The organism is Protaetiibacter sp. SSC-01 (assembly GCF_014483895.1).
Classification (GTDB): Bacteria; Actinomycetota; Actinomycetes; order Actinomycetales; family Microbacteriaceae; genus Homoserinibacter.
On sequence record NZ_CP059987.1, the window covers coordinates 2,893,718 to 2,949,650 of the forward strand.

57 protein-coding genes and 1 tRNA gene (2 of these 58 cut by a window edge) are annotated in these 55,933 nt (G+C 71.5%); 20 read left to right on the plus strand and 38 right to left on the minus strand.

All coding sequences use genetic code 11. From position 1 onward, the window contains the following. Both H4J02_RS13525 and dnaK read right to left on the minus strand, forming a co-directional pair. Positions 1-84 carry the 5' portion of a nucleotide exchange factor GrpE gene (locus H4J02_RS13525; RefSeq protein WP_262406136.1) on the minus strand. The gene continues 549 nt to the left of window position 1, outside the view, so 84 of the gene's 633 nt are visible here — the first part of the coding sequence; it begins with the start codon at positions 82-84; its stop codon lies off the left edge, out of view. 5 nt (positions 85-89) lie between these two features. Further along, positions 90-1,940 carry a molecular chaperone DnaK gene (gene dnaK / locus H4J02_RS13530; protein WP_187675057.1) on the minus strand — a complete coding sequence of 617 codons (1,851 nt, stop codon included), beginning with the start codon at positions 1,938-1,940 and terminating at the stop codon, positions 90-92. A gap of 188 nt (positions 1,941-2,128) precedes the next feature. On the opposite strand from dnaK, the gene H4J02_RS13535 reads away from it, so the two are divergent. The 3 genes from H4J02_RS13535 to idi are packed head-to-tail and all read left to right on the plus strand — an operon-like array spanning position 2,129 to position 4,601. Beyond that, entirely contained in the window at positions 2,129-3,559 is a 1,431-nt protein-coding gene (locus tag H4J02_RS13535) for an MFS transporter (protein WP_187675058.1), read from the plus strand. Positions 3,560-3,606: 47 nt separating this feature from the next. Then, positions 3,607-4,020: a MarR family winged helix-turn-helix transcriptional regulator gene (locus H4J02_RS13540; protein ID WP_187675059.1), complete on the plus strand. Its 414-nt coding sequence runs from the start codon at positions 3,607-3,609 to the stop codon at positions 4,018-4,020. 47 nt (positions 4,021-4,067) lie between these two features. After that, entirely contained in the window at positions 4,068-4,601 is a 534-nt protein-coding gene (gene idi, locus H4J02_RS13545; RefSeq protein ID WP_187675060.1) for an isopentenyl-diphosphate Delta-isomerase, read from the plus strand. A 3-nt stretch (positions 4,602-4,604) separates the two neighbouring features. Here the strand turns inward: idi and dcd are convergent, their stop codons facing one another. Both dcd and H4J02_RS13555 read right to left on the minus strand, forming a co-directional pair. Beyond that, on the minus strand, positions 4,605-5,210 hold the full coding sequence (dcd, locus tag H4J02_RS13550; protein WP_187675061.1) for a dCTP deaminase: 606 nt from the start codon (positions 5,208-5,210) through the stop codon (positions 4,605-4,607). Positions 5,211-5,295: 85 nt separating this feature from the next. Beyond that, positions 5,296-6,159: a hypothetical protein gene (locus H4J02_RS13555; RefSeq protein ID WP_187675062.1), complete on the minus strand. Its 864-nt coding sequence runs from the start codon at positions 6,157-6,159 to the stop codon at positions 5,296-5,298. Between the two features lie 237 nt (positions 6,160-6,396). On the opposite strand from H4J02_RS13555, the gene H4J02_RS13560 reads away from it, so the two are divergent. From H4J02_RS13560 to H4J02_RS13575, 4 genes are all read left to right on the plus strand, one after another. Beyond that, a tRNA-Gly gene (locus tag H4J02_RS13560) sits at positions 6,397-6,470 on the plus strand. 218 nt (positions 6,471-6,688) lie between these two features. Next, positions 6,689-7,129 carry an FCD domain-containing protein gene (locus H4J02_RS13565; RefSeq protein ID WP_187675063.1) on the plus strand — a complete coding sequence of 147 codons (441 nt, stop codon included), beginning with the start codon at positions 6,689-6,691 and terminating at the stop codon, positions 7,127-7,129. 38 nt (positions 7,130-7,167) lie between these two features. After that, the gene (locus tag H4J02_RS13570) at positions 7,168-7,515 is read left to right on the plus strand and encodes a hypothetical protein (RefSeq protein ID WP_262406285.1); all 348 of its coding nucleotides are present in this window, start codon (positions 7,168-7,170) and stop codon (positions 7,513-7,515) included. Positions 7,516-7,541: 26 nt separating this feature from the next. Next, positions 7,542-8,339, plus strand: a complete 798-nt coding sequence (locus H4J02_RS13575) for an alpha/beta fold hydrolase (RefSeq protein WP_187675064.1) — start codon at positions 7,542-7,544, stop codon at positions 8,337-8,339. A gap of 3 nt (positions 8,340-8,342) precedes the next feature. On the opposite strand, the gene H4J02_RS13580 is transcribed toward H4J02_RS13575, so the two are convergent. The 4 genes from H4J02_RS13580 to H4J02_RS13595 are packed head-to-tail and all read right to left on the minus strand — an operon-like array spanning position 8,343 to position 13,265. Further along, positions 8,343-9,215: a metal-dependent hydrolase gene (locus H4J02_RS13580; protein ID WP_187675065.1), complete on the minus strand. Its 873-nt coding sequence runs from the start codon at positions 9,213-9,215 to the stop codon at positions 8,343-8,345. A gap of 22 nt (positions 9,216-9,237) precedes the next feature. Further along, positions 9,238-10,272, minus strand: a complete 1,035-nt coding sequence (locus tag H4J02_RS13585; protein ID WP_187675066.1) for an Ig-like domain-containing protein — start codon at positions 10,270-10,272, stop codon at positions 9,238-9,240. A 33-nt stretch (positions 10,273-10,305) separates the two neighbouring features. Next, positions 10,306-11,511 carry a cysteine desulfurase-like protein gene (locus H4J02_RS13590; RefSeq protein WP_187675067.1) on the minus strand — a complete coding sequence of 402 codons (1,206 nt, stop codon included), beginning with the start codon at positions 11,509-11,511 and terminating at the stop codon, positions 10,306-10,308. A gap of 14 nt (positions 11,512-11,525) precedes the next feature. Next, positions 11,526-13,265, minus strand: a complete 1,740-nt coding sequence (locus tag H4J02_RS13595) for an alkaline phosphatase family protein (RefSeq protein WP_187675068.1) — start codon at positions 13,263-13,265, stop codon at positions 11,526-11,528. A 51-nt stretch (positions 13,266-13,316) separates the two neighbouring features. Between H4J02_RS13595 and H4J02_RS13600 the strand changes: the two genes are divergently transcribed. Genes H4J02_RS13600 through H4J02_RS13610 form a run of 3 tightly spaced genes read left to right on the plus strand, consistent with a single transcriptional unit; the run spans position 13,317 to position 14,754 of the window. Beyond that, positions 13,317-13,616 (plus strand): DUF2470 domain-containing protein, encoded by a 300-nt coding sequence (locus tag H4J02_RS13600; protein WP_262406137.1) that lies wholly within the window; start codon positions 13,317-13,319, stop codon positions 13,614-13,616. A gap of 7 nt (positions 13,617-13,623) precedes the next feature. Further along, entirely contained in the window at positions 13,624-14,052 is a 429-nt protein-coding gene (locus tag H4J02_RS13605) for a DUF4383 domain-containing protein (RefSeq protein WP_187675069.1), read from the plus strand. A 54-nt stretch (positions 14,053-14,106) separates the two neighbouring features. Then, a complete protein-coding gene (locus H4J02_RS13610; RefSeq protein ID WP_187675070.1) occupies positions 14,107-14,754 on the plus strand; it encodes a heme oxygenase (biliverdin-producing) in 648 nt (215 codons plus the stop codon). Between the two features lie 68 nt (positions 14,755-14,822). On the opposite strand, the gene H4J02_RS13615 is transcribed toward H4J02_RS13610, so the two are convergent. Further along, the gene (locus H4J02_RS13615; RefSeq protein WP_187675071.1) at positions 14,823-16,115 is read right to left on the minus strand and encodes an ATP-dependent RecD-like DNA helicase; all 1,293 of its coding nucleotides are present in this window, start codon (positions 16,113-16,115) and stop codon (positions 14,823-14,825) included. A 59-nt stretch (positions 16,116-16,174) separates the two neighbouring features. Here H4J02_RS13615 and H4J02_RS13620 point away from each other — a divergent pair, with 59 nt between their 5' ends. Beyond that, a complete protein-coding gene (locus H4J02_RS13620; RefSeq protein ID WP_187675072.1) occupies positions 16,175-17,125 on the plus strand; it encodes a hypothetical protein in 951 nt (316 codons plus the stop codon). Positions 17,126-17,591: 466 nt separating this feature from the next. On the opposite strand, the gene H4J02_RS13625 is transcribed toward H4J02_RS13620, so the two are convergent. From H4J02_RS13625 to hisC, 12 genes are all read right to left on the minus strand, one after another. Continuing rightward, on the minus strand, positions 17,592-19,559 hold the full coding sequence (locus H4J02_RS13625) for a cytochrome c oxidase assembly protein (protein WP_222942192.1): 1,968 nt from the start codon (positions 19,557-19,559) through the stop codon (positions 17,592-17,594). A gap of 101 nt (positions 19,560-19,660) precedes the next feature. Beyond that, positions 19,661-19,945, minus strand: a complete 285-nt coding sequence (locus tag H4J02_RS13630; protein WP_187675073.1) for an HU family DNA-binding protein — start codon at positions 19,943-19,945, stop codon at positions 19,661-19,663. A gap of 256 nt (positions 19,946-20,201) precedes the next feature. Further along, complete coding sequence (gene rpsN, locus H4J02_RS13635; protein WP_187675074.1) at positions 20,202-20,507, minus strand: 30S ribosomal protein S14; 306 nt, start codon at positions 20,505-20,507, stop codon at positions 20,202-20,204. Positions 20,508-20,510: 3 nt separating this feature from the next. Next, entirely contained in the window at positions 20,511-20,681 is a 171-nt protein-coding gene (rpmG, locus tag H4J02_RS13640) for a 50S ribosomal protein L33 (RefSeq protein ID WP_120762131.1), read from the minus strand. Beyond that, positions 20,681-20,917: a 50S ribosomal protein L28 gene (gene rpmB / locus H4J02_RS13645; protein ID WP_187675075.1), complete on the minus strand. Its 237-nt coding sequence runs from the start codon at positions 20,915-20,917 to the stop codon at positions 20,681-20,683. The genes rpmG and rpmB overlap by 1 nt, the downstream gene beginning before the upstream one ends. A 120-nt stretch (positions 20,918-21,037) precedes the next feature. Beyond that, positions 21,038-21,454: a Fur family transcriptional regulator gene (locus tag H4J02_RS13650; RefSeq protein WP_187675076.1), complete on the minus strand. Its 417-nt coding sequence runs from the start codon at positions 21,452-21,454 to the stop codon at positions 21,038-21,040. Then, a complete protein-coding gene (locus H4J02_RS13655) occupies positions 21,451-22,320 on the minus strand; it encodes a metal ABC transporter permease (protein WP_187675077.1) in 870 nt (289 codons plus the stop codon). The genes H4J02_RS13650 and H4J02_RS13655 overlap by 4 nt, the downstream gene beginning before the upstream one ends. Then, entirely contained in the window at positions 22,317-23,141 is an 825-nt protein-coding gene (locus H4J02_RS13660) for a metal ABC transporter ATP-binding protein (RefSeq protein WP_262406138.1), read from the minus strand. The genes H4J02_RS13655 and H4J02_RS13660 overlap by 4 nt, the downstream gene beginning before the upstream one ends. A gap of 672 nt (positions 23,142-23,813) precedes the next feature. After that, positions 23,814-25,136: a dihydrolipoamide acetyltransferase family protein gene (locus H4J02_RS13665; RefSeq protein ID WP_187675078.1), complete on the minus strand. Its 1,323-nt coding sequence runs from the start codon at positions 25,134-25,136 to the stop codon at positions 23,814-23,816. A 25-nt stretch (positions 25,137-25,161) separates the two neighbouring features. Beyond that, positions 25,162-26,130 (minus strand): alpha-ketoacid dehydrogenase subunit beta, encoded by a 969-nt coding sequence (locus H4J02_RS13670; protein WP_397420165.1) that lies wholly within the window; start codon positions 26,128-26,130, stop codon positions 25,162-25,164. Between the two features lie 8 nt (positions 26,131-26,138). Continuing rightward, the gene (locus H4J02_RS13675) at positions 26,139-27,257 is read right to left on the minus strand and encodes a thiamine pyrophosphate-dependent enzyme (RefSeq protein WP_187675079.1); all 1,119 of its coding nucleotides are present in this window, start codon (positions 27,255-27,257) and stop codon (positions 26,139-26,141) included. A 35-nt stretch (positions 27,258-27,292) separates the two neighbouring features. Next, a complete protein-coding gene (gene hisC, locus H4J02_RS13680; protein ID WP_187675080.1) occupies positions 27,293-28,348 on the minus strand; it encodes a histidinol-phosphate transaminase in 1,056 nt (351 codons plus the stop codon). Positions 28,349-28,374: 26 nt separating this feature from the next. Between hisC and H4J02_RS13685 the strand changes: the two genes are divergently transcribed. Next, entirely contained in the window at positions 28,375-28,791 is a 417-nt protein-coding gene (locus H4J02_RS13685; RefSeq protein WP_187675081.1) for a phage holin family protein, read from the plus strand. A 13-nt stretch (positions 28,792-28,804) separates the two neighbouring features. Here H4J02_RS13685 and H4J02_RS13690 read toward each other — a convergent pair whose 3' ends face one another. Then, on the minus strand, positions 28,805-30,259 hold the full coding sequence (locus tag H4J02_RS13690) for a hypothetical protein (RefSeq protein ID WP_187675082.1): 1,455 nt from the start codon (positions 30,257-30,259) through the stop codon (positions 28,805-28,807). Continuing rightward, the gene (locus tag H4J02_RS13695; protein WP_187675083.1) at positions 30,246-30,488 is read right to left on the minus strand and encodes a hypothetical protein; all 243 of its coding nucleotides are present in this window, start codon (positions 30,486-30,488) and stop codon (positions 30,246-30,248) included. The genes H4J02_RS13690 and H4J02_RS13695 overlap by 14 nt, the downstream gene beginning before the upstream one ends. A gap of 135 nt (positions 30,489-30,623) precedes the next feature. On the opposite strand from H4J02_RS13695, the gene H4J02_RS13700 reads away from it, so the two are divergent. After that, positions 30,624-31,151, plus strand: coding sequence for a low molecular weight protein-tyrosine-phosphatase (locus tag H4J02_RS13700; protein WP_397420139.1), 528 nt, complete (start codon positions 30,624-30,626; stop codon positions 31,149-31,151). Beyond that, on the plus strand, positions 31,148-32,533 hold the full coding sequence (gene purB, locus H4J02_RS13705) for an adenylosuccinate lyase (RefSeq protein WP_187675085.1): 1,386 nt from the start codon (positions 31,148-31,150) through the stop codon (positions 32,531-32,533). Before H4J02_RS13700 ends, purB begins: the two co-directional genes overlap by 4 nt. 58 nt (positions 32,534-32,591) lie before the next feature. Here the strand turns inward: purB and H4J02_RS13710 are convergent, their stop codons facing one another. The 6 genes from H4J02_RS13710 to H4J02_RS13735 form a co-directional block, all read right to left on the minus strand. Then, on the minus strand, positions 32,592-32,897 hold the full coding sequence (locus tag H4J02_RS13710; RefSeq protein WP_187675086.1) for a hypothetical protein: 306 nt from the start codon (positions 32,895-32,897) through the stop codon (positions 32,592-32,594). Further along, entirely contained in the window at positions 32,894-33,526 is a 633-nt protein-coding gene (locus tag H4J02_RS13715) for a DUF308 domain-containing protein (RefSeq protein WP_187675087.1), read from the minus strand. The genes H4J02_RS13710 and H4J02_RS13715 overlap by 4 nt, the downstream gene beginning before the upstream one ends. Positions 33,527-33,649: 123 nt before the next feature. Further along, the gene (locus H4J02_RS13720) at positions 33,650-34,537 is read right to left on the minus strand and encodes a sugar ABC transporter permease (RefSeq protein WP_187675088.1); all 888 of its coding nucleotides are present in this window, start codon (positions 34,535-34,537) and stop codon (positions 33,650-33,652) included. After that, complete coding sequence (locus H4J02_RS13725) at positions 34,537-36,138, minus strand: ABC transporter permease subunit (RefSeq protein ID WP_187675089.1); 1,602 nt, start codon at positions 36,136-36,138, stop codon at positions 34,537-34,539. The genes H4J02_RS13720 and H4J02_RS13725 overlap by 1 nt, the downstream gene beginning before the upstream one ends. Positions 36,139-36,232: 94 nt before the next feature. Beyond that, on the minus strand, positions 36,233-37,453 hold the full coding sequence (locus H4J02_RS13730) for a maltose ABC transporter substrate-binding protein (RefSeq protein WP_187675090.1): 1,221 nt from the start codon (positions 37,451-37,453) through the stop codon (positions 36,233-36,235). 17 nt (positions 37,454-37,470) lie between these two features. Next, a complete protein-coding gene (locus tag H4J02_RS13735; protein WP_187675091.1) occupies positions 37,471-39,528 on the minus strand; it encodes a beta-galactosidase in 2,058 nt (685 codons plus the stop codon). A 122-nt stretch (positions 39,529-39,650) separates the two neighbouring features. Here H4J02_RS13735 and H4J02_RS13740 point away from each other — a divergent pair, with 122 nt between their 5' ends. Continuing rightward, the gene (locus H4J02_RS13740) at positions 39,651-40,667 is read left to right on the plus strand and encodes a LacI family DNA-binding transcriptional regulator (RefSeq protein ID WP_187675092.1); all 1,017 of its coding nucleotides are present in this window, start codon (positions 39,651-39,653) and stop codon (positions 40,665-40,667) included. A gap of 21 nt (positions 40,668-40,688) precedes the next feature. Here the strand turns inward: H4J02_RS13740 and H4J02_RS13745 are convergent, their stop codons facing one another. From H4J02_RS13745 to H4J02_RS13785, 9 genes are all read right to left on the minus strand, one after another. Then, complete coding sequence (locus tag H4J02_RS13745) at positions 40,689-41,585, minus strand: TIGR01777 family oxidoreductase (protein WP_187675093.1); 897 nt, start codon at positions 41,583-41,585, stop codon at positions 40,689-40,691. 50 nt (positions 41,586-41,635) lie between these two features. After that, a complete protein-coding gene (locus tag H4J02_RS13750) occupies positions 41,636-43,264 on the minus strand; it encodes a cyclic nucleotide-binding domain-containing thioredoxin-disulfide reductase (protein WP_187675094.1) in 1,629 nt (542 codons plus the stop codon). Between the two features lies 1 nt (position 43,265). Next, positions 43,266-45,143 (minus strand): Na+/H+ antiporter NhaA, encoded by a 1,878-nt coding sequence (gene nhaA, locus H4J02_RS13755; RefSeq protein WP_187675095.1) that lies wholly within the window; start codon positions 45,141-45,143, stop codon positions 43,266-43,268. Positions 45,144-45,216: 73 nt separating this feature from the next. Further along, positions 45,217-46,596 carry a replicative DNA helicase gene (dnaB, locus tag H4J02_RS13760; RefSeq protein WP_187675096.1) on the minus strand — a complete coding sequence of 460 codons (1,380 nt, stop codon included), beginning with the start codon at positions 46,594-46,596 and terminating at the stop codon, positions 45,217-45,219. 425 nt (positions 46,597-47,021) lie between these two features. Next, positions 47,022-47,474 (minus strand): 50S ribosomal protein L9, encoded by a 453-nt coding sequence (gene rplI, locus H4J02_RS13765; RefSeq protein WP_187675097.1) that lies wholly within the window; start codon positions 47,472-47,474, stop codon positions 47,022-47,024. Positions 47,475-47,485: 11 nt separating this feature from the next. After that, positions 47,486-47,749: a 30S ribosomal protein S18 gene (gene rpsR / locus H4J02_RS13770; protein ID WP_187675098.1), complete on the minus strand. Its 264-nt coding sequence runs from the start codon at positions 47,747-47,749 to the stop codon at positions 47,486-47,488. A gap of 38 nt (positions 47,750-47,787) precedes the next feature. Next, complete coding sequence (locus H4J02_RS13775; protein ID WP_187675099.1) at positions 47,788-48,282, minus strand: single-stranded DNA-binding protein; 495 nt, start codon at positions 48,280-48,282, stop codon at positions 47,788-47,790. A gap of 3 nt (positions 48,283-48,285) precedes the next feature. Continuing rightward, on the minus strand, positions 48,286-48,672 hold the full coding sequence (gene rpsF, locus H4J02_RS13780) for a 30S ribosomal protein S6 (protein ID WP_187675100.1): 387 nt from the start codon (positions 48,670-48,672) through the stop codon (positions 48,286-48,288). A gap of 146 nt (positions 48,673-48,818) precedes the next feature. Next, complete coding sequence (locus H4J02_RS13785; RefSeq protein WP_187675101.1) at positions 48,819-50,255, minus strand: CCA tRNA nucleotidyltransferase; 1,437 nt, start codon at positions 50,253-50,255, stop codon at positions 48,819-48,821. Positions 50,256-50,318: 63 nt separating this feature from the next. Here H4J02_RS13785 and H4J02_RS13790 point away from each other — a divergent pair, with 63 nt between their 5' ends. The 5 genes from H4J02_RS13790 to H4J02_RS13810 all read left to right on the plus strand — a co-directional run. Beyond that, positions 50,319-52,022, plus strand: a complete 1,704-nt coding sequence (locus tag H4J02_RS13790) for a DUF6049 family protein (RefSeq protein ID WP_187675102.1) — start codon at positions 50,319-50,321, stop codon at positions 52,020-52,022. Further along, on the plus strand, positions 52,015-53,667 hold the full coding sequence (murJ, locus tag H4J02_RS13795; RefSeq protein ID WP_187675103.1) for a murein biosynthesis integral membrane protein MurJ: 1,653 nt from the start codon (positions 52,015-52,017) through the stop codon (positions 53,665-53,667). Before H4J02_RS13790 ends, murJ begins: the two co-directional genes overlap by 8 nt. A gap of 217 nt (positions 53,668-53,884) precedes the next feature. After that, on the plus strand, positions 53,885-54,844 hold the full coding sequence (trxB, locus tag H4J02_RS13800; RefSeq protein ID WP_187675104.1) for a thioredoxin-disulfide reductase: 960 nt from the start codon (positions 53,885-53,887) through the stop codon (positions 54,842-54,844). A gap of 36 nt (positions 54,845-54,880) precedes the next feature. Continuing rightward, on the plus strand, positions 54,881-55,204 hold the full coding sequence (trxA, locus tag H4J02_RS13805) for a thioredoxin (protein ID WP_187675105.1): 324 nt from the start codon (positions 54,881-54,883) through the stop codon (positions 55,202-55,204). A 97-nt stretch (positions 55,205-55,301) separates the two neighbouring features. Continuing rightward, a protein-coding gene (locus H4J02_RS13810; protein WP_187675106.1) for a PLP-dependent aminotransferase family protein crosses the window boundary here: on the plus strand, positions 55,302-55,933 show its beginning. It continues 670 nt past the right edge of the window; 632 of the gene's 1,302 nt are visible here — the first part of the coding sequence; the start codon lies at positions 55,302-55,304; its stop codon lies beyond the right edge, outside the window.

Genomic DNA, 55,933 nt, shown 5'->3' on the forward strand with positions numbered 1-55,933 from the left:
CTGGACCTTCGGCTCCTCTTCGCGGCCGGTGTCGTCGCGGCCCGCCTTGTCGCGGCCGGTGTCGTCGCGGTCCTTGTCAGCCATGCGTCTTACTTCTTCTCGTCCTCGTCGTCGACGATCTCGGCGTCGACCACATCCTCGTCGGAGGAGGTCGAGCCGCTCGTCGGGCTCGGGCCCTCCGCCGCCTCGGAGCTGGCCTGGTAGATCGCCTCGCCGAGCTTCGTCTGCGACTCGTTGAGCTTGTCGAAGGCCGACTTGATGGCGGCCTCGTCCTCGCCCTGGAGCGCGGTCTTGAGGGCCTCGATGTCGCCCTTCACCTCGTCCTTGACGGGCTCGGCGATCTTGTCCTCGTTCTCGGAGATGAGCTTCTCGAGCGAGTAGACGAGCTGCTCGGCGTTGTTGCGCACCTCGGCCGCCTCGCGACGCGCCTTGTCTTCCGCGGCGTGCTCCTCGGCCTCGCGCACCATGCGCTCGATGTCGTCCTTGGGCAGCGACGAGCCGCCCGTGATCGTCATCGACTGCTCCTTGCCGGTGCCCTTGTCCTTCGCCGAGACGTGCACGATGCCGTTCGCGTCGATGTCGAAGGTGACCTCGATCTGCGGCACGCCGCGCGGGGCGGGGGCGATGCCCGTGAGCTCGAAGGTGCCGAGCGCCTTGTTGTCGCGCGTGAACTCGCGCTCGCCCTGGAATACCTGGATGGCGACCGACGGCTGGTTGTCGTCGGCGGTCGTGAAGGTCTCGCTGCGCTTCGTCGGGATCGCGGTGTTGCGCTCGATGAGCTTCGTCATGATGCCGCCCTTGGTCTCGATGCCGAGGCTCAGGGGGGTCACGTCGATGAGCAGAACGTCCTTGCGCTCGCCCTTCAGCACGCCGGCCTGGAGGGCGGCGCCGACGGCGACCACCTCATCCGGGTTGACGCCCTTGTTGGGCTCCTGGCCGCCCGTGAGCTTCTTGACGAGCTCGGTGACGGCGGGCATGCGGGTCGAGCCGCCGACGAGCACGACGTGCGCGATGTCGGAGACCTTGATGCCGGCCTCCTTGATCACGTCGTCGAAGGGCTTCTTCGTGCGGTCGAGCAGGTCGGAGGTCATCTGCTCGAACTGGGCGCGGCTGAGCGTCTCGTCGAGGTTCGCGGGGCCGTTCTCGGTGAGCGAGAGGTAGGGCAGCTGGATGCTCGCCGACAGGCTCGAGGAGAGCTCCTTCTTGGCCTGCTCGGCGGCCTCCTTGAGGCGCTGGAGCGCGATCTTGTCGTTCGAGACGTCGACGCCCGTCGTCTCCTTGAACTTCTTGATGAGCCACTCGACGATGCGCTGGTCCCAGTCGTCGCCGCCGAGGCGGTTGTCGCCGGAGGTCGCGCGCACCTGGATGGTGGAGAAGTCGTCGTCCTTACCCACCTCGAGGAGGGAGACGTCGAAGGTGCCGCCGCCGAGGTCGAAGACGAGGATGAGCTCGTCTTCCTTGCCCTTGTCGAGGCCGTACGCGAGCGCCGCCGCGGTGGGCTCGTTGATGATGCGCAGCACGTTGAGGCCCGCGATCTCGCCGGCCTCCTTCGTGGCCTGGCGCTCGGCGTCGTTGAAGTACGCGGGGACGGTGATGACCGCGTCGGTCACGTCCTCGCCGAGGTACTGCTCGGCATCGCGCTTGAGCTTCTGGAGGATGCGGGCGGAGAGCTCCTGCGGCGTGTACTTCTTGCCGTCGATCTCCTTCTTCCAGTCGGTGCCCATGTGGCGCTTGACGGATGCGATGGTGCGGTCGACGTTCGTGACGGCCTGGCGCTTCGCGGTCTCGCCGACGAGCACCTCCCCGTCCTTCGTGAAGGCGACGATCGAGGGCGTCGTGCGGAATCCCTCGGCGTTGGCGATGACCGTGGGCTCGCCGCCCTCGAGGACCGCGACCACGGAGTTGGTGGTTCCGAGGTCGATTCCGACTGCTCGTGCCATGTTCTTGTTGCTCCTTGAAGACTGGTGGGATGCGCGGACTTGAGCCGCGCCGTATCAAGTTTGCACCCCGTCCGGGGGGATGTCAAGAAGCTTGAGTCGACGCGGCTCAAGGCCGGCGCGGCCGCGGTACACGCGTTGCTCCGCGTCGCGTCATCCGCTCGTCACGCGCGCGCAGTAGCGTTTCCTCCATGACCCACCCGAGCGGCGGCGACGCCGCGGCCACGCCCTCCGTTCCCACGCCTCCCGTCGCCGCCGACACGGGCGCGGTCGCCGTCGTCGGTCTCGAGCTGCAGGAGGGGCGCACGATCCCCCGCAAGCAGGTCGTCTCGTGGGCGCTGTGGGACTGGGCGACGCAGCCGTTCAACTCGGTCATCCTGACCTTCGTCTTCACGGCGCTCTACCTCACGACCGACGTCTTCCTCTCCCCCGAGCTCGCGGCGCTGCCCGACGACTCCGCGGCGAAGGAGGCCGGGCTCGCCGAGCTCGCATCCGGCCTCGGCCTCGCGACCACGATCTCGGGCCTCATCATCGCCCTCATCGCGCCCGTGCTCGCGCAGCGGGCGGATGCGAGCGGCCGCCGCAAGTTCTGGCTGCTCGTCTACACGGGCGTGCTCATCGTCACGACCGGCTCCCTCTTCTTCGTGCAGGGCGCGCCCCAGTTCTTCGTGCTCGGCGTCTCGCTCATCGCCATCGGCACCGTCTTCAGCGAGCTCGCGGGCGTCAACTACAACGCGATGCTCGTGCAGGTCGCGACGCCCAAGACCGTCGGCCGCGTGAGCGGACTCGGATGGGGCCTCGGCTACATCGGCGGCATCCTCGCGCTCGTCATCGTCGTCGTCGCCTACTCGATGGACTGGTTCGGGCTGCCGCAGGAGAACGGCCTGCCGTTCCGGATCGTCGCGCTCGGCTGCGCGATCTGGACGACCGTCTTCGTCATCCCCTTCGTGCTCAACGTGCCCGAGCTCGAGCACACCGAGCCCCAGAAGCGCGTCAACTTCTTCGCGAGCTACGTCGTGCTGTTCCGCGACATCGCGCGCCTGTTCCGCGAGTCGCGCCCGACCTTCTGGTTCCTGCTCGCGAGCGCCGTCTACCGCGACGGCCTCGGTGCCGTCTTCACCTTCGGGGCCGTCATCGCATCCGTGTCGTTCGGCTTCGGGTTCCTCGAGGTCGTCGCGTTCGGCATCGCCGCGAACCTCGTCGCGGGCGTCTCGACGATCATCGCGGGCCGCTTCGACGACCGGTTCGGCGCGCGCGCCGTCATCGTCACCGCGCTCATCGGGCTCGTCATCTCGGGCAGCATGGTGTTCCTGCTGCACGACATGGGCAAGATCGCGTTCTGGATCTTCGGCCTCGCGCTGTGCATCTTCGTCGGCCCCGCGCAGGCGTCGAGCCGCTCGCTGCTCGCGCGTGTCACGCCCGCCGGCCAGGAGGGCCAGGTGTTCGGCCTCTATGCGACGACGGGCCGCATCGCGAGCCCCATCTCCTCGTCGCTGTGGACCCTGTTCATCGTCGTCTTCAGCTCGACCGTCTTCGGCATCCTCGGCATCGTTCTCACGATCGCGGCGGGCCTCGTGCTCATGCTGCTCGTGCGCCTGCCGAAGCACGTGCGCCTGAGCTGAGCTGCGTTTTTCACGACGCGGGAGCCGGATGACGCTACCGTGGGGGCATGTCGACGCGGACACTCGCCTACTGGCTTGCGCTCGTCGACCGCCTCGTGGAACGCGGTTTCGCCGGGGCGCTCGACGAGCACGGCATCACCCGGATGCAGTGGCGCATCCTCACCGTGCTGGGAGACGGGCCGGCGACGGCCGACCAGCTCGACACCGCCCTCGCGGACATGCCCGCCTACGACGACGACGCGACCGCCGCCGAGCAGCTCGGCGAGCTCGTCGAGTCGGGGTGGGTCGAGGCCGCGGACGCCTACCGGGTCACCGAGCGGGGTCGCGCCGCGCACGGCCACATCCTCGACGCGGTCGCCGAGCTGCGCACGCGCGTGCTCGAGGGGGTCTCGCCCGAGGAGGAGCAGACGATGATCGCCCTCCTCGAGCGGATGGCGCGCAACCTCGGCTGGGAGCCCTGAGCCCCGCGCTCGGCCGTCGCCCGGGTAGCGCCCGCTAGTCTGTGCCCATGTCGCCCGCTGACGCCACCGAGCTCGTCCTCCTCCTCGACGACGACGGGAAGCCGGTCGGCACGGCGCCGAAGGCGACCGTGCACACGACCGACACCCCGCTGCACTTCGCGTTCTCGTGCCACGTGTTCAACTCCGCCGGACGGATGCTCGTGACGCGTCGCGCGCTCACGAAAGACACCTTCGCGGGCGTCTGGACGAACGCGTTCTGCGGCCACCCGGCCCCCGGCGAGAAGGCCCTCGACGCCGTCGTGCGCCGCGCCGACGCGGAGCTCGGCGTGACGGTGCGCGACATCGAGCTCGTGCTGCCGCACTTCCGCTACCGCGCCGCCGACGCGAACGGCATCGTCGAGAACGAGATCTGCCCCGTGTTCCGCGCCGTCGTCGACGTCGACCCGAAGCCCTCGAAGGACGAGGTCGCCGAGTGGGTGTGGGCCGACCCGAACTCGCTGCGGATGGCGGTGTCGGCTGCGCCGTTCGCCTTCAGCCCGTGGTTCTCGCTGCAGCTCGCGGCCTGGCCCGCCGGGAAGTAGCCGCTACTCCCCCCGCGCCCCCGCATCCGTCGCCGTGACGTCGGTGCGGTGGAAGCTCTGCCACGATCGCGAGGCCGTCGGGCCGCGCTGACCCTGGTAGCGGTTGGCGTACGCGCCCGAGCCGTAGGCGTTGAGCACGGGCGAGCTCGTGCGGAAGAAGCACAGCTGGCCGATCTTCATGCCCGGCCAGAGCTTGATCGGCAGCGTCGCGACGTTGCTCAGCTCGAGCGTGACGTGGCCCGAGAAGCCCGGGTCGACGAAGCCGGCCGTCGAGTGGGTGAGGAGGCCCAGGCGGCCGAGCGAGCTCTTGCCCTCGAGGCGCGCGGCGACGTCGTCGGGCAGCGTCACGAGCTCGTACGTCGAGCCGAGCACGAACTCGCCCGGGTGCAGGATGAACGGCTCGCCCGGCTTCGTCTCGATGAGGCGGGTCAGCTCGGGCTGCTCCTCGGCCGGGTCGATGAAGGGGTACTTGTGGTTGTCGAACAGCCGGAAGTAGCGGTCGAGGCGCACGTCGATGCTCGACGGCTGGATCATCTCCCGGTCGAGCGGGGCGAGGCCGATGCGTCCGGCGTCGAGTTCGGCGGTGATGTCGCGGTCGCTCAGCAGCATGCGGCTCAGTCTATTGAGACGCCGCTCGCGCGCGGGCAGCGAAAAGGGGCACGGCCCATCGGCCGTGCCCCCATCCGGATGATGCTTACGCGGCGACCTCGACACGACGGCGCGTGACGAGCAGGACACCGCCGAGCACGAACGCGAGCGCCGCGAGAGCGATCGGTCCGGCGGCGGGGCTCACGCCCGTCGCGGCGAGCGTGGCCGCGAGGCGGAACGAGACGCTGCTGACGGCGCCGCTCGTCTGACCCGTCACGACGAGCGTGTGGTTGCCCGCGCCGAGGCCGCTCAGGAGGCTCGAGCTCAGCGGGATCTGCACCTCGCCGCCGACGACCGGGAAGGTGCCGACGAGCACGGGCTTCGAGTAGGCGTAGACGTCGACGAACGAGTCGGCCGAGAACCACGGCACGGTCGCGGTGCGGGCCTGGCTCGGGTCGATGTCGCCCGTGGGAAGGCCCGCCTCCTGCGCGGCGTAGCTCTGCGCCTCGGCGCCCGCGAGGTAGTCGGCCAGCTGGCTCGAGTCGGCCACGGGCGCCGGGCCGGTCGGCTGCTGGTCGACGAACACGGCGGTCGTGAGGCCCGCGTTCTCCCACGTCTCGGCGAAGCCGTCGAGGTTGCCGATGACGACCACGCCGACCCACTTGCCGATGAGGTCAGAGGTCACGACGTAGCTCGTGCCGGTCTCGCCGTCGATCGGGCCGCCGAAGTTGCCCCCGTTGAACGACCACTGGTACGCGAGCTCGGTGTCGTCGGGCCAGCCCGTGGTGGTCACGGTGAGGGTGTTGCCGACCTTCGGCGTGCCGGTGATCGTCACGACGACGTTGCTCGTGTCGATGTCGTCGAGCGGCTCGGCCAGGGCGGGGGCGGCGCCGGCGATGCCGGCGCCCGCGAGGAGTGCCGAGGCGAGTGCCGCCGTCAGCACGCGATTGCGCAGGGTGGTTCGAGACAAAGGAGAAGCTCCAGAAAGATAGAGGTGGTGCCTGGGAAGAGAGGTGCGAGCACCCCCACGGGAACACGGCGATGTCCCCCGCCTCCGACTCTATGGGGGACACTCATTTTCGTCGGGCCCCGCGGACACCCCCACTTCGCGGTTGGAACGACCTGTCGCGGCGTGTCGCGGGTGCCCCGCGGGATGAGGACGGATGACGGCGAGCCGCTAGTCTGTACGAGTGCGCTCCGGCGCCGCGGGGCTGTAGTTCAATGGCAGAACTTCTGCTTCCCAAGCAGACAGCGCGGGTTCGATTCCCGTCAGCCCCTCCATCGCCCCTCGGCATCGCCCCCCGCCGCCGCCCTGCCGGCGGCGATCGGCCCCGGCGGGCGTGCGCACGCAAAGGTTCACGAGCCTGAACCGGGAACGCAGGGGCGCTTTCTCCGTCGTCGTCATACACACCTCTTCGTGTCGGCCCCCGGCGGGTTACAGGGCCGGGGTACAGCGGCGACTCTAAGAAGCAGGCGATGCATTTGTCGAAGACCTCACGATGGTCCGCATCCACAACGACACGCTCGCCCTGCGGCTCGCGATCGAGCGCGGCACCCTCGAGTGGGAGTCGGACGTCATGGCGAAGCACCACGTGCTCGCGCGCACCGAGCGCCGCTCGCCCGACGACCCCCTGCACATCCGCGACGAGTGGTCGGCCGCGCACCGCGACTTCCACGCGGCGCTCGTGGCCGGATGCCGCGTGCCGCTCCTCCTCGACCTCTCGCGCACGCTCTTCGACTCGACCGAGCTCTACCGGCGTTGGGCCGCCCCCACACCCGCGGCCCTCAAGCGCGACGTGCCGCACGAGCACGCGCTCATCCTCGAGGCCGCGCTCGACCGCGACGCCGACAAGGCCACCGAGCTTCTGACCGAGCACTACAACCAGTCGCTGCGCGTCATGCTCGCCGCGGGCTTCGCCGACCTGCCGACGGACGACTGAGCGCCGTGGAGATCGCGATCGGCTAGCTGCGCGCCACGCTGCTCGAGGCCTTCCGCGCGCTCGGCGCCCCCGAGGAGGAGGCGCAGGCAGCCGCCGAGATGTGCCTCGACTCCGAGCTGCGCGAGCACCGCTCGCACGGCGCGCGCCTCGTGCGGAACATCGCGCGCGAGTACGCCCAGGGGGCCGAGCGGCGGCGCGAGCTCGTCGTCGAGCACGCGACTCCCGCATCCGCGACCGTCGCCGTCGAGACGCTCCTCGGCGAGATCGCGGATGCCGGCGGACGCGTGCCCGGCGAGCAGAGCCGCGTCATCCGCGAGGCCCACCTGGCATCCGGCACCGTCACGCTCGACGACAACGCGATCGAGGTGCTCGGCCTCTCGCGCTGAGCCCGGGCGCGCGCCATGATGTGCGCATGCCCGAGATGATCCCGACCCCGCTCGGCCGCCTGCGCGTGCAGGTGCAGGGCGAGGGGCCTGCGACGGCCGTGCTGTGGCACAGCCTCTACGTCGACGACCGGTCGTGGGATCGCGTCGCGCCCGAGCTCGCGCGCGACCGGCGCCTCGTGCGCATCACGGGGCCCGGTCACGGCGAGAGCGACCCGCCGAGCCGCGACTACACGCTCGACGACTGCGCGGATGCGGCGCTCGCCGTGCTCGACGCGCTCGGCATCGCCTCCCCCGTCGACTGGCTCGGGTGCGCGTGGGGCGGGCACGTCGGCATCGTGCTCGCCGCGGCGCACCCCGACCGCGTGCGCACGCTGACCTCCTTCAACGCCCCCGTGCAGGCACTCGGCGACGACGAGCTGCCGCGCGTGCGACTCCTCGTGCGGGCCTACCGCCTCATCGGGGCACGGGGGCCCGTGCTGAGCGGGGTGACATCCGCGCTGCTCTCGGATGAGACCCGGTCGACCGATCCCGACGCGGTCGTCTACGTGCACGAGTGCCTGCGCGGCGCGCGGCGGGGCAGCCTGCTCGCCGCGATCCGCGGCATCTCGCTCGGCCGCGCCGACCTGCGCCCGCTGCTCGCCCGCATCCCCGTGCCCGTGCTCCATGTGACGACGGCCGACGACCCGCTGTGGACGCCCGAGCAGGCGCGCGCCGCGGCGGCGCTCGGCCCTCGAGCGGATGCCGTGGTGGCATCCGGCGGTCACCTCACGCCGCTCGAGGCGCCCGCCGAGACCCTCGCGATCGTGCGCCACGCCTGGGCGTGAGCCTCAGCCGCGCAGGGAGATCGTCGTGCGCATCCGCAGCTCGCGACCGCCTTCGACGTCGGTCGCCTCGAGCGCGACCGTGATGGCCTCGACCGCGTCGAGGCCCGCGAGGTGCGTGCCGCCGCACGGGATGCGCGCCTCCTGGTCCGGCAGAGCGCACACCCACGTGCGGCGGGCGGAGATCGCGTCGCCGTCGCGCTCGATGCGGACGGACGCGCCCGAGGCGACCCACGCGGCGAGCGCCGCGTTTGCGCGCGCGGCGACGGCGTCGAGGTCGTCGAGCGCCGTGACGTCGAAGCCCTTCTTCCGCAGCGACTTGCCGATGCGGTAGACGTCGGTCGAGCCGAACTCCTCGATGCGCGAGGTCTGGATGGCGGCCGCGTCGAAGCCGGGAGCGCCGAGCGCATCCGTCGACACGGCCTTCGTCCAGGCCTCGGCGAGCGCCGCGTCGAGCGCGAGCGAGGCGAGGTGGCACCCGGTGTGGCCCGCCGAGAGCGCGTGGCGGTAGCCCTCGTCGACGCTCACCTCGACCTCGGCGCCGACCTCGGGCGCCTCCCCCTCGATGACGTGCCCGACGACGAAGGTCCACTCGGGTGTACCCATCCGCACGGGCAGCTCGCGGCCGAGCAGCAGCTCGCCGTCGTGGATGCCGCCCGTGACGCCGCCGACGATCTGCGCCTCGGCGGCGCCCCACCGCATCCGTCCGCGGTCGGCGGGCTGGTCGGGCCACGCCGTGTCGACGGGATGGAAGGCGGTGCGGTCGAGCACGACGGCCGAGCGCCCGTCGGCGAGCGGCTCGACGTGCAGCACCGTGCCCGTCGAGACGGTGTCGCCGTCGGGATAGCTGACGCGGGTGTCGGTGGAGGGCAGGGTCACCCTCTCACCGTAGCCGCGGGCGTCAGCGGGCCGACGCTGTGCGCTTGCGACGCCGCCCCTCGACGAGGAGCGCGCCGACGCCCGCGGCAGCGCAGGCGAGCGCGACCGCGAGAAGTGGAGCGGCGCCCGTCGGCGGCAGCTCGTTCGCCGCGGCAGCGACGGACGGCGCGGGACTCGGCGCGGGTGCCGCGTTGACGGTGACGGTGACGACCGCGGATCCGTTCTGCCACCCATCGGACGCGGAGAACGCGATGAGCGCGGTGCCCGACGACCCCGCCGGCGGGGTGTAGACGCAGTCGGAGCCGCCCGTGGGCGTGCAGACGACGGTTCCCCCGATGCCGCCGACCGAGTCGATCGCGAAGGTGAGCGCGTCGCCGTCGGCGTCGGTGGCGGACAGCGTGATTGGCACGGCGACCTCGGCCGTGGTGGTCGCCGTGGAGTCGGATGCGTCGGGCGCCACATTGGCGTCGACGAGCAGCCGAGCGCCGAAGTAGCACAGCGGGTCGCCGCCGGTGCTGTCGGCCGCGGTGAGAATCCAGTTGCCCGCCGCCGTCTCGCCGTCGAAGACCGAGAGGGGCTGGGTGGGACGGAACGTGCCCGTGGCAGGAAGGCCGGAGAGGGTGCCCGGCGCCTCGTCGTCGAGGTGGACCTGCACGCGCCCCCCGTATCCGATGTCGAAATAGGTACCGGCGGCGATGAGACTGACGACCGTTCCGGTGGGCGAGGTGAGCGCGAAGGAGAGCTCCTCGTTCCACACTGCGCCGCCACCCGATGCGAGAGGCTCGCACGAGCCGAGCCCGCCGTCGTCGATCTTGGCGAAGTCCACCACGATGTCGACGTCCGTGACGATCCCGTCACTGGAGATCGCGATCGTGCGGGGCGTCAGGCCCATGTCCACCACTGCGGGGGTGGTGTCCGTGCCCTCGACGATCTGGGCGGTCGCCGGTGTGGCGACGAGCAGGAAGGCTGCGGTCGCGGCGGCGACGAGCCCGCCGTTGAGCGCACGGCGGCGCGTGGCAGGCGTCGGGAACCCTTCGATGTGGCCTCGGGTCGCCACGAGGCAAAGCTAGCAGTGCTCAGCGGGCCCGCTTCACGCGAGGAAGTCGGCGAGCCCCTCGAGCAGGCGGTCGACCTCCTCGGCGGTCGTGTAGGGCGCGAGGCCCGCGCGCAGACCGCCCGTGTCGCCGAGCCCGAGGGCACGCGACGCCTCGAGCGCGTAGAAGTTGCCGGCTGGCGCGTGCACCTCGCGCGCGGCGAGGAACTCGGATGCCTCGGCCGCCGAGCGCCCCTCGAACGTCATGAGGGTGGTCGGCGTGCGCTCGGCCGCGCGCGACCACACCGTGACGCGGTCGCCGAGCTCGGCGAGCCCCGCCTCGAGCCGCGCGCGGAGCGCCGACTCGTGCGCGTGCAGGGCACGGAACGACGCCGCGAGCGCCCCGCGACGGGTGGTCGCATCCGACGGGGCGAGCGAGGCGAGCACCTCGACGGCGGCCGTGACGCCCGCCATGAGCTCGTACGGGAGCGTGCCGAACTCGAAGCGCTCGGGCACGACGTCGGTCGAGGGCGCGAGCTTGTCGGGGCGGATCGTCTCGAGCAGCGCGGGGTCCGCGCCGAGCACGGCGCAGTGCGGGCCGAGGAACTTGTACGGCGAGCACACGACGAAGTCGGCGCCGAGCGCTTCGCGGTCGACGAGGTGGTGGGCGGCGTAGTGCACCGCGTCGACGTAGACGAGCGCGCCCTGCGCGTGGGCGGCATCTGCGATCGCCCGCACGGGCGGCATCGTGCCGATCAGGTTCGACGCGGCGGTGACGGCGACGACCTTCGTGCGCTCGGAGAGCACCTCGGCGAGGTCGTCGAGCAGCAGCTCGCCCGTGGCCGGGTCGAGGTGGATCCAGCGCACCGTGGCGCCCGTGCGCTCGGCCGCCTGCACCCACGGGCGCACGTTCGAGTCGTGGTCGAGGCGCGTGACGACGACCTCGTCGCCGGGGCCCCAGCTCCGCGAGAGGTGCCGCGAGAAGTCGTAGGCGAGTTGCGTGGCGCTGCGGCCGTAGACGACGCCGGATGCCGACACGCCGAGCAGGTCGCCGACCGCCTCGCGCATCGCGACCACGGCATCCGTCGCGTTGCGCTCGGACACGATCGCCGAGCCGCGGTTCGAGAGCGGACCCGTGAGCGTGCGCGCAATCGCCTCGCCGACCTCGAGGGGCGTCTGCGTGCCGCCGGGCCCGTCGAAGTGGGCGACGCCCGTGGCGAGGGCGGGGAAACGGCCGCGGAGGGCGGCGACATCGAACGACATGGTGCTCCGGGTTGTCAGGGTGTGGGTGTCGGGGTGGGGGCGGGGGTCGGCGTGGGCGTGCCGGTGGGTGCGCGTTCGGCGCCGAACAGCCCCGTGCCGTACTTCGCGAGCGCCTCGTAGGCGTCGCCGTAGGTCTGCGGATCGAGGTGCTCGGGGTTGCCGTACTTCGCGAGCAGCAACCCGATGAGCCCCTGCGCGGGCGGGCTGAGCGGCTTGTCCTTGTGGGCGTTGCCCGGATGCGGCGACTCGGCCTGCGGGTTCGGCGGCAGGTACTGCGGGGTCGTCGTGGGCCACGTCGACGGGTCGCGCGGGGCGGTGAGGTTGACGGCGTTGAAGAGCGGCGTCGCGGTCTCGTCGCGGCGGCTGAGCGGCTCGAGTCCGTGCAGCCTGTCGAGAGTCGCCGCGACCGAGCCGTGGTGCATGAGGTCGTGCACGATCGTGCCTCGTGCGGTCCAGGCAGACACCGCGATCGCCGGCACACGGCATCCGAGCCGGTCGAACGCGAAGCCCATCTCGCCCGCGCCGCTGTCGTCGGGCGGCGCCTCGCGCGGAGGCGGCACGTGGTCGTAGGTGCCGCCGTGCTCGTCGAAGGTGATGAGCAGCATCGTGTTGAGGGCGTTCGAGCCCGATGCCGCCGCGCTCGCGCGGATCGCCGAGTACACCTCGTGCACGAGCAGCTCGCCCGCCCGCACGTCCGAGATCGCCGAGTCGACGACCTCCGTGCCATCGACGTCGCTCTCGCGCATCGTGCCGAACGCGGGGTGGAAGTCGTTGTGGTTGTAGGTCATGCGCGGCTCGATGAACGCGTACGCGGGCAGCTGCCCCTGGGCGACGTCGTCATAGAACTGCTGCATCGTGGCGAAGTGGCCGGTCTTCCAGTACCGCTCGAGGGCCGGCGCGTGCAGCACGCCCGTGAGCGACACGAGCTGCAGCTCGTCGTAGTAGATGCGCCAGTCGACGCCCGCATCCTCGAGGCGGTTGAAGATCGTCGGCGCCGCGGGGGCGTCGAGCCACTTGCGGTAGCCGCCGCCCTCCTTGTTGGTCACGAAGCCGTGCGAGGTGCCGGCGTGGAAGAACGACCGGTTGCAGAAGGTCTGGCTCGGCACGGCCGCGAACCAGTGGTCGTAGACGGCGAACTCGCGCGCGAGCGTCGACAGCACGGGCAGCATCGCGGGCGTGAAGGCGCCCATGACGCGGCCGAGCTCGTCGTTCGTCGGCTTCTTCTTGGCGCCCTTCACCTCGGTCCAGTTGATGGCGTAGTCGGTGACGAAGCCGTCCATCGTCGGATGCGCGTCGTCGGCGGGCGCGTTGACGGGCGGGTCGACGACGTTGAAGAGCTGCGTGTTGACGTGCGGATAGGGCTCCCCCGGGTCGGGGTTCGGCGACGCCATGATCTCGTCGGTCGTGCCCGTGTACGGATGCGCGGGGATGCGCGTGCCGTCGGGCGCCGCGTTCGCGTAGTCGCCGAAGGCGAGGCCCTCGAACTCCGCCCCCTCGGGCACGGTCTCGGCGTCGTAGAGGTAGCCGAGCAGGTTGTCGAAGGAGCGGTTCTCACCCATGAGCACGACGAGGTGGGCGAAGCCGGGCGCCGTCTCCTGGTCGGGCACGGGGAGCGCCTCGCGGGCCCCGAACTCGTGCCCGATGGCCGCCCCCGCGCCCGCGCCGACGACGACCCCGGCCGCCGCGGCACCGCCGACGCGCAGGAAGTCCCGGCGGCTCGCGCCGCGCTCCGGTTCCCGCTCCTCGCCGCCCACGCGACCATCCCATCAGACGGCGATCAGGTGGGGGTGGATTACCGTGGGCACGTGACCGTTTTCTCCCCCGAGGTCGTCGCCGCCGTTCTGCACCACATGAACGACGACCACACCGACGACAACATCCTGATCGTGCGCGCCTTCGCGGGTCGGGATCCCGAGTCGGCCCGCATGATCGACCTCGACCACCGCGGTGGAACGTGGCGTTACACGATCGACGGCGAGGACTCCGAGCTGCACCTCCCCTGGTCGCGCGAGCTCACCGAGCGCCCCGAGATCCGCCGCGAGATCGTCGGGCTCTACGATGCCGCCTGCAGCAAGCTCGGCGTCGAGCCCCGTCCGCACGAGTAGGCACGCGGTGACCCCGAACCGGATCGCGTCGGCGGCAGGAGCCGTCGTGTTCGCGGTCGTCGGGGTCTGGGGTCTCGTGCTCGTGCTCGACCCGACGCTCGACCCCGAGGTCGGCGCGCTCGTGTTCGGCCTCGTCGGCACGAACCTCGCCCTCGCCGTCGTGCACCTCGTGCTCGCCGCGGCTCTCGCCGTGGGTGCCGTGCGGGGCGAGCGCCTCTCCCGCCCCGTCAACGTCGGCGTCGGCACGGTGCTGTTCGTGCTCGGGCTGTTCGGGCTCTTCGCGGTCGGCACCCCCGTCAATGTGCTCGCCCTCAACGGCGCGGCGAACCTCCTGCACTTCGCCACGTCATCCGCTCTGCTCGCCACAGGGCTCGGGGCGGCGCGGGCGGATGCGGCGCAGGCGCCCGGGACGGATGCGGCGCGCCGGGCGGACTAGCGCGAACCTTCAGTCAGTCATAAGCTAAGGGAAACCTAACCTCAAGGAGTTCCCGTGTCCGTGCTGCCCTTCTCCCAGGCTCTCCGCGAGCGCACCTGGACCGGACACTCCGACAGCGAGGGCGCCGGCTTCATGACCGACCTCATGAAGGGCGAGGGCACGCGCGACGACTACGTGGCGCTCGTCGTGCAGCACTACTTCATCTACGAGGCGCTCGAGGCCGCCGAGGCGATCTTCGCCGGCGACCCGATCGTGGCCCAGTTCGCGACGCCGCGGCTCACGCGCCTCCCCGCACTCGAGGCCGACCTCGAGTTCCTCCTCGGCGCCGACTGGCGCGACGCGATCACGCCGCTCCCCACGACCATCGAGTACGTCGACCGCATCCGCCAGGTGGCCGACGAGCGCTGGGCCGGCGGCTTCGTCGCGCACCACTACACGCGCTACCTCGGCGACCTCTCGGGCGGCCAGTTCATCGGCAAGGTCATGGCGCGTCGCTTCGGCTTCGAGACCAACGGCATCGGCTTCTACCTCTTCGACGAGATCGCCGACCCGCAGGAGTTCAAGCAGACGTACCGCGACGAGCTCGACCGCGTGGAGTGGGACGAGGCCGAGCGCGAGCGCGTCATCGACGAAGTGCTGCTCGCCTACCGCTTCAACACGGAGCTCTTCGAGGACCTCGCGCGCGCGAAGGCCGCCGCCTAAGCGCACCACTCAGCTGGTCGAGGAGCGCCGCGAAGCGACGCGTCTCGAGCCCCCCCCGCCGCCGGCTCCTACGCCTGGATGCCCGGGATCGGCTTCGCGCCCTGCATGAACCGTCGCACGTTGTCGTCGACGATGATGTCGGACGGGCGCAGCGGGCGCGACAAGTAGAGGCCGTCGAGCGCCGTCAGCCGGCTGAGGGCGACGTACGTCTGCCCCGGCGCGAACGAGCGCTGCCCCAGGTCGACGATCGCGCGGTCGTAGCTCTTGCCCTGCGACTTGTGGATCGTGACCGCCCACGCGAGCCGCAGCGGGAACTGCGTGAACTCGGCCACGACATCCTTCGTCAGCTGCTTCGTGACCGGTGAGTAGCTGTACCTGTAGCGCTCCCACGTGACGGGCGCGACGGTGTGCCGCTCGCCGTCGATGTCGACGGTGACGTCGTCGGCGATCTTCACGACCTCGCCGATCGTGCCGTTCACCCAGCGCCCCTCGCCGCCCGCGTCGTTGCGCAGGAACATGACCTGCGCGCCGACCTTGAGCTCGAGGCGCTCGTCGGCCGGGAAGGCACGGCCCCCGAAGTCGCCGTTGACGTCGGCGACGGCCGTGAGGGCGCGGCCGGGGAGCCGGGCGAGCGCCGACTGGTTGATGCGCGTGACCGTGTGGTTGGTGGTCGCGAGGGTGATCGTGCCGTCGTCGGGCGCCGTGCGCGCACCGACCGAGTTGAGCCTGCCCGCCATCTCGGCCGTCACCATGCCGTAGCGCACGGCGTTGAGCAGCTGCTTGAACTCGAGCTCGTGCTGGCGATGGATGGTGCCGAGCTCGTAGATCGTGAGGTCGGCCTCCTCCCACACGCGCGCGTCGAAGAACCACAGCGAGCGGTAGCGGTCGGCGAAGTAGGCGCGCTCATCCGCGTCGCCCGGCACGGGGGCGAGCTGGAACGGGTCGCCGAAGAGCACGAGCTGCACGCCGCCGAAGGGCTCGTGGGGCTTCTGACGCGCCTGGCGCAGGCTGCGGTCCATCGCGTCGAGCAGGTCGGCGTTGACCATCGACACCTCGTCGACCACGAGCGTCTCGATCGTGTTGAGCAGCTTCTTGAGCTCGGCCGACTGCTCGATTTCGTGGTCGGCGATGACCCCGATCGGCAGACGGAAGAGCGAGTGGATGGTCTGGCCGCCCACGTTGAGCGCCGCGACCCCCGTGGGTGCGCAGATCACGAGCTGCTTCGAGGTGTTCCACGCGAGGTACTCGAGCAGCGTCGACTTGCCGGTGCCCGCGCGCCCCGTGACGAAGACGTGGTCGCGCGTCGTCTCGATCGCCTCGAACACGGCTCGCTGTTCGGGGGCGAGATCGGTGCGGGGCATCCCAGCAGGTTAACCGAGCCGCGGCCGGTCGGTCGCACGGGCGCGGCAGAATGTGGGGGATGCGCGTCCTGCTCGGCTGGGTGGGGGCGGCCGTGATCCTCGCGGGCGCCCTCGTCGGAGGCGTGCTCGCGGCGAACGCGACCGTCTTCTCGGCATCCGCCTTCGTGCGCGACTACCTCGCCTCGCTCGCCGACGGCCACGTCGACGAGGTGCTCGCGCTCCCCGGCGTCGATGCGAAGGGTCTCGACGAGCGGCTGCTCGACGAGCGCGCGTTCACGGGGGTGGACGCGGAGGTCGTGGGCGACGAGGTCCGCGCCGGCGTGCACCGCGTTCGGGTCGCGGTGTCGGGCGGCGGGGTGAGCGGCGAGGCGGTGCTCGAGGTGGAGCGCATCGGCTCGCGTTTCGGCCTCTTTCCCGAGTGGGGTTTCGCCTCCTCCCCTGTCACGACCGTCCAGGTGTCGACGACGGGTGACGCGCGCTTCACGGCGGGCGGCGTGCCGCTCGCCACCGCTGGCGGCAGGCCCGCGGCCTTCGCCGCCCTGACGCCCGCGCTCTACGTCTTCGAACACGACTCGCAGTTCCTCGAGGCCGAGCCCGTCGCCGTGCTCGCGACGGGGACGGATGCGGCTGTCGCCCTCGACATCCGCCCCAACGCCGTCTTCACGGCGATCGTCGCGGATGCCGTGGAGGCCGACCTGCTCGCGTGCACGGAGCAGGGCATCCTGTTCCCCGTGGGCTGCCCCTTCGGCCACGCGATCGAGAACCGCGTCGTGTCGGAGCCCGTGTGGACGATCGCGGAGCCGCCCGCGGTCGAGCTCGTCGCGTCCGAACGGTTCGGGCTGTGGGAGGTGCACGGGTCCGATGGCGTCGCGCGGCTCACGGTCGACGTGCAGTCGCTCTTCGACGGGAGCATCACGTCCCTCGAGCACGACGTGCCCTTCGCCGCCTCCTACGGCATCGCCTTCGAGGGCACCACGGTGGTGCTCACGCCCGTCGGCCCCGGCGGTTGAGCAGCGCCGCGCCGCGCCGCCCCCTTTCCGCTGGTTGAGTAGCGCCGCGCCGCCACCCATCTTCCGTTGGTTGAGTAGCGCCGCGCGCGGAGCGCACGACGCGTATCGAGACCCTCGCACCGCGTATCAACAGCGGGCCAATGGATGCGAAACGTCCACACGTCATACGTCCCTAGGGTTTCGATACGCCGTGCGTCGCGCCCTACGGGCGCGGCGCGCGGCACTCAACAAGCGGTGATCTCGCGCGGCCGCTCTACCGTCTGCTGACGTGCCCCTTTCCGCTGGTTGAGTAGCGCCGCGCGCGCAGCGCACGACGCGTATCGAAACCCTCGCACCGCGTATCAACAGCGGACCACGGGATGCGAAACCTCCGCACCTCATCCGCCCGTCGGGTTTCGATACGCCGTGCGCCGCGCGCTCCGCGCACCGCGCGCGGCACTCAACCGGCGGTGATACGAGCCCCGCGTCAGTCGCGCGTCGACCGCCGCGCGAGCATGTCGTTGTAGGCGGCGAGCTCGGCGTCGCCGTCGCGGTCGGCGGCGCGGTCGCGGCGCTTCGCCTCGCGGGCGTCGCTGCGCGACCACTGGATGGCGACGACGATCGCGAGGATGACGGTCGGGATCTCGCCCACCGACCACGCGATCCCTCCGCCCCAGCGCTGGTCCTCGAGCGGCGGCAGCCCCCACGTGCGGCCCATGGCGCCGTACCAGTCGGCGAGCATGAGCCCCTGGTCGCTCATGATGGCGAGCCCGAAGAAGGCATGGAACGCCATGGTGGCGAGCAGCAGCAGCAGCCGGAGCGCGTGCGGCGGCCGCGTGCGGATGGGGTCGGCGCCGACGAGCACGAGCGCGAAGAGGTATCCCGTGAGCAGGAAGTGGGTGATCATCCACAGGTGCCCGACGTGGTCGGTGACGGCCCAGCGGAAGATGCCCGTGTAGTAGAAAACCCACAGCGACACGGCGAACAGCGCCGCCGCGACGAAGGGGTTGGTGAGCACGGCGGCGTAGGGCGACTGCACGGCCCAGAGGATCCATTCCCGCGGCCCGCGGCTGCCGTCGCGGCGCCGTTCGATGGCGCGCGCCGCGAGGGTCACGGGTGCGGCGAGCACGAGCAGGATGGGGATCGCCATCGTGAGGATCATGTGCCCGAGCATGTGCGCCGAGAACAGGAACTGCTCGTACACACCGGGCGCCCCGTTGGTGACCCACACGAGCGCGCCGAACCCGAGCACCCACATGGCGGTGCGGTACCAGGGCCAGCGGTCGCCGCGGCGGTGCAGGCGCCACACGCCCGCGAGGTAGAAGAACACGGCGAAGGCGGCGATGAGCGCCCACAGCGGCTCGAGCCGCCACTCGGTGAGGTAGCGGATGCCGCTCAGCTCGGGCGGGAGCTCGCGGCCCGTGAGGTACTCGGCCGGGCTCGGATCGGCGAGCTGGTCGGCGGGCACCTCCTCGACGGGCGGCGCGGTGCGGGCGAGTCCGGCGGCGAGGCCCGTCGCGAGGCCCATGAACGCGATCTCGCCGAGCACCAGCATCCGGAACCACCACGCGGAGGCGCCCTCGCGCATCCGGGCGATGACCCAGCGGCGCTGGAGGGCGCCGAACGCGCCGAGCACGAGGAGCGCGGCGACCTTGCCGAGCACGAGGAGCCCGTACGGGGTTGCGAGCTGCGCGAGCTCGCCGACGCGCACGGCGGCGGAGATGTAGCCGGAGACGGCGACGACGACGAAGCTCACGAGCGCGAGCGTCGAGTAGCGGGTGAGCACCACGCGCAGCCGCTCGCGGTCGAGCTCACGGCGCGCGACGACGACGGCGAGCAGGCCGCCGACCCACACGCACACGAGCAGCATGTGCAGCCAGATGGCGCTCACGGCGAGGTCGTGGTCGGCGGTCGATCCGGCGTGGCCCTGCTGGGCGATGGGCAGCAGGCCGAGGCCGGCGCCCGCCGCCGTGAACGCGAGCGCGGTGACGTTGCGCACGGCGAAGCAGACGGCGGTGGCGGCCGCCGCGACGAGGGTCACCGTGAGCCACGCGCGCCCGACAGGCAAGTCGGTGAGGAAGGTGCCGAGCTGCCGGCCGTAGTCGTCGTCGAGGGTGGGGGCGCTGATGTGCAGGCTCTGGAAGAGCAGGAACGCCATGGCTCCGGATGCGACGGTCCAGACGGCCGCGCCTGCTGCGGCTACGTCCACCGCGCGGTCGTACGCCTTCTCGCCCGGGGTGAGGGCGAAGCACGCGAGCACGAGCCCACCGATCGTCGCGGCCGCCCCGAGGTCGACGAGCACGGTCGCGATCGGGATGCCGTAGCGCACGACGGCACCGGGGTCGACGAACGGCAGCGGGTTCGCGCCGCCGCCCACGGCGAGCGCGCCGAGCACCGCCGCGAGAGCGGCGAGCAGGAGGAGAGCGGGTCCGGTGACCCACGCGAGGCGCCGCACCCTCCCAGCCTAGGCGCGGCATCCTGGGCGTTCGAATCGGCCCGGACATGCGTCGAGGGCGCCGACCAGCGATGGTCGACGCCCTCGAGAGGCTGCGTGTCTTACTTGACGGCGGCCTTGAGCTTGCTGCCCGCCGAGACCTTGACGCCGTTGGACGCCGCGATCTGGATGGTCTCGCCGGTCGCGGGGTTGCGGCCCGCACGAGCGGCGCGGTGGGTCTTCTCGAACGAGAGCCAGCCGGGGATGCTGACCTTCGTGCCGCCGCCGACCTGCTTGGCGACGACGGAGAAGAACGCGTCGACGACCTTGTTGACGGCCGCCTGGCTCTCGCCGGTCTCGGCCGCGATCGCGGCGACGAGGTCGCTCTTGTTGAGGGTGTCAGCCATGGGTGTCCTCCTCGGACGGTTTTCTCGATTTCGATGCGGCCTCCGAAAGGATGCCGCGAGGGGTCGGCCCTGAGGCGTCTACCCCTGAACCGTGCTCGAAACTACCAGCGATCCCCGACATTTCCGGGGTTTTCGGCCTGTTTCGGCAACTCGACCTCAGGTGATGGTTGAGGGTTTTCTGGGCCCGTCGACCGACCGGTACACGACGAGGGGGCGCCGGCGCGATGCCGACGCCCCCTCGGACGTGGTGCGGTGCTTACCAGCTCGACTTGGTCACGCCGGGCAGCTCGCCACGGTGCGCCATGTCGCGGAAGCGCACACGCGAGATGCCGTAGTTCGACAGGACACCGCGGGGGCGGCCGTCGATGGCGTCGCGGTTGCGCACGCGGATCGGCGACGCGTCGCGCGGCAGCTTCTGCAGGCCGACGCGGGCGGCCTCACGCTGCTCGTCGGTCGAGTTCGGGTCGACGAGCGCCTTCTTGAGCTCGAGGCGCTTCGCGGCGTAGCGCTCGACGATGACCTTCCGCTGCTCGTTCTTCGCGATCTTGCTCTTCTTGGCCATTGCTTAACGCTCCTCTCGGAACTCGACGTGCTTGCGCACGATGGGGTCGTACTTCTTGAGCACGATGCGGTCGGGGTCGTTGCGGCGGTTCTTGCGGGTCACGTAGGTGTACCCGGTGCCCGCGGTCGAACGGAGCTTGATGATGGGACGGACGTCCTGTGCCTTCTTGGCCATCAGATCTTCTCCCCACGAGCCAGGAGCTCGGCGACGACGGACTCGATGCCGCGCGCGTCGATCACCTTGATGCCCTTAGCGGACAGCGTGAGGGTCACGGTGCGCTTGAGCGACGGGACGTAGTACTTCTTCTTCTGCACGTTCGGGTCGAAGCGGCGCTTCGTCCGGCGGTGCGAGTGCGAGATGTTGTGTCCGAAGCCGGGAACGGCTCCGGTCACCTGGCACACAGCTGCCATGGTTTCTTTCCTATCTGGCTACCGTGGGGCGAGCGCCCCACCCAAGGTCACTTGTCGGCACGCCGATACCGAGAACTCCAGGAGTCGCGGCGGCGCACAAAGAAGGCCGCATTTCTGCGGTCAACCCTCCGAGAGTACCCGAGTGTGACCGGATGCGCCAGCCGAGCACTCGGGGCACAGCCCGAAGACGTCGACGACGTGCTCCGGCTGGGTGAACCCGTGCTCGAACGCGACCTGGCGCGCCCAGGCCTCCACGGGATCCGCGGAGATCTCGACGGCCGTGCCGCACGAGCGGCAGATGAGGTGATGGTGGTGCGAGCCGGGCGTGCACGCGCGGTAGAGGCTCTCGCCCTCCTGCACGAGCGAGTCGGCCTCCCCCTCCTGGGCGAGGTCGGCGAGGGCACGGTAGACCGTGGCAAGCCCGACCTCGGAGCCCGTGCCGCGCAGCGAGGCGTGCAGGGCCTGCGCCGACACGAAGCCCTCGGTGCGCGAGAGCGCCTCGCGCACGGCCTCGCGCTGCCACGTGTTCCGCTTCATGCCGCCACCCCCTTCGCCACCAGGGTACGGCGGTCGCGTCGGCGGCGACCAGCGAGCACGCACACGCCCCAGATGAGGAACGAGATCGTCGTGACGTAGGGGCTGATCGGCACGCTCGCCCCGAGCGCGAGCAGGATGCCGCCCACGAGCGACACGAGCGCGAACGCCGTCGAGAGCACGGGCACCCACACGGGCGAGCTCGAGATCCGGAGGGCCGCGGCGGCCGGCGTCACGAGGATCGAGAGCACGAGCAGCGCTCCCACGATCTGGATCGCCGCGGCGACGGCGAGGCCGAGCAGCACCATGAACGCGACCGAGAGCGCGCGCACCGGCACGCCGCGCGCAGCCGCGACCTCGGCATCCAGGCTCGCGAACGAGAGCGGGCGCCACATGACGAGCAGGCCGACCACGACGATGCCGCACACGACCGCGAGCCAGCCGAGCTGCGGGTCGTCGACCGCGACGATCTGACCCGTCAGCAGCCCGAACTTCGTCGACGCGCGGCCCGGGTAGAGGGCGAGGCACAGGATGCCGAGGCCGAGGCCGAACGGCATGAGCACGGCCGTGATCGAGTTGCGTTCGCGCGCGCGGGAGCCGAGGAGCCCGATCAGGAGGGCCGCGGCGAGCGACCCGATGATCGACCCCTCGACGACGCCGACGCCGAGCAGGAGGCCGGCGGCGGCGCCCGCGAACGACAGCTCGCTGATGCCGTGCACGGCGAAGGCGAGGTCGCGCGTCATGACGAAGACGCCGATGAGCCCGCCCGCGAGTCCCAGCACGACGCCCGCGAGGATCGAGTTGTGCAGCAGCGCGAGCAGGGCGCCGTAGTCGCTGAAGTCGAAGAGCTGCGTCCACCAGTCGCTCATGCGACCTCCCCCGGGTGGGGCTGCGGGTGCTCGTGCTCGTGCTCGTGGTGGGCGTGGTCGGGCGCGCCGACGATCACGACGCGGCCGTGGGTGCGGATGACGTCGACCTCGGCCTGGTAGAGCTCGGAGAGCACCTCGGAAGTGAGCACCTCGTTCGGGGCCCCGATGCGGAAGCGGCCGTTCGCGAGGTAGAGCACGCGGTCGACCATGCCGAGCACGGGGTTCACGTCGTGCGTCACGAACAGCACGCCGAAGCCGCGCTCGCGCCGGTGCCGGTCGATGAGCTCGCTCACGACGCGCTGCGCCCGGAGGTCGAGGGAGCCGAGCGGCTCGTCGCACAGCATGAGCAGCGGGTCGCCCGCGAGCGCCTGTCCGACACGCAGTCGCTGCTGCTCGCCGCCCGACAGCAGGCTCACGGGCACCTTCGCGTAGTGGCTCGCGCCGACCGCGCCGAGCAGCTCGTCGACGCGTTCCCGCCGGGCGCGACTCGGCCATCCGGGTCCCCAGCGCTCGCCGTCGACGCCGAGGCGCACGAGGTCGCGGCCCCGGATGCGCATGGCCGGATCCTGTCCTCGCTGCTGCGGGATGTAGCCGATGCGGCGGTCGCCGCGGCGCACCGGCTCGCCCGCGAGACGCATCTCCCCCGCCGAGAGCGGATGCTGCCCCAGCACGGTCTTGAGCAGGCTCGTCTTGCCGGAGCCGTTCGAGCCGAGCACGGCGATGAACTCACCCGGGGCGACGTCGAGGTCGACCCCCGTCCAGAGGGTGCGCGCGCCGAGGGTCAGCTGCGCACCCCGCACGCTCAGCACCGCCTCACTCACCGCGCCATGCTACCTGAGAACGGTTCTCATCGCCGCCTCGGTGTTCCCGCTGGTTGAGTGGCGCCGCGCGCGCGGCGCACGACGCGTATCGCCCCCGCCACCCCCCCGTTGGTTGAGTAGCGCCGCGCGCGGAGCGCACGACGCGTATCGAAACCCGCCACCCCCCGCTGGTTGAGTAGCGCCGCGCGCGCAGCGCACGACGCGTATCGAAACCCTCGCACCGCGTATCAACAGCGGGCCAATGGATGCGAAACCTCCACACCTCATCCGCCCGTCGGGTTTCGATACGCCGTGCGTCGCGCCCTCCGGGCGCGGCGCGCGGCACTCAACCAGCGGTGAACTCGCGACAACACGCGCGTCGACCGGAGGTGGACCGGCAGCACCCAACCAGCGGTGATCTCGCACCGAGTAAAGGCCGCTCCCGCCATCCCGCTGGTTGAGTAGCGCCGCGCGCGCAGCGCACGACGCGTATCGAAACCCTCGCACCGCGTATCAACAGCGGGTCACGGGATGCGTTGCCTCCGCACCCCATCCGTCCCTCCGGTTTCGATACGCCGTGCGTCGCGCCTCCGGCGCGGCGCGCGGCACTCAACCAGCGGTGAACTCGCGGCAACAGGCGCCTCGCAAACGGATCCGCTCCGCCGCGAAGCGGCCCCCGGGTCACACGACGACTCAGTCCAGCAGCAGCGCTGGCTCCTCGAGCACGGAAGCCACATCCGCCGTGAACCGCGAGGCGACGTCGCCGTCGACGACGCGATGGTCGAACGACGCGCCGACGGTCGTGACGTACGCGGGCCGCACCTCGCCGTCGACGACCCACGGCTTCTGCTTGATGGCGCCGAGGGCGACGATGCCGACCTCGCCGGGGTTGAGGATCGGGGTGCCGGTGTCCATGCCGAACGACCCGAGGTTGGTGATGGTGATCGTGCCGCCGGACATCTCGGCCGGCTGCGTCTTGCCTTCGCGCGCGGTGAGGGTCAACTGCTCGAGCGACTGGGCGAGCTCGAGGAGGCTGAGCTCCTGCGCGTCCTTGACGTTCGGCACGATGAGGCCGCGCGGGGTGGCGGCGGCGATGCCGAGGTTGACGTAGTGGCGCACGATGATCTCCTCATCGGTCCACGTCGAGTTGACCGTGGGGTTGCGCCGCACCGCCCAGATGACCGCCTTGGCCATCACGAGCAGGGGGCTGACGCGCACGCCGGCGAAGTCGGGCGAGGCCTTGAGCCGCTTGACGAATTCCATCGTGCGGGTGGCGTTGACGTCGGTGAAGACGGAGACGTGCGGGGCGGTGAACGCGGATGCGACCATCGCCTGCGCGGTCGCCTTGCGCACGCCCTTGACGGGGATGCGCTCCTCGCGCTCGGCGGGCCACGCGGGCGTCTCGATGTTGCGGAAGACGCTCGCCTGCTCGGCCTGGCGGATGACGTCCTCGCGCAGCACCTCGCCGCCGGGGCCCGTGGCGGTGACCTGGCCGAGGTCGACGTCGAGGTCCTTGGCGAGCTTGCGGATGGGCGGCTTGGCGATGACGGGCGTGCCGGGGCGGCGGGCGGTGGTCCGCGCGGGGGCGGCGGGCGCATCCGGGTTGGGCACGGCGGCGCCGGGGCGGCGACGGCGGGTGGCGGTGTGGCCACCCTTCGAGCCGTAGCCGACGAGCACCGCGCCGGACTCCTCCTTCTCGGCCATGCCGCTCGGGTCGGAGACGGCGCCGAGGCTCTCGGAGTCGTTGGCGGGCGCCTGCAGCTCGATCGTGCCGCCGGCGGAGTCGACGCGGATGATGGGGGCGCCGACCTCGACCGTCGCGCCCTCCTCGGCGAGCAGCTCGGTGACGGTGCCGGCGAACGGCGACGGCAGCTCGACGAGCGACTTGGCGGTCTCGATCTCGACGAGCACCTGGTTGACGGTGACGGTGTCGCCGGGCTTCACCTTCCAGGCGACGATCTCGGCCTCGGTGAGGCCTTCCCCGACATCCGGCAGCGGGAACTCTGCGTGGGCCATAGGGCCTCCTCAGTGCTGGTCGCGGTCAGTAGGCGAGGGCGCGGTCGACGGCCTCGAGGATGCGGTCGACATCCGGAAGGTACACGCCCTCGAGCTTCGCGGGCGGGAAGGGGGTGTCGAATCCGGAGACCCGCAGCACGGGCGCCTCGAGCGAGTAGAACGCACGCTCGGCGATCGTGGCGGCGATCTCGGATCCGACGGAGACGTTGCCGGGCGCCTCCTGGGCGACGACGAGACGGCCGGTCTTCTGCACGGATGCGAGGATCGGCGCGTAGTCGATGGGCGAGAGGGAGCGCAGGTCGATGACCTCGACGCTCGTGCCCTCGGATGCGGCGACCTCGGCAGCCTGCAGCAGCTGGGCGACCATGGCGCCGTGGCCGACGAGGGTCACCTGGGTGCCGGTACGCACGACGCGGCTCTGGTGGAGGGGTGCGGGCACGCCGTCGTCGGCGACCTCGCCCTTCTGCCAGTAGCGGCTCTTCGGCTCGAAGAACAGCACCGGGTCGTTGGATGCGATTGCCTGCTGGATCATCCAGTAACCGTCGTTGGGGGTCGCGGGGCTGACGACGCGGAGGCCGGGGGTGTGCGCGAAGTACGCCTCGGGGCTCTCCTGGTGGTGCTCGACGGCGCCGATGTGGCCGCCGTAGGGCACGCGGATGACGACGGGGAACGACTGCGTGCCCTCGTGCCGGTAGGTGAGCTTCGCGAGCTGCGAGGTGATCTGGTCGAAGCCGGGGAAGATAAACCCGTCGAACTGGATCTCGCACACGGGGCGGTAGCCGCGCATGGCGAGGCCGATCGCGGTGCCGACGATGCCGGACTCGGCGAGCGGGGTGTCGAGCACGCGGTCCTCGCCGAACTCGGACTTGAGGCCCTCGGTCACGCGGAACACGCCGCCGAGGGTGCCGATGTCCTCGCCCATGAGCAGCACCTTGGGGTCGTTCTTGAGCGCGGCGCGCAGACCCTCGTTGATGGCCTTCGCCATCGGCATCATCCGCTCGGTCACGACTGGGCCTCCTCGAAGCCGGCCTCGTAGGCGGCGAACCAGGCGGCCTGCTCGGCGACCACCGGGTGCGTGTCGGTGTAGACGCTGCGGAACACGTTGCTCGCGGGCACGCCGCCGAGCTCGTTGGTGCGGCGTCGCACGTCGGCGGCGAGGTCCTCGGCCTCGGCCGCGACGTCCTGGAAGAAGTCGTCGCCGACGCCCTTCGCGCGGAGGTAGCGCTCGTAGCGCGTGATGGGGTCGCGCTCGCTCCAGAAGACGACGTCGTCGTCCTCGCGGTACTTCGTGGGGTCGTCGCTCGTCGTGTGGGCGCCCATCCGGTAGGTGAGGGCCTCGACGAAGCGGGGGCCCTCGCCGGCGCGGGCGGCCTCGAGTTCGTGGCGGCTGACGGCGTAGCTCGCGAGCACGTCGTTGCCGTCGATCTGGGTGCTCGGGATGCCGAAGCCCGCGGCCCGCAGGTAGAGGGGCGTGCGCGACTGGCGCTCGACGGGCACCGAGATGGCCCAGTGGTTGTTCTGCAGGAAGAACAGCTGCGGCGTCTGGTAGCTCGCGGCGAAGATGAGCGCCTCGTTGACGTCGCCCTGGCTCGTGGCTCCGTCGCCGAAGTAGACGACGGTCGCCTCGTCGGTCTCGGGGTCGCCCGTGCCGACGACGCCGTCGAAGCGCTGGCCCATGGCGTAGCCGGTGGCGTGGAGGGTCTGCGAGCCGATCACGAGCGTGTAGAGGTGGAAGTTGCCGGTCTGGGCCGGGTCCCATCCGCCGTGCGAGAGGCCCCGCAGCATCTCGATGATCTTCATGACGTCGAGTCCGCGGACACGGCCCACGACGTGCTCGCGGTAGGCGGGGAAGATGTGGTCCTGCGGGCGGGCGGCGTAGGCGGAGCCGACCTGAGCCGCCTCCTGCCCGAGGCTCGGGATCCAGAGGGCGAGCTGGCCCTGGCGCTGCAGGTTGCCGGCCTCGATGTCGAACCGGCGGATCACGACCATCTGCCGGTGGAAGTCCAGCAGCCGGCTCTCGTCGAGTTCCTCGATGAGGGGCAGGTAGGGGGCTGTCGCCTCGCTCTCGATGAGCGAACCCTGGGGCGAGAGCAGCTGGACCGTCGCCTCGGTGTAAGACATGCGCTCTACCCTAGCCGCGGCGTATTCCGCGCCGTTCAGAGGGTGCGCACAACCTCATCCGCCGCTGCTAGGAGTCTGTCGACAGACTCCTCCTCGCCGACGGTGATGCGGATGCCCTCGGGTGCGAAGACGCGCGCGACGATCCCGTGGTCGGAGAGCACCTCGGCGGCGGCGGCCGTGCGCTGCCCCGTGGGGAGCCACACGAAGTTGCCCTGCGGCTCGGGGATCTCCCAGCCCTGGGCGCGGAGGCCGTCGCGAATGCGGTCGCGGCGGGCGTTGAGTTCGGCGATCTGGGCGCGGTACTCCTCTTCGTGGTCGAGCGCCGCGAGCGCCGCCCGCTGGGCCGGCTCTGTGACCGAGAGCGGGATCGCGGTGGCGCGGCACGCGTCGAGCACGTAGGAGGGACCGACGGCGTAGCCGACGCGGAGCCCCGCGAGTCCGTACGCCTTGGAGAAGGTGCGCAGCACGACGAGGTTGGGGTGGCGCTCGAGCAGCGGGATGCCGTCGACGGCGTCGGGGTCGGTGACGAATTCGCGGTACGCCTCGTCGAGCACGACGAGCACGGTGTCGGGCACGGCCGCCATGAACTCCTCGAACTCCGCGCCCGTGACGATCGCGCTCGTCGGGTTGTTGGGCGTGCAGACGAGGATGAGACGCGTGCGCTCGGTGACGGCGGCGGCCATCGCGGGGAGGTCGTGGGCGCCGTCGGCGCGGTTCGGCACGGTGACGCTCGTCGCCCCGGACACGGTGACGATGCCGGGGTAGGCCTCGAAGGACCGCCAGGAGTAGAGGATCTCGTCGCCCGGACCAGAGGTCGCGTTCGCGAGCTGCTGGAGGATCGACACGGACCCGGCGCCGATGTGCACCTCGTCGATCGTGACCCCGATGCGCTCCGCGAGCCGCACGCGGAGCGCGCTCGCGCTGCCGTCGGGGTAGCGCGTGACGGCGGATGCGGCGATCGCCTCGACGACGGCGGGGAGCGTCGGGAAGGGGTTCTCGTTGCTCGAGAGCTTGAACGCATCGGCGGGCGCGGGTCGGCCCTGACGGTAGGGGTCGAGTGCAGCGATCTCGGGACGCAGGTGGACGGCCATGGTGCCAGCCTAGGATGATGGGCCCCATGCGATTCGTGGTCCGCCTGCTCATCAACGCCCTCGCCCTGTGGCTGACGGTGCTCATCCTGAATCCGCACGTGCAGGTGGCGTCGTGGGACGCCGCCGCGGATGCCGACGCGACGTGGTCGTGGCCGCTGTTCTGGACCTACGTGCTGCTCGCCGTGGTGTTCGGCATCGTGAACGGCGTCATCGGCACCGCGATCCGCATCGTCGCGTTCCCGCTCTACATCCTCACGCTCGGCCTCATCTCGCTCATCGTGAACGGCCTGCTGTTCCTGCTCGTCGCGTGGATCTCGACGCTCATCGGCTTCGGGCTCTCGGTCGAGGGCTTCTGGTGGGGCGTGCTCGGCGCGCTCGTGCTGGGCGTCATCGGCTGGCTCATCGGCATCATCTTCCGGCCGCTCACGAAGAAGCGCTCCTGACGCCCGGCGGCGCTCAGCCGTCGCCCGGCACACGCTCTGCCCGATAGCTGAAGGTCGTGACGGTCGCGCCCTCGCGGCGGGCGTAGTCGCGCGCGAACGAGTCGAGCGCGTCGAGCTCGCGCCGCAGCTCGGGTGACCGCGCCTCGTCGAGCATCCGCGCCGTCTCGGCGTAGGCGCGCTTCTGGTGCGCGGGCGCGAGCTCGTCGATCGGCAGCTCGGCGCCCTCCGCGAAGGCGCGGCGCTCGACGATCGTGCGGTCGGTCGGCCCCTGCGGTCCGCCCGTCGCGACGACGAAGTCGTCGCTGTGCCGCACCGCGACACCGCGGATGCCCTCCGGCAGCTCGATCCCGCCGCCGGGGTCGCCGTAGGTCTCGAGCCCGACGGCGTTCCAGCGTCCGGATGCCGCCACGGCATCCGCGACGAGCCCGCCCTGAGAGAACCCCACGAGCACGACCTCGTCGTCGGCGGTGATGCCCGCATCCGCCATGGCGAGCTCGGTCGCGCGGATCGACCCGGCGGGCAGCCCCGCGACGCCCGCGACGTTGCTCGTGAGATCCCACGGCTCGGCCTCGGCGAAGGGCGAGAACGTCTGCGTCGGGGCGACGTAGACGACGTAACGGGGCGGCTCCCCCGGCACCTCGTAGCGCTCGATGCGTACCTGGCGCTCGGCGGGCACGCGCTCGAGCCGCTCCGCGGCGCCCGCGGGGGCGCCGTGCGCGCGCTCCTCGGACACCCGCTCGACCTTGACCTTCGTCTCGGCGAACATGGTGCCGCCGCTCGCGCCGCCCGCCCCGATGAGGGCGCCCGCGCTCGTGCCGACGCCGATGACGCCGAGCCCGTGCTCGCCGAGCAGCCCCGCGAGCACGGGCGGAGCGCCGGCGAGCGCGAGCGCAGCGTCGTCTGCGCTCATGACCGCGCGACGGACCAAGCCCGAGAACTCCGGGCTCGTGATGAGCTCGGGGTGGTCCACGAGGTAGCGCTGCATCGCCCGCTTCTTGTCGTCGTCGCTCCCGGGCACGATCACCCACGCGGCCAAGGCGGCGAGCGCGACTCCGGGCAGCGCGAAGACGGCGGCCCGGGTGAACAGCGCCGTCCCCCACTCCGCGCCCAGGTCGTGCAGCCAGGTGGAAGCTCGCTCGCCGGCCTCGTAGAGACCCTCGGCCATGGCGACCGCGACCTGCAGCCGACGCAGCTCCGCTGCGAGCCCGAAGGCGTCGGCCTCGCATCCGTCGACCTCCGCGCGCAGGGCCCCGGGCGCCAGATCGAGGCCGAGGAGCGCGAGCTCGTGAGCGTCACGCTCGACCTCGTCGGCGAGGCGGGCGAGCTCGGGCAGATGGGCGAGGAGCGCGTCGGTTGCGACGAGCACCGAGCCCCCGGCACGCACGACGAGCGGCGTCGCAGCCGCGGGGTCGGGTGCGGCGGGGACCGCAGGTGCCGCGACGATCGTCGCGGGGTCAGCCGAGAGCACGCGCGTACTCCTCCCGTGCGAGAGCGACGGCGCGACTGAGCCGGTCGGCGAGGCGAGCGAGGTCGGCCGCGGCGACGACGGCGCGCATCCGGTAGGCCGTGTAGGCGGGGCCGCGCCACGCCGACTCCTCGATGATGGGCGGGCGCGCCGCACGCACGGCGGCCGCGCGGTGCAGGTGCGCGAGCTGCTGCAGGTGGATCGCTGCGCGCTCGGGGTCGATGGCCGGCATCCGCTCTCCTTCCTTCTCCGGAAAAGCGTGCCCGCCGACGCATCGCCGCGACGGCGGGGCAACCCGGATCGTGGACGACCCCGCCGCGGGCGCCCCGGGGAGGAGGGGTGTCGGAGCGACCGGCGACAGGCCACAATGGGCGCCATGACGCCTGAGCGGACGAGCGCGCCCGACGCGTTCCGCATCTGCTTCGTGTGCACCGGCAACATCTGCCGCTCCCCCATGGCCGAGGCGATCATGCGCACGATCGTGGCCCGCACGGGCTACAGCGCCCAGATCGCCGTGACCTCCGCCGCGACCGGCGACTGGCACGTGGGCGAGCACGCCGACCCGCGCACGATCGCCGCGCTCGAGGCGCACGGCTACGACCCCGGACGCCACCGCGCGCGGCAGTTCGACCCCGCGTGGTTCCCCGAGCTGGACCTCGTCGTCGCGTTCGACCGCGGGCACGAACGCGTGCTGCGCCAGTGGGCGCCGTCCGAGGCCGACCAGAGCAAGGTGCAGCTGCTCCTGGGGTTCGACCCCGAAGCTGCGACAATGGACGTGCCGGATCCGTACTACTCGGACGCCGCCATGTTCGACACCGTGCTTGTCGCGATCGAACGGGCCTGCACATCGCTCTTCCGGCAGCTCGAGCCCGCCATCCGACAGGGAGTCCCGTGAGTCCGCTTCCCCCCCAGCCGCTCAGCCCCCTCGACGGGCGCTACCGCGCCGCCGTCGAGGGCCTCGGAGACCACCTCTCCGAGGCGGGCCTCAACCGCGCGCGCGTGCACGTCGAGGTCGAGTGGCTGCTCTTCCTCGCCGACAACCGGATGTTCGGGGCCGAGCCCGTCGACGCCGAGCAGGCGCGCTCGCTGCGCGCGTGGGCATCCGAGTTCGGCCAGCCGGAGATCGACGAGCTCGCCCGCCTCGAGGCGACCACCCGCCACGACGTGAAGGCCGTCGAGTACCTCGTGCGCAAGCGCCTCGCCGAGCAGGGCCTCACCGCGCTCGCCGAGCTCACGCACTTCGCGTGCACGAGCGAAGACGTCAACAACCTCTCCTACGGGCTCACCCTGCGCGCCGCGCTCATCGACGTGTGGCTGCCGCGCTTCGACGCCGTCGTCGAGAAGCTCCGCGGCCTCGCGCTCGAGCACCGCGACGAGCCCCTGCTCGCTCACACCCACGGCCAGCCCGCGACGCCGACGACGTTCGGCAAGGAGCTCGCGGTGTTCGTGCACCGCCTCCGCCGCCAGCGAGACCGCATCGTGGCCGTCGAGTTCCCCGCGAAGTTCTCGGGCGCGACCGGCACCTTCTCGGCCCACGTCGTCGCCGACCCGGATGCCGACTGGCCGACTCTCTCGCGCGAGTTCGTGACCTCGCTCGGCCTCACCTGGAACCCGCTCACGACCCAGATCGAGTCGCACGACGGCCAGGCGGAGTTGTTCGGCCGCATCGCGCACGCCAACCGCATCCTGCACAACCTCGCGACCGACGTGTGGACCTACATCTCGATGGGCTACCTGACGCAGATCCCGCAGCCGGGCGCGACGGGGTCGTCGACGATGCCGCACAAGATCAACCCCATCCGCTTCGAGAACGCCGAGGCGAACCTCGAGCTCTCGAGCGCGCTCCTCGACTCGCTCGCGTCGACGCTCACGACGAGCCGCCTGCAGCGCGACCTCACCGACTCGACGACGCAGCGCAACATCGGCGTCGCCCTCGGCCACTCGCTGCTCGCGCTCGACAACCTGCTCAAGGGGCTCAGCGAGATCGCCGTCAACCCGGATGCGCTGGCCTCCGACCTCGACGGCAACTGGGAGGTGCTCGGCGAGGCGATCCAGACGGTCATCCGCGCCGAGGTCACCGCCGGACGCTCGTCGATCGCCGACCCGTACGCGCTGCTCAAGGAGCTCACGCGCGGCAAGCGCGCCACCGCCGAGGACCTCGCGGAGTTCATCCGCGGCCTCGACATCGGCGACGCCGCGAAGGAGCGCCTCCTGGCGCTCACGCCCGCGAGCTACACGGGGCTCGCGTCGGAGCTCGTCGACTACCTCGACGCCTGAGTCGGCGCGGGGTCGATACGTCCCGACGTCGGGACGGCCGATGCGGCCGCGCCGCGGCTCAGTGGGCCGGCGGGTTCGAGCGGGGGTCGCGGTGCACGGAGCCCGCGGTGCCGGATGCGGCATCCGGGTCGACGGGGTCGACGCGGTCGTCGTCGTAGCGGGGTCCCGCGGCGATGAGCAGGGTCGCGAGGATCACGAGCGAGGCGATGAACGCGACGCCGGCCATGATGAGCGAGAGCCCCCACTCACGGCTGCCCATGAAGACGAAGCCGCCGACGAAGACGCCGAAGATCGCGGCCATCCCGAGCAGCTCGGCGGGGCGCATCCGATCGCGGCGGCTGGGGGCGGGCGTCTTGTCGCTCATGCGGCGACCTCCTTCGGGGCTGCCTGACGGGCCAGGCGCAGGCTGACGGCGGCGATCGCGAGCTGCACGCCGACGATGACGGCCCACGCTCCGAGCAGGCCCACGAGCAGCACGTCGGCGGTGACGGTGCCGGTGTAGACGACCTCGCCCTTCTCCTCGACCGCGTACGGGTCGGTGTAGCTCTGCGGCACGAGCAGGAACACGAGCCCGAGCAGCACGGCGAGCGCGCCGGTCGCGATCCAGTCGCGCGCGACCGGTCGGGTGCGACGGAAGCGGATGCCGTTGACGGTCTCGAGGGCGCCCGCGATGATCCCCCACGCGCTCACGAGCAGCACGAGCGTGCCGACGCCGCGATCCGGGATCGAGAGCGCCGCGATGCCGGCGAGCGCCGTGACGACGCCCTGCAGGAGCACGAGACCCCGGATGCCGCGGTCGGCCCGCAGGCCCGATGCGAGGAGCACGGCGGCCCACAGCACGGCGAGCACGCCGAAGCCGACGAGGCCGAGCCCGGACGAGTGGTCGGGGCTGAAGGTGACGACCACCCCGAGCACGAGCGCGGGGACGGCTCGTGCGAGCGGAGCGACCCAGTTATCCGGCGCTCCGAGAGCGGGCGAAGCTTCGGTGGGCACCCGCCCATCCTACGTTCGCAAACCGTGAGAACCCGCCGACGGTGGGGCGACCGCGAGGGCGGGGGGCCGGACGCCGGGGGCGGCACACAGGGAAACGGTCGCCCCCGGCGTCCGGGGCTCACGTCATCCCTTCACGGCACCGGACACGAGGCCGCCGACGACGTAGCGCTGCAGCGTCATGAAGAGGACGAGCACGGGGATGGATGCGACGACGGCGCCCGCGGCGAAGAGGCCCCACCGCGACGCGAGCTGGTTCGACACCCACTGGTACATGCCGACGGCGAGGGTCCAGTTGTCCTCGCTCGTGAGGATGATCTTGGCGAGGATGAAGTCGCCGAACGCCGAGATGAACGCGAGGAGGCCGACGACCGCGAGCACGGGCCGCACGAGCGGGAAGATGAGCTGCCAGAAGATCTGGGCGTGCGAGGCGCCGTCGATCTTGGCCGACTCGTCGATCTCGACGGGCACGGTATTCATGAAGCCGTACATGAGGAAGGTGTTCGCGCCGAGCGCGCCGCCGAGGTACACGCAGATGAGCGCGATCTTCGAGTTGATGCCGAGCACCGGCACGACCTCGCCGAGCGCGAGCAGCATGAGGAACACGGCGATGAACGCGACGGTCTGCGGGAACATCTGCACGATGAGCAGCGCCGTGAGGCTCGTGCGCCGGCCGCGGAAGCGGAACCGCGAGAACGCGTACGCCGCCGCGGCGCCCATGACGACCGCGCCCACCGCGGTGATGGCGCCGATGAGCAGGGTGTTGCCCACCCACATCCAGTAGCTCGTGCCGCCGAGCCGCACGAAGTTGTCGAGGGCGACGGCCGAGAACAGGCCCGTCGAGGCGGACAGGCTGCCGCGCGGGTTGAGCGCGGCGGAGAGCACGTAGACGAGCGGGAACGCCGAGAAGAACACGACGGCGAGCGCGAGCGGGTACTTCCAGCCCACCTCGAGCACCCAGCGGATGCGGCGGGCCTTCTGGCGGGGATCGCGCGTGGCGCTGACGGTGGACATCACTGGATCTCCTCGAGCTTGCGCGTCTGGCGGAACGCGAGCGCCGAGACGGCGCCGATGACGATGAAGACGATGATCGAGAGGGCGCTCGCGAGACCGTAGTCGGCGGTGCCGCCCGCGACCCCGGAGATCTTGTAGATCGCCGAGATGAGCAGGTCGGTGGCGCCGAGCCGGGCGGTGTTGGCGTCGAACGCGGGCCCGCCGTTCGTGAGCATGTAGATGATCGTGAAGTTGTTGAAGTTGAAGGCGAACGACGAGATCGCGAGCGGCGCCGTCGACACGAGCAGGAGCGGCAGCATGATCGAGCGGAAGCGCCGCCAGCGGCCGGCTCCGTCGATCGTCGCCGCCTCGATCGTCTCGCCCGGCAGCGACTGGAGCGCCCCGAGGCACACCAGGAACCAGTAGGGGAAGCTCAGCCACAGGTTCACCCACAGCACGGCGAAGCGCGCGAGCCACGGGTCGCCGAGCCAGTTGATGTCGGCGCCGAAGAAGAAGAGGTCGTTGACGATGCCGAACTCGGCGTTGAACATGCCCCGGAACAGCAGCGCCGACATGAACGCCGGGAAGGCGTACGGGAGGATGAAGAGCGTGCGCAGCACGCGCCTCGCGCGCACCCGCGGATCGTTGTAGACGATCGCGAGGAACAGGCCGAGCGCGAAGCTCGTGAACACGGTCAGCACGGCGAACGCGAACGTCCATCCCGTCACCTGCAGCAGCGGCCCGGCGAGCGCGGGGTCGGTGAACGCGCGCACGTAGTTGTCGAAGCCGACGCCCACGATCCATCCCGTGAGCAGGCGACTGCCGTCGGGGGCGACGAAGAGTCCCCGGGAGTGGTCGGCCTCGTAGACGAGGCCCGTGTCGACATCCGTGATCGTCTGCGCCTGCTCGTCCCACACGAGGTTGGAGCGGTAGACGGCGGCGCTCGAGCCGTCGCGCGTGCGGAGGGATCCGTCGTTCGGGTCGTCCGAGATGGGCACGCGCAGCTCGGCGACGCGCTGCTGCAGCTCGGGGTCGGTGAGGAGCGTGCCCTTCGGCACGAGCGTCCAGCCGGGCACCTCGGTGGGCGCGCCGAAGCCGGAGGCGCTGCCCGCATCCGCGAGTCCGTCATCGGGGCCCCCGACGCGGAGCGTGCCGTCGTCGACGATCGCGAAGCCGAGCTCGCCGCCGCGCTCGACGACCGTGAGCGGATAGCTGGGCGAGTTCTCGACGCGCCGCTCAGACTGGATGAGGGCCGCGTCAACGGCCTGCTGCATGCTGCCCGCGTGCCCGGTGCCGTAGTTCGTGAACGCGACGTAGCCCGTGTAGCCGAGCGTGAACACCTGGAACGCGAGCAGGAAGACGAGCCCCGGGTAGAGGTACTTGAGCGGCAGCGCGCGCCGCGTGAAGTAGATGATGTCGGCTGCCGCGAGCAGCACGATCGAGACGCCGAGGATGATCCACGACTCGGTGCCGATCGCCGAGACGATGACGGCGAGGCCGAAGGCGTTGACGAGCGCCATGAGGGCGAGCTTCACGAGGAAGCCCCATCCGATACCGCGCCAGCGCTGCGCGTGGGACTCCTGGGAGATCCTCTTCGATCTGCGGGCCGTGTCGGCCGGCATTGGTTGCTCCTGACGGGTCGGGGTCGGGTGGTGGGAGCGGGGGGCGGATGCCGGGGGCGGGAGGGCGGATGCGGTCCCGCCCCCGGCGCTCAGGTCAGCCCGCGAGGGCCGCCGTGAGGTTCTCGATCATCGTGTTCCACGTCGACACGGGGTCGGCGCCGCTGATGATCTGCGACTCGGCCGCGTTCCAGAAGTCCCACACCGAGCCCATCTCGGGGATCGACGGCATGGGCACGCCGCTCTGCGACGAGGCGACGAAGCCCGCGATGATCGGGTCGCTCGAGACCTCCTCGGCGAGGGTGCTCCACGCGGGGATGCGCGGGTCGGCCTCGTAGAGCGCGCGCTGCGCCTCCTCGGTGCCGAGGTAGTTCACGAGGAACTCCTGGGCGAGCAGCTTGCTCTTCGACTGCGACGACAGGTAGAAGCCCTGCACGCCCACGAACGGGGAGGCCTCCTGGCCGCCCGCCGACGGGATCGGGTTCACGACGACGTTGACGTCGGGGAAGGCGCTGATCGCCCACGGCCCCTGGATCGTGTACGGAGCCTTGCCCGAGTTGAACAGCTCGTTGTTGGTGTCGTAGTCGATCGTCGTCGAGAGGATGCCGGTGCCGGCCGAGCCGTTCGCGGCGAGCCACTGCGCGAAGGCCTCGCCCGCGGCGCCGCCCATGCCGACCTCGCTCGTGTACGAGCCCGACTCGTCCTGCACGAAGACGGGGGCGCCGAACGACGTCTGGAAGCCGTACATCGTGTAGCCGTCGCCCGTCTCGCCGTTCGTGTTGATGACGAAGGGGCGCTCGGTGCCGGCCGCCTGGCCGCGGGCGATCATGTCGTCCCACGAGCTCGGGGCCTCGGTGCCCACGAGGTCGGCGTTCTGGATGAGGGCGATCGTCTCGAGCGAGTACGGGAGGGCGTAGAGCTGCCCGTCGTAGGTCATCGCCTCGAGAGCGACGGCCTCGAAGTTCGAGGCGTTGTCGCCGAGGTCGATCGTGTCGACGACACCCGCCGTCACGAGGGCGCCGAGCCAGTCGTGGGCGCCGACGGTGATGTCGGGACCCTCGCCGGTGGGCACCTGCGCGATGAAGTCGGCGCGCAGGTCCTCGAAGTTCTTCTGCACGAGGGTGACCTTGGCGCCGGTCTCCTCGGTGAACTTCGCGGCGGCGGCCGTGATGGCCTCCTCGCGCTCGGCATCCGTCCAGATGACGAGCTCGGCCTCGGAGCCGGTGCCCGGGTCGTCGCCCGTGGTGCTGGTGCAGCCAGCGAGCACGAGAGCGGAGGCCGCGGCGACGGCGCCGAGACCCAGCAGCTTGGTGCGCATGGTCGTTCCTTTCCTTGTCATGACGCTGTGTCTCCCGTGGCCCCGTGCGGGGTCCGGACGACGGCGACGGCGCCGCCGGGGAGTTCGAGGGCGCCCTCGACGGGCGCGTCCGCGAGCAGTTCGCGGCCGGTGGCCGGGATGCGCGCGGGGGTGTCGCGGTGGTTGACGGCGACGAGGTAGTCGGTGTCGGGGCCGCGGCGGGTGACGAGCTCGACGCCCTCGGGGGCGTCGGCGGGGGCGAGGCCGGCATCCGCGTAGACGTCGGCCATGACGGCCGCGAGCCCTGCGGGATCGAGGCGCGTGCTGACGTACCAGGCGTGGCCGCGGCCATGGGAATGGCGCGTGACGGCCGGGCCGCCCGCGGCGGGGCCGCCCTGGTGCACGCCGCGCACCTCGGCGCCCTCGAGCACGAGGTGCTCCTGCCACGCGTCGGCCGTGAGCTCGGCGCCGCCGTATGCGACGGTCGTGACCTCGCCCTCGCGCAGCGGCAGGAACTCCTCGACGCGGAGGCCGAGGGCGGTCGCGAGCGGGGCGCCGTAGCCGCCCTCGTGCACGCGGTCGTGCTCGTCGACGACCGCGGCGAAGTAGGAGACGACGAGCGTGCCGCCGCCCGCGACGTAGCGCTCGAGGTTGGCGGCGCCACGGGCCGTGAGCAGGTACTGCGCGGGCGCGATGACGAGCGGGTACTGCGCGAGGTCGTGCGTCGGCAGCGCGAAGTCGACCGTGATGCGGTCGCGCCAGAGCCGCTCGTAGTAGGCGCGCGTGCGCTCCTTGTGGTCGAGCTCGACCGAGGGGCGCCACTCGAGGTCCTGCGCCCAGGCCGACTCGAAGTCCCACAGGATCGCGGCATCCGCGACGACCCGCGAGCCCTGCACCTCGGCGAGCTTCCCGAGGTCGGCGCCGAGCTGCACGACCTCGCGCCACACGCGCGACGAGGTGCCGGCGTGGGGAAGCATCGCCGAGTGGAACTTCTCCGCGCCGGAGCGCGAGGCACGCCACTGGAAGAAGAGCACGGCATCCGCCCCGCGTCCGAAGTGGGCGAGCGAGTTGCGCGCCATCTCGCCCGGGCGCTTCGCGACGTTGCGCGGCTGCCAGTTGACGGCGCTCGTGGAGTGCTCCATGAGGATCCACGGCGCGCCGCCCGCGACCGAGCGCGTGAGATCGGATGCCATGGCGAGCCCGATCTCGTTCTCGGGGTCGGCGGCCCACGGGTAGGAGTCGTCGGAGACGACGTCGACCTCGGCGGCCCACTTCCACAGGTCGGTGGTCCAGCTCTGGTTGGCCATGAAGTTCGTCGTGATGGGCTGCGTCGCGTGCGCGCGGATGGCGTCGCGCTCGGCGCGGAAGCACGCCCGCAGTTGCGCGTCCGTGAAGCGCGCGAAGTCGAGCCGCTGGGCGGGGTTGACGACGCTCGGGGCGATCGCGGGCGCGCCGACGTGCTCCCACGCGGTGTAGCGCTGGCCCCAGAAGGCCGTGCCCCACGCGGCGTTGAGCGCCTCGAGGTTGCCGTAGCGCTCGCGCAGCCAGGTGCGGAACGCGGCGACCGAGTGCGCCGAGTAGTCCTCGCCGACGGGCACGCCGTACTCGTTGTGCACGTGCCACAGCACGACGGCGGGGTGGTCGGCGTAGCGGGCGGCGAGCGCGCTCGCGATGCGCACGATCGCCTCGCGGTAGGCGGGCGCGGAGTGCGACGCCATGCCGCGCGAGCCGAAGCCCATGACGCGGCCGTCGCGGTCGATCACGCGGGCATCCGGATGCGCGGCGAAGAACCACGCGGGCGGCGACGCGGTGGGCGTGCCGAGGTCGACGCGGATGCCGTTCTCGTGCAGCAGGTCGATGACCTCGTCGAGCCACGCGAAGTCGAACTCGCCCTCGGCGGGCTCGAGGAGCGCCCACGAGAAGATGCCGACCGAGACGAGGGTGACGCCTGCCTCGCGCATGAGGCGCACGTCGTCGCGCCACGTCTCGCGCGGCCACTGCTCGGGGTTGTAGTCGCCTCCGTAGGCGATCCCCCGCAGGGCGGGCCATGCGCTCGTCGGTTCCACTCGTGACACTCCATCGGGTCGGCCCGGCATCGGGACTGACTGTGACCGGTCCCAGTATGTTGAGCGGCCTTCGCGGGCGCGAGTGCGCGAGCGCATCCGTTATCGAACTGTGACCGGTCCCAGGAAGCTCCGCTCGGTATAGAGTCCCCTTCGTGGAGGAGACGATCGCGCCGAGGCGCAAGCCGACGATCCGCGACGTCGCCGCCGCCGCCGGGGTCTCCCGCGGCACCGTCTCGCGCGTCATCAACGGCGGCCACTGGGTGTCGCCGGATGCACGCGCGGCCGTCGAGGACGCCATCCGCCGCACAGGCTTCACGATCAACCATGCGGCCCGCAGCCTCGCCACGGGTCGCGCCGGCTCACTCGCCTTCCTGCTCACCGAGCCCCAGCACCTGCTCTTCGACGACCCGACCTTCGCGCTCCTCCTGCGCGGCGCGGCCGAGGCACTCACCCAGCGGCGCATGACGCTCGTGCTGCTCGTCGCGGGCACCGAGCAGGAGCGCGACAACGTCGAGCACTTCGTGAGCACGGGCCACGTCGACGGCGTGCTGCTCATCTCCTCGCACGAGGCCGACCCGCTGCTCGACCGCCTCGTCGCGGCCGGCGTGCCGACCGTCGCGTGCGGCATCCCGCTCGGCCACCAGGGCCAGGTGCCGACCGTCTCGGTCGACGAGGCCGGATCGGCACGCGAGATGGTGCGCTACCTGCGCGCCCAGGGGCACCGCCGCATCGCGATGATCGCGGGACCCCACGACACCCCCGGCGGCAAGTACCGCCTCGAGGGCTTCCGCGACGAGCTCGGCGACGACTTCGATCCCGCCCTCGTCGAGGAGGGCGACTACAGCCAGGAGTCGGGCACCGTCGCCATGGAGCGCCTGCTCGCGCGCGCGACCGACATCGACGCGGTCTTCGCGGCATCCGACCTCATGGCCTCGGGCGCGCTGCTGACGCTGCGCAAGGCCGGCCTGAGGGTGCCCGACGACATCGCGCTCGCGGGTTTCGACGACTCGGGGCTCGCCGCGACCCTCGAGCCCTCGCTCACGACCATGCGCCAGCCGTGGGAGCAGATCAGCCACGAGATGGTGCGGCTGCTGCTCGACGTCATCGACGGGGCACCGAGCGAGGAGCTCATCCTGCCGACGACGCTCGTCGTGCGCGAGAGCGCCTGAGCTCCGGAGCCGCTCGACGGCTCAGCCGGCGGCCGCCGCGACCGCTTCCTCGACGGTCGTGTGCCTGAAGGCGAACCCGGATGCCGTGAGAGCCGCCGGGATCACGCGCTGGTCCGCGAGCAGCAGGTCGCGACCGGCGTCGCCGAGGGCGAGCGAGATCGCGAAGCCCGGCGCGGGCAGCCAGTAGGGGCGGTGCGCGTCGGCCGCGACGGCGCGGGCGACCCGGTCCGCGGTCGCGGGCTCGGGGCCCGCGAGGTTGACGGGGCCGCGGAGGCCGCTGTCGTCGATCGCGTGCACGAGCGCGGCGACCTCGTCGTCGAGCGAGATCCACGGCCAGTGCTGCCGGCCTCCGCCGAGCGGACCCGCGAGCCCGAAGCGCGCGAGCATCCGCAGCGGCGCGGTCGCGCCCTCCGGCCCGATCACGAGTCCCGTGCGCGCGAGCACGATGCGCGTCGCGGCGGGCGCCTCGAGCGCGGCCGCCTCCCACGCGCGCACGACGCCCGCGAGGAACCCGCCGCCGGGCGCCGCCTCCTCGCTGAGCTCCTCGCCGGGCCGGTCGCCGTATACACCCACCGCGGAACCGCTCACGAGCACGGGGACCGGCTCGCCGGCATCCGCTCGCGCGTGCAGCGCGCCCACGATCGCCGTCGTCGCCTGCACGCGCGAGCCGAGGATCGCCGTGCGGCGCCTCGGCGTCCACGGCAGCTTCGAGATCGACTCGCCCGAGAGGTTCACGACGGCGTCGGCGCCCGCGAGCGCGACGGGGTCGAGGTAGCCCGTCGCGGGGTCCCAGGGGAGCTCGTCGGAGCCCTCGGGCGCGCGGCGCACGAGCACGGCGACGTGATCGCCCCGCTCGCGCAGGCGCTCGACGAGGGCGCGCCCGATCATGCCCGATGCTCCCCCGACGACGACCCGCATCCGCTTCCTCCTCAGCTCTCGGAATCTCAGCGTCTCGCAGCCTCAGCGCCTCACAGCGCGAGCGCGCGGTGCACGGATGCCACGGCGCTCGACCCCTCGCCCACGGCCGCCGCGACGCGCTTCATCGAGCCGCGGCGCACATCCCCCGCCGCGAAGACGCGCGGCATCGACGTCTCGAACGGCAGCGGATCGCGGCCGAGCGCCCGCCAACGCTCGAACGCGGGCGCCGTGACGTCGGTGCCCGTTCGGAGGAAGCCGTCCGCATCCGTCTCGAGCGCGCGCAGCCACCGCGTCGCCGGCTCGGCCCCGATGAAGCAGAAGAGCCCGCGCGCCGCGACCTCGCCCGCCGAATCGATGTCGACCGCTCGCAGCGAGGAGTCGCCGCCGAGCCCCACGATGTTCGAGCCGAGGTGCACCTGGATGCGCGGGTCCTCCTCGAGTCGGTCGACGAGGTACGACGACATGCGCGACCCGAGCTCTCGCCCGCGCACGACGAGGTGCACGGGGCATCCGTTCGAGGCGAGGTAGAGGGCCGCCTGGCCCGCGGAGTTGGCGCCGCCCACGACGACGACGGGCGACTCGGCCACCTGCCGCAGCTCGAGCGGCGTCGCGGCGTAGAAGATGCCCGACTGCTCGAAGTCGCTCCAGCGGTCGAGCTCGAGGCGGCGGTACGCGGCGCCCGAGGTGATGATCGCGGCGCGCGAGCGGATGATGCGCCCGTCGACGAGCGTGACGTCGAGCAGGCCGTCGACCTCCTCGAGCGACACCGCCTCGCACGGCGCGTAGACGCGCACGCCGAACTTGAGCGCCTGCAGCGTCGCCTGGCCGATGAGGTCGCCGCCGCTCACGCCGAAGGGGAAGCCGAGGAAGTTCTCGATGCGCGACGTCGCCGCCGCCTGCCCGCCCGGCGCGACGGCGTCGAGCAGCACGGTGCTGAGCCCCTCGGATGCGCCGTAGATCGCCGCCGCGAGCCCCGCGGGGCCGCCGCCGATCACGACGAGGTCGACGAGGTCGGGGGTCGTCGCGTCGTAGGCGAGGCCGAGCTGCTCGGCGACGAGGCCGGGCGTCGCGTGCAGGATCGGCTCGCCGCGGATGAACGCGATCGGCAGATCCTCGGCGCGGTAGTTGTGGGCGGATGCCGCGTCGGTCGGCGAGATCGTGAAAGCCGTGTGCACGAGGTCGAGCCTCTCGGCGAAGCGCCGCAGGGCGAGCAGCTCACCGGAGTCCGGCGGTCCCACGAACTTCAGCGTCATGGCGGCCGAGCCGCGACGCAGCGACTCCCGCCGCGCCCACAGCGCGTGCAGGATCAGGTCGCACAGCTCGTCGTCCTCGTTCATGATGCGCCGCAGCTCGGCACGGTCGACGATCCGCACGCGCGACGGCACGGATGCGCGCGCCGAGAGGAACGCGCTCTGGCCGTTGAGCAGGCCGAGCTCCCCCGCGAACCCGCGTGGGCCGACGCGCGCGACGACCTCCCCGCCCATCCACACGAGCGCGTCGCGCACGATCTCCACCTCGCCCTCGTCGACGAGCACCAACGGGTAGTCCCGGTCGCCCGCGCGCACGAGCTGCTCCCCCGCCTCGACGTCCCGCGGCTCGCCGTGGGCTGCGAGCCGCTCCCACTGCGCATCCGTCAGCGGCGGCGAGACGACCTCGTCGGCGGCGTAGGCATCCGGCATGTCAGCTCCTCGGGGTGGCGGGGGCGTCGTCGTCGGCCCGCAGCGCGCGCAACAGCGACTGCGCGTCGAACGGCCCGACGTGGCGACGCCCGTTGATGAAGAAGGTCGGCACGGCGTCGATGCCCATGGCCTCCGCGTCGAGCACGTCGTCGCGCACGCGCGAGGCGACGGCGGCCGACTGCAGGTCGCGCTCGAACCGCTCGACGTCGAGCCCGAGCCGCTCGGCGAGCCGCACGATGTCGGACGGGCGCTGGTTCTCCTGGTCGGCGAAGAGCCCGCGCTCGAACTCCCAGAACCTCCCCTGCAGGCCGGCGGCCTCGGCCGCCTCCGCCCCGGCGAGCGCGTTCGGATGCTGGTCGACGAGCGGCGCATGGCGCCACACGTACCGCAGCTCGTCGCCGAACTCCTCCTTGAGCTCCTGCACGACGCCCGAGGCCTTCGAGCAGAACGGGCACTGGAAGTCGCCGTACTCGACGAGCTCGTAGGGGGCGTCCATCGGCCCGTACACGTGGTCGCGCTCCGGGTCGACCGGCCGCGCGAGCGTCTGGCGCGTGTCGTCGTCGGGGTGCACGGCATCCGAGATGCGGAACACGACCGTCGCGAGGAGGAAGGCGAGCACGGATGCGATGAGCACGCCCACGCGCGCCTCGTTCTGGGCGGCGGGGTCGTCGATCGCGAGGTCGACGATGAAGAGCGAGATCGTGAAGCCGATGCCGCACAGCACGGCGCCGCCCGCGATGCGGTCGAGGGTGAGGCCCGCGCCGAACTCGCCCACCCGGAAGAGCTTGAGCAGCGCCGAGGAGCCGAACACCCCGAGGAACTTGCCCGCGACGAGCCCGATCACGACGCCCCACGTGAGCGGCGACACGAGCGCGGCCGACAGGATCTCGGGACTCAGCGAGACCCCCGCGTTCGCCAGCGCGAAGAGCGGCAGGATGACGTAGGCGACGTACGGACCGTAGGCCGACTGCAGGCGCTCGTTGATCGAGATGGACTCGCGGAGGCTGTTGGCGGCCGCGCGGGCGTACTCGGTATTGGGCGACTGGCGGAAGGTGCGCGCGAGCTCGAGCGCGTGCTCGACGTCGCGGCGGTTCGGCCGGTACACGGGCACGAGGAGCGCGATCGCGACGCCCGCGAGGGTCGGGTGCACGCCCGAGGCGAGGAACGCCGCCCACACGATGATCGCGAGCGTCGCATAGACGAGACCGCGGCCACCGCGCAGGAACCGGGTCAGGTAGATGCCGGCGAGGCCGACGGCCGCGACGATGAGCGGCCACGGGGTGAAGTCCTCGGTGTAGACGAACGCGATGATGCTGAGCGCGCCGATGTCGTCGACGACCGCGAGCGCGAGCAGGAAGACGCGCAGGCGGCCGGGCACCCGCGGCCCGACGAGCGCGAGCGCGCCCACGAGGAACGCGGTGTCGGTCGAGATGACGACACCCCAGGCGTGCGCCTGCCCGCTCGGGGCGGCGATGAGCACGAAGAGCGCCGCCGGCACGACGAGCCCCACGACCGCCGCGATGACCGGCACCATCGCGCGCGACCAGCTCGTGAGCTCCCCGATCGCGAACTCGCGGCGCACCTCGAGGCCCACCGTGAAGAAGAAGATCGCCATGAGGGCGTCGTTGACGAGCGCGTGCAGCGTGACGTCGATCCGGAGGTCGCCCACGCCGAGCTCGAGGTGCGTCTCCCAGAACCCGGAGTACGACTCCATCCACCCGTTCGCCCACACGATCGCGGCGACCGTCGCGATGAGGAGCATGATCGCCCCGACCCGCTGCTGGCCCATGGCGCCGAACTTCTCGGCGATCGAGCGGTGCCTCCGGCCACGGCCGGTGCTGCTGCTCACGGGCGGTTCGCTGATCTCGACGTCCGTCATCCGTGCCCTCTCGTCGCCGTGTGGACGACACGGTACCCCGGCACGGGGGCCCCGCGCAGGGATGGAGGGAAGGTCAGACCGCCGGAGCCATGTCGGCGAAGCGCGAGAACGCGCCCTGGAAGGCGACCGTGACGGTGCCCGTGGGACCATTGCGGTGCTTCGCGACGATGAGGTCGGCCTCGCCGGGACGCGACGACTCCTTGTCGTAGGCGGACTCGCGGTGCAGCAGGATCACCATGTCGGCGTCCTGCTCGAGCGAGCCGGACTCGCGCAGGTCGGCGATCTGCGGCTTCTTGTCGACGCGCTGCTCGGGGCCGCGGTTGAGCTGCGAGAGCGCGATGACCGGCACCTGCAGCTCCTTCGCGAGGAGCTTGAGCGCACGCGAGAACTCCGAGACCTCCTGCTGGCGGCTCTCGACCTTCTTTCCCGAGGTCATGAGCTGCAGGTAGTCGATGACGATGAGCTTGAGGCCCACCTGCTGCTTGAGGCGTCGGCACTTGGCGCGGATCTCGACGAGCGTCATGTTGGGGCTGTCGTCGATGTAGAGGGGAGCGTCGGCGATGCGTCCGCGCGTGGATGCGAGGGTCGTCCAGTCCTCGCTGCGCACGTCTCCCTTGCGGAGCTTCTGCAGGAAGATGTTCGACTCGGCCGAGAGCAGACGCATGGCGATCTCGGACCGGCCCATCTCGAGCGAGAAGAACACGCTGGGCATGCCGTGGGTGATCGACGCGGCGCGGGCGAAGTCGAGCGCGAGGGTCGACTTTCCGAGCGCGGGGCGCGCGGCGATGAGGATGAGCTGGCCGGGGTGCAGGCCGTTCGTCATCTCGTCGAGCTCGCTGAAGCCCGTCGGCACTCCGACCATCTGGTCGCCGCGGCCGCTCGCGTGCTCGATCTCCTCGGTCGCCGCCTCGATCGCCGTGACGAGGGGCACGTAGTCCTCGGCCTGCACGCCGCCGGCGACGCCGTAAATCTCGGCCTGTGCGTGGTTGACGAGGTCGGTGACCTCGCCCTCGCTCGCGTAGCCCATCTGCACGATGCGGGTGCCCGCCTCGACGAGGCGGCGCAGCACGGCCTTCTCGGCGACGATCGACGCGTAGTAGCCGGCGTTCGCGGCGGTGGGCACGAGGCCCGTGAGCGTGTGCAGGTACTCGGGTCCGCCTGCGCGCTGCAGGTTGCCCGACTTCGTGAGCTCGTCGGTGACGGCGATGACGTCGGTGGGCTCGCCGTGCGAGTAGAGGGTGAGGATCGCGTCGAAGATCACCTCGTGCTTCGGCACGTAGAAGTCGGCGCCGCGCACGACCTCGAGCACGTCGGCCACCGCGTCCTTGCTGAGGAGCATGCCGCCGATGGCACTCTGCTCGGCGAGCAGATCGTGCGGGGGCGTGCGCTCGCCCTGCCACCCGTCGCGCTGACGCTCGGGTTCGGGTGCGAGTCCCAGATGGGCGATGGACACAGGCGCTCCTTCCAGCCGGAAACTACGTCGCGCCTCCGACATCGAGCCGCAGGCTCGCCGTCGTCCGGACGAGGTGGGTGGTGGTCGGCGGGTCGGGATCCCCGCGCCGGATGCAACGGTAGGCAGCCGCGAGCCGGCCCTCAAGCCGCCCTGTGGACAAGGGTGTGGACGGATGGCGGGAAACGCCGTGCGGTTTGTGAATGAGATGTGGACTTTTCGGTGGATAACTTGGGGGACGAACCCCTAAAGCGACCGCTGACCTGGACTTTCTTCGTTCACACCCTGTGTGTAGAAAGATGTTTAGAGTTCCGGTTGAGGGTTGTGAGATTCCACACCCCGCATGTGGACAGACCTCTTGACAGGGGCCCCGACAAACCAGTAGCGGCGCACCCCCGGAGGGGCACGCCGCTACAGGAGAACGGGGCCTACTTGGCCGCGACGACGTCCAGCTGGACCGACGCGACGACGTCCTGGCGCAGGCGCACGGTCGCCTCGTGACGACCCACCGCCTTCACCGGGGCGCTGAGCTCGATGGCCTGCTTGTCGAGGGTGCCGAGACCGGCCGCCTCGACGGCCGCGACGACATCCGCCGTCTTGACCGAGCCGAAGAGACGACCCTCGCGGCCCGCCTTGACGGCGAGACGCACGGGCGACTCCTCGAGCTTCGCCTTGAGGGCCTGAGCGTCCTCGAGGGTCGCGAGCTCGCGAGCGGCACGGGCCGCCTTGATCTGCTCGACCTGCTTCTCGCCGCCGCGGGTCCACTGCACCGCGAAACCCTGCGGGATGAGGTAGTTGCGGGCGTAGCCGTTCTTGACCTCGACGACGTCACCGGCCGAGCCGAGGCCGGAGACCTCGGAGGTGAGGATGAGCTTCGACATATCGGTACCCCTTAACGGCCCGAGCCCGCGTACGGGAGGAGCGCCATCTCGCGCGCGTTCTTGACGGCGCGGGCGATGAGGCGCTGCTCCTGCACGGAGACACCGGTGATGCGGCGGGCGCGGATCTTGCCACGCTCGGAGATGAACTTGCGGAGGGTCGCGACATCCTTGTAGTCGATGACGCCGACCTTGATCGACTTCGCGGGAGCGGCGTTCTTACCGCCCTTGGCTCCGCGCTTGCGGCGGTCCTGGCCGCCGCTGCTCTTTCCAGCCATTGCTGATTCCTTCTAGGTTTTCGGTCTGATCGCGCGGATCAGAACGGGGTGTCGTCTGAGTAGGAGCCGGGCGTGTTCCACACATCGCCCGAATCGGACGGAGCGGATGCCGCCCACGGCTCGTCGGCCACGGCGCTCTGCGAACGGCCACCGCCGCCACCGCCGCCACCCGAGGTGCGGGTGACCTGCGCGGTCGCGTAGCGGAGGCTCGGGCCGATCTCGTCGACCTCGAGCTCGATCGCGGTGCGCTTGTTGCCGTCGCGGTCGTCGTAGGAGCGCTGCTTGAGACGACCCGTCGCGATGACGCGGCTGCCCTTCGTCAGCGAACCCGCCACGTGCTCGGCGAACTCACGCCAGCAGGACGCGCGGAGGAACAGAGCCTCGCCGTCCTTCCACTCGTTCGCCTGACGGTCGAACGTGCGCGGCGTCGACGCGATCGTGAAGTTCGCGACGGCGAGACCCGACTGCGTGTAGCGCAGCTCCGGGTCCGCCGTGAGGTTGCCCACGACCGTGATGATCGTCTCGCCGGCCATGGCCTACTCGGCGTCCTTCTCGGCCTTCGCGGCGGGCTTGGCGGCCTTGCGGGCGGCCTTCGCCTCGTCGGCGGCGGCGAGCTTCGCGACGCGAGCCACGGCCTCCTCGGCGCGGAGCACCTTGGTGCGGAGCACGGCCTCGCTGAGCTTCAGCTGCCGGTCGAGCTCCTGCGTGGCCTCGCTCGTCGCGGTGAAGTTGACGACGGCGTAGATGCCCTCGGACTTCTTCGCGATCTCGTACGCCAGGCGGCGACGACCCCAGATGTCGACGTTCTCGATGGTGCCGCCGTCGTTCTTGATCACGTTCAGGAACTTGTCCAGGCTCGGAGCGACGGTTCGCTCGTCGATCTCCGGATCGAGAATCACCATCAACTCGTACTGATGCGTCATTGACCCACCTCCTCTGGTCTAGAACGGCTGCAGACTCTCTGCAGCAGGAGGGTTGAATGCATCGTGCTCGCAACGCGAAGGCGTGCGGGCAACCTGTTGATCTTACAGGAAGGCGAGGGGGTTTCGATACGCCGCTGCGCGACTACTCAACCAGCGGGGTTCTGCTGGCGGGCGGCCCACCAGGTGCGAAGGCGCGCCTCGGCCTCGTCTTCGGCGAGCGGGCCCTCGTCGAGCCGCACCTCGAGCAGATAGCGGTACGCCTCGCCCACCTCGGGCCCGGGGCGGATGCCGAGGATCGCCATGATCCGCTCCCCGTCGAGGTCCGGACGGATGGCGGCGAGCTCCTCCTCCTCGGCGAGCGCCGCGATGCGCTCCTCGAGCTCGTCGTAGGCGCGCTGCAGCCGCGCGGCCTTGCGCTGGTTGCGGGTCGTCACATCCGCGCGCGACAGGATGTGCAGCCGCTCGAGCTGGTCGCCCGCGTCGCGCACGTAGCGGCGCACCGCGGCATCCGTCCAGCTCGCGTCGGCGTAGCCGAAGAAGCGCAGGTGCAGACGGATGAGCGTCGAGACGGCCTTCACGGTGTCGCCGTCGAAGCGCAGCTCGCGCAGGCGCTTGGCCGCGAGCTTGGCGCCGAGCACGTCGTGGTGGTGGAAGCTGACGGCCCCGCCCGGCTCGATCTTGCGCGTCGCGGGCTTGCCGATGTCGTGCAGCAGCACCGCGAGGCGCAGCACGAGGTCGGGCGCGTGACCGCGCGCGCGCTCGAGCGCGATCGCCTGGGTGAGGGCGGTGAGCGAGTGCTCGTAGACGTCCTTGTGGTGCGCGTGCTCGTCGATCTCGAGGCGCAGCGCCGGCACCTCGGGCAGCACGAGCTCGGCGAGGCCCGTGTCGACGAGCACCCGGATGCCCGGCACAGGGTCGTGGGCGAGCAGCAACTTGGAGAGCTCCTCGCCGATGCGCTCGGCCGACACGATGCCGATGCGCTCGGCCATCGCCGCGGTCGCGGACGTCGTCGCGTCGTCGAGGGCGAAGCCGAGCTGCGCCGTGAATCGCGCGCCGCGCAGCATCCGGAGCGGGTCGTCGCCGAACGACACCTCGGGCTCGATGGGCGTGCGGAGGCGCCCGGCGAGCAGATCTTCGAGTCCGCCCGAGGGGTCGACGAGCACCTTGCCGGGCACCCGCAGGGCCATCGCGTTGACCGTGAAGTCGCGGCGCAGCAGGTCGCCCTCGAGGGTGTCGCCGAACGCGACGACGGGCTTGCGGCTCGCGCCGTCGTACTCGTCGGCGCGGTAGGTCGTGATCTCGACGGTGTCGTCGCCGAGGCGCGCGCCGATCGTCCCGAACTGGCGGCCGATGTCCCAGTGGGCGTCGGCGATGGGCGTCACGAGCTCGAGGATCTCGTCGGGCCGGGCCGACGTCGCGAAGTCGAGGTCGTGCGATTCGCGACCGAGGAAGGCGTCGCGCACGGGACCGCCGACGAGCGCGAGCTCGTGCCCGGCCGCCGCGAAGCGCTCGGCGAGGCCCCGGATGCGCGGGGAGTCGGCGAGCGCGCCGAGGCGCGCGACGGCGTCGGCCACGGGTTGCATAACGGTCGAGTCTAGACTTTCGAGCATGTCGGCCGTGTGGAACGTGAGGGCTCCGCTGTGCCGTTGACGACCCGCCGCGCAGCTCGCGCGCTCGCCGCCGCCGTCGTGGCCGCGGCGCTCGGCGTCGGCTCCGCCGCAGGGGCGACCGCCGCATCCGGGCCCCGCACCTCGGGTCCCTCGGTGTCGCCCGCGAGCGCCGAGATCACGCCCGGCAGCGGCCCCGTGTCGGTCGCCGTCGTCGTGCCGATCAGCGTGCCGGCGCCCGCGTCGGGCCTCCTCTCCTCGGAGGCGCTCGAGCGGTACACGGGGCCGTTCGGCTCACTCACCCGTCAGCTCGACGCCGTCGCCGGCACCCCCGCCGCGATCGCGCTCGACCCCATGATCGCCGCGTCGATCCGCGTGCTCGGCTCGTCGGCGCCCGCCACGGCGACGCAGTGGCTCGCGCGTCTCGAGGCGACCTCGAACGAGGTGTTCCTGCTCGCCTACGCCGACGCCGACCTCGTGGCCGCCGCGCGCACGGGCACGGTCGCCGACCTCACGCCGTCGGGCTTCGGCTTCGCGCTCGACGAGGCGAACTTCTCCCCCGCCGTCACGCCGGCCCCCACCGACGACCCGACCGCGACCCCCACCGCCGACCCCGACGCGCCGCCGCCGTTCCCCACGACCGACGACGTGCTCGCGTGGAGCACGGGCCTGCCCCGCATCGCCTGGCCGGACGCCGCGGTCGGCGCCGCCGACCTGCCCGCGATCGCCGCGGCCGGCTACGAGCACGTGCTCGTGTCGTCGGCATCCGTCGGCGAGCCCGGTGCGCCGCTCGTCGACCTCGACGGCATCCGGGGCATCGTCGCGGATGCCGCGCTCACGACCCTGCTCGCCGATGCGGTCTCGGCGGCCTCGCCGAGCGTGCGCACGACCGCCGTCGACGCGCTCGACGCGGAGCTCGGCGCCCGCACCGTCGCGACGCCGGGCCGCGGCCTCGTGCTGACCGTCGACCGCGGCTGGAACTCCACGAGCACGGGCCTCGCGGAGGTACTCGCCCGTCTCGCGTCGACCTCGAACGCCACCGCCGTGCCGCTCGCCGACATCCTCACGACGACCCCCGCATCCGCCCGCCTCGGCGATGGCACCGCGACGACCGACAGCGACGCCGTCTTCAGCTCGCTCGCCGCCGACGCCGCGGCCGAGACCGCCTTCTCGAGCGTGCTGAGCGACCCGCGCGTGCTGCTCGACCCCCGCCGTCTCGAGCGCATCTCGCTCTACTCGCTCTCGTGGCGCAGCGACGTCGACGAGTGGGGCGACGAGGTGCAGGCGTTCCACGACCGCTCGGCCGAGATCCTCACCTCGGTGAAGCTCGAGCAGGGCAGCGAGGTCGCGCTCCTCGCGCGCAACGTCGACCTCAAGGTCACCGTCAGCAACGCGCTGCCCTTCCCCGTGACCGTCATCGTCACGGCCGACCCGCGCAGCCCGATCCTGCGCGCCCGCGAGACGCGCGAACTCACGATCGAGCCGCAGTCGACCGGCACCGCCCGCATCCCCGTCGAGGCGATCGCCAACGGCGAGGTCACCGTCACCACGTCGATCGCGAGCCCCACGGGCGTGCCCATCGACGCGGGACTCGCACGCGTCACCGTGCGCGCCGAGTGGGAGGGCATCGGCACGCTCGCCGTCGTCATCCTGCTCGCGCTCGTGTTCGCCGCGGGCCTCGTGCGCCTGGTGATCGTGCGGCGCAGGGCTCGGCGTGCGCGCGCCGAGGATGCGGATGGCTGAGGACGCGGGGGCGGGCGACCGCATCGGCCGCGCGAGCGCCCTCATCGCATCCGGGACCCTCATCTCCCGGCTGCTCGGCTTCGTCAACGTCACGCTGCTCGCGTGGGTCATCGGCCTGCAGAACCCCGGCGCGAACGCGTTCTCGCTCGCCAACAACCTGCCGACGAACCTCTTCGCGCTCATCGCGGGCGGCCTCATGAGCGCCGTGCTCGTGCCGCAGATCGTGCGCGCCGCCGGGCACGACGACGGCGGGCAGGCGTTCGTCAACCGTCTGCTGACACTCGGCGTGACGGTGTTCTTCGGCGCGGGCATTCTCGCGACGGTGCTCGCGCCCGTGCTCGTGCCGCTCTACACGATCCAAGGCGACGACAGCGCGTTCGACGCCCCGACCGTGCGTCTCGCCGTCGCGATCGCGTTCTGGTGCCTCCCCCAGGTGTTCTTCTACGCGACCTACTCGCTGCTCGGCGAGGTGCTCAACGCGCGCAAGGTCTTCGGGCCCTACACGTGGGCCCCGGTCGTCAACAACCTCGTGATGATCGCGGTGCTCATCACCTTCGCGGTCGCGTTCGGCACCGACCCCGCCCACGTCGACCCGGCCACGTGGACCCCCGCGCAGATCGCGCTGCTCGGCGGCGGCGCGACGCTCGGCATCGCGGCGCAGACGGTCGTGCTCATGCTGTTCTGGCGCCGCACGGGCCTGCGCTACCGCCCCGACTTCCGCTGGAAGGGCGTCGGCCTCGGCGCGACGGGCAAGGCCGCAGGCTGGACGTTCGGCATGATCGTCATCACCCAGCTGACCGGGCTGCTGCAGACCAACGTCGCCTCGCTCGCCGGTCGCCACGACCCCTCGATCGCGGTGCTCGCGACCGCGTGGCTGCTGTTCGTGCTGCCGCACTCGATCCTCACGCTGTCCATCGCCACGCCGTACTTCACGCGGATGAGCGCGCACGCCCACGCGGGCGACCATGCGGCCCTGCGCGCCGACCTGTCGTCGTCGCTCCGCATCATCCTGCTGCTCGTGACGGGCGCGGGCGCCGCGATCGCGACGGCCGCGCTGCCGTTCGGGGCGTTCTTCGGACGCTTCCCCGCGGAGGTCGTCGGCATCAGCTCGGTGCTCATCGCCTACCTCGTGGGCCTCATCCCGTTCTCGACGATGTTCGTGCTGCAGCGCACCTTCTTCGCGCTCGGCGACACGCGCACGCCCTTCGTCATCCAGGTCGTGCAAGCCGTGACGTTCACGCTCGGCGCCGTCGCGATCGCCCTGTGGATGCCGCCGAGTCTCATCGCGGTCGGCATCGCCCTCGCGACCGCGCTCGCGAGCACCGTGCAGGCGCTCACCCTCGCGTTCGTGCTGCGCCGCCGCATCGGCGGGGTCGACGGACGCCGCATCCTCGTGCGCCTCGCGATCTACCTCGCGGCTGCGGTCGTCGCGATCATCGTCGGAGTCGGAGTGCTCGCCCTCCTCGGCGGGTTCTCGAGCGGCTTCGCCGTCGCCGACCGCTTCACCGCGTTCGTCTCGATCGCCGTCATCGGCGTCGTCGTGCTCGCCGTCTACGCCGCCCTCCTCTTCGCGACCCGCGTGCCCGAGCTGCGCACGGGCCTCGCGCCGCTCGCCCGTCTCGCCGCCCGCCTCCGCCGCCGCTGACCCGCGTTCCCGCGCTCCCCCGCTGGTCGCAGGCCACCGCGGCCCGCCAACCCGCCGGTCGAGTGCCGCCGCGGCCGCCAACCCGCTGGTCGAGTGCCGCCGCGAAGCGGCGGTGTATCGAGACCCGCCGAACGCCCGACCCCACCCCCCGTCCCCAGGAATGCCGCAGACCTAGGATGTGTTGTACCTCGCGTCCCCCCTCGACAGGAGAACCCCGGTGCGTCAGCTCATCATCATCGGTTCCGGCCCCGCCGGTTACACCGCCGCCATCTACGCGGCGCGCGCCAACCTCGAGCCGCTCGTCATCGCGAGCTCGGTGGAGTTCGGCGGCGAGCTCATGAAGACGACCGAGGTCGAGAACTTCCCCGGCTTCCCCGAGGGCATCATGGGCCCCGAGCTCATGACCCGGATGCAGCAGCAGGCCGAGCGCTTCGGCGCCGAGATCGTCTACGACGACGTGCTCAAGCTCGAGCTCGAGGGCCCCGTCAAGCGCGTCACCCTCGGCTCGGGCGAGGTGCACGAGGCGCAGGCAGTGATCTACGCGACGGGCTCCGCCTACCGCAAGCTCGGCCTCGCCGACGAGGAGCGCCTCTCGGGCTACGGCGTCTCGTGGTGCGCCACGTGCGACGGCGCGTTCTTCCGCCAGAAGAAGGTCGCGGTCGTGGGCGGCGGCGACTCGGCACTCGAGGAGGCCACCTTCCTCACGCGCTTCGCCGACGTCGTCTACCTCATCCACCGCCGCGACGAGTTCCGCGCCTCGAAGGCCATGCAGGAGCGCGCGTTCGCCGACCCGAAGATCGAGGTCGTCTGGAACAACGAGGTCGCCCACATCTACGGCGACGAGAAGGTCACCGGCATCGGCATCGTGAACACGGTCGACGGCACCGAGACGACCCTCGACGTGCAGGGTCTCTTCGTCGCGATCGGCGCCGACCCGCGCACCCACCTCGTGCACGGTCAGCTCGACCTCGCCCCCGAGGGGACGATCGCCGTGCAGGGCCGCAGCTCGAAGACCAACCTCCCGGGCGTCTTCGCCGCGGGCGACGTCATCGACCCGACCTACAAGCAGGCCGCGACTGCGGCCGGTTCGGGCGTCGTGGCTGCGCTCGACGCCGAGCACTACCTCGCCGAGCTCGCGGATGCCGAGAAGGCGTCCGCCGTCGCCGTCAGCGCCTGAGGCGCCCGCCTCATCCGCCTCATCGAAAGGAATCGCATGTCCACCAAGGCCGTCACCGACGCCACGTTCGCCGACGAGGTCCTGTCGTCCGAGAAGCCGATCATGGTCGACTTCTGGGCGCCCTGGTGCGGTCCGTGCCGCGCGGTCTCGCCCATCCTCGACAAGATCGCCGAGGAGCACGCCGAGAAGATCTCGATCGTGAAGCTCGACGTCGACGACAACCCCGAGACCGCCATGAAGTACGGCATCACCTCGATCCCGGCGATGTACGTCTTCCAGAACGGCGAGGTCGTCAAGCGCGTCATCGGCGCGAAGCCGAAGCCGGCGCTCGAGGCCGACCTGGCCGAGTTCCTGGCGTAACGCCAACCTGCTTCTCGCGGCCCCCGCTCCCCCGTCGGAGCGGGGGCCGCTCGGTTTGTGCGGATACCCTGGATGGCACCGATCGAACGGACCGCACATGACAGGCACCCAGGGAACCAACCTCGACCCGTGGTACGGCCACTACGCCGCGCGCACGGCCGGACTCGCCGCATCCGAGGTTCGAGCTCTCTTCGCCGTCGCGAGCCGACCCGAGGTGGTCTCGCTCGCGGGCGGCATGCCCTACGTGTCGGCGCTCCCGACGGAGCTCGTCGATCGCGCCGTCGAGCGCACGGTCTCCGACCGCGGCGCCGTCGCGCTGCAGTACGGCTCGGGCCAGGGCGTGCCGCGCCTCCGCGAGCAGATCCTCGAGGTCATGGCGCTCGAGGGCATCCACGGCTCCGTCGACGACGTCGTCGTGACGACCGGTTCGCAGCACGCGCTCGAGCTGCTCGCGAAGCTCTTCCTCGACCCGGGCGACGTCGTGATCGCCGAGGGGCCGAGCTACGTGACCGCGATCACGGTGTTCAAGTCGTTCCAGGCCGAGACCGTGCACTCGCCCATGGACGAGAATGGCCTCGACCCGCAGGCGCTGCGCGAGACGATCGCTCGCGTCAAGGCGGAGGGGCGTCGCATCAAGTTCCTCTACACGATCCCGAGCTTCCAGAACCCGATGGGTGTCACGCTCACCTGGGAGCGTCGGGTCGAGATCCTCGAGATCGCGCGCTCGGA

Bases quoted from the DNA above. Each gene is read 5' to 3' on its own strand.
- dnaK (WP_187675057.1), bottom strand. From the start codon at position 1,940: ATGGCACGAGCAGTCGGAATCGACCTCGGAACCACCAACTCCGTGGTC.
- H4J02_RS13535 (WP_187675058.1), top strand. From the start codon at position 2,129: ATGACCCACCCGAGCGGCGGCGACGCCGCGGCCACGCCCTCCGTTCCC.
- H4J02_RS13540 (WP_187675059.1), top strand. From the start codon at position 3,607: ATGTCGACGCGGACACTCGCCTACTGGCTTGCGCTCGTCGACCGCCTC.
- idi (WP_187675060.1), top strand. From the start codon at position 4,068: ATGTCGCCCGCTGACGCCACCGAGCTCGTCCTCCTCCTCGACGACGAC.
- dcd (WP_187675061.1), bottom strand. From the start codon at position 5,210: ATGCTGCTGAGCGACCGCGACATCACCGCCGAACTCGACGCCGGACGC.
- H4J02_RS13565 (WP_187675063.1), top strand. From the start codon at position 6,689: ATGGTCCGCATCCACAACGACACGCTCGCCCTGCGGCTCGCGATCGAG.
- H4J02_RS13575 (WP_187675064.1), top strand. From the start codon at position 7,542: ATGCCCGAGATGATCCCGACCCCGCTCGGCCGCCTGCGCGTGCAGGTG.
- H4J02_RS13590 (WP_187675067.1), bottom strand. From the start codon at position 11,511: ATGTCGTTCGATGTCGCCGCCCTCCGCGGCCGTTTCCCCGCCCTCGCC.
- H4J02_RS13615 (WP_187675071.1), bottom strand. From the start codon at position 16,115: ATGCCCCGCACCGATCTCGCCCCCGAACAGCGAGCCGTGTTCGAGGCG.
- H4J02_RS13620 (WP_187675072.1), top strand. From the start codon at position 16,175: ATGCGCGTCCTGCTCGGCTGGGTGGGGGCGGCCGTGATCCTCGCGGGC.
- H4J02_RS13630 (WP_187675073.1), bottom strand. From the start codon at position 19,945: ATGGCTGACACCCTCAACAAGAGCGACCTCGTCGCCGCGATCGCGGCC.
- rpsN (WP_187675074.1), bottom strand. From the start codon at position 20,507: ATGGCCAAGAAGAGCAAGATCGCGAAGAACGAGCAGCGGAAGGTCATC.
- rpmG (WP_120762131.1), bottom strand. From the start codon at position 20,681: ATGGCCAAGAAGGCACAGGACGTCCGTCCCATCATCAAGCTCCGTTCG.
- rpmB (WP_187675075.1), bottom strand. From the start codon at position 20,917: ATGGCAGCTGTGTGCCAGGTGACCGGAGCCGTTCCCGGCTTCGGACAC.
- H4J02_RS13650 (WP_187675076.1), bottom strand. From the start codon at position 21,454: ATGAAGCGGAACACGTGGCAGCGCGAGGCCGTGCGCGAGGCGCTCTCG.
- H4J02_RS13655 (WP_187675077.1), bottom strand. From the start codon at position 22,320: ATGAGCGACTGGTGGACGCAGCTCTTCGACTTCAGCGACTACGGCGCC.
- H4J02_RS13665 (WP_187675078.1), bottom strand. From the start codon at position 25,136: ATGGCCCACGCAGAGTTCCCGCTGCCGGATGTCGGGGAAGGCCTCACC.
- H4J02_RS13670 (WP_397420165.1), bottom strand. From the start codon at position 26,130: ATGATGCCGATGGCGAAGGCCATCAACGAGGGTCTGCGCGCCGCGCTC.
- H4J02_RS13675 (WP_187675079.1), bottom strand. From the start codon at position 27,257: ATGTCTTACACCGAGGCGACGGTCCAGCTGCTCTCGCCCCAGGGTTCG.
- hisC (WP_187675080.1), bottom strand. From the start codon at position 28,348: ATGGCCGTCCACCTGCGTCCCGAGATCGCTGCACTCGACCCCTACCGT.
- H4J02_RS13685 (WP_187675081.1), top strand. From the start codon at position 28,375: ATGCGATTCGTGGTCCGCCTGCTCATCAACGCCCTCGCCCTGTGGCTG.
- H4J02_RS13695 (WP_187675083.1), bottom strand. From the start codon at position 30,488: ATGCCGGCCATCGACCCCGAGCGCGCAGCGATCCACCTGCAGCAGCTC.
- H4J02_RS13700 (WP_397420139.1), top strand. From the start codon at position 30,624: ATGGGCGCCATGACGCCTGAGCGGACGAGCGCGCCCGACGCGTTCCGC.
- H4J02_RS13710 (WP_187675086.1), bottom strand. From the start codon at position 32,897: ATGAGCGACAAGACGCCCGCCCCCAGCCGCCGCGATCGGATGCGCCCC.
- H4J02_RS13720 (WP_187675088.1), bottom strand. From the start codon at position 34,537: ATGTCCACCGTCAGCGCCACGCGCGATCCCCGCCAGAAGGCCCGCCGC.
- H4J02_RS13725 (WP_187675089.1), bottom strand. From the start codon at position 36,138: ATGCCGGCCGACACGGCCCGCAGATCGAAGAGGATCTCCCAGGAGTCC.
- H4J02_RS13730 (WP_187675090.1), bottom strand. From the start codon at position 37,453: ATGCGCACCAAGCTGCTGGGTCTCGGCGCCGTCGCCGCGGCCTCCGCT.
- H4J02_RS13735 (WP_187675091.1), bottom strand. From the start codon at position 39,528: ATGCCGGGCCGACCCGATGGAGTGTCACGAGTGGAACCGACGAGCGCA.
- H4J02_RS13745 (WP_187675093.1), bottom strand. From the start codon at position 41,585: ATGCGGGTCGTCGTCGGGGGAGCATCGGGCATGATCGGGCGCGCCCTC.
- H4J02_RS13750 (WP_187675094.1), bottom strand. From the start codon at position 43,264: ATGCCGGATGCCTACGCCGCCGACGAGGTCGTCTCGCCGCCGCTGACG.
- nhaA (WP_187675095.1), bottom strand. From the start codon at position 45,143: ATGACGGACGTCGAGATCAGCGAACCGCCCGTGAGCAGCAGCACCGGC.
- rplI (WP_187675097.1), bottom strand. From the start codon at position 47,474: ATGTCGAAGCTCATCCTCACCTCCGAGGTCTCCGGCCTCGGCTCGGCC.
- rpsR (WP_187675098.1), bottom strand. From the start codon at position 47,749: ATGGCTGGAAAGAGCAGCGGCGGCCAGGACCGCCGCAAGCGCGGAGCC.
- H4J02_RS13775 (WP_187675099.1), bottom strand. From the start codon at position 48,282: ATGGCCGGCGAGACGATCATCACGGTCGTGGGCAACCTCACGGCGGAC.
- rpsF (WP_187675100.1), bottom strand. From the start codon at position 48,672: ATGACGCATCAGTACGAGTTGATGGTGATTCTCGATCCGGAGATCGAC.
- H4J02_RS13785 (WP_187675101.1), bottom strand. From the start codon at position 50,255: ATGCAACCCGTGGCCGACGCCGTCGCGCGCCTCGGCGCGCTCGCCGAC.
- murJ (WP_187675103.1), top strand. From the start codon at position 52,015: ATGGCTGAGGACGCGGGGGCGGGCGACCGCATCGGCCGCGCGAGCGCC.
- trxA (WP_187675105.1), top strand. From the start codon at position 54,881: ATGTCCACCAAGGCCGTCACCGACGCCACGTTCGCCGACGAGGTCCTG.